General features: G+C 64.8%; 52 protein-coding genes and 1 pseudogene (1 of these 53 running past the window's edge). 7 read left to right on the top strand and 46 right to left on the bottom strand.

All coding sequences use genetic code 11. The features are described from left to right. From miaB to ACW4QM_RS06490, 34 genes and pseudogenes are all read right to left on the bottom strand, one after another. Positions 1 to 134: the 5' portion of a tRNA (N6-isopentenyl adenosine(37)-C2)-methylthiotransferase MiaB gene (gene miaB, locus ACW4QM_RS06655; protein WP_455798303.1), read on the bottom strand. The gene continues 1,225 nt to the left of window position 1, outside the view; the window shows 134 of its 1,359 coding nt (coding positions 1-134); its start codon is at positions 132 to 134; the stop codon falls past the left edge of the window. A gap of 11 nt (positions 135 to 145) precedes the next feature. After that, positions 146 to 478 (bottom strand): stage V sporulation protein S, encoded by a 333-nt coding sequence (locus tag ACW4QM_RS06650; protein ID WP_022739915.1) that lies wholly within the window; start codon positions 476 to 478, stop codon positions 146 to 148. A 125-nt stretch (positions 479 to 603) separates the two neighbouring features. Beyond that, positions 604 to 1,689, bottom strand: a complete 1,086-nt coding sequence (locus ACW4QM_RS06645) for an ATP-binding protein (protein ID WP_114548347.1) — start codon at positions 1,687 to 1,689, stop codon at positions 604 to 606. Between the two features lie 3 nt (positions 1,690 to 1,692). Beyond that, positions 1,693 to 3,264, bottom strand: coding sequence for a ribonuclease Y (gene rny, locus ACW4QM_RS06640; RefSeq protein WP_114539060.1), 1,572 nt, complete (start codon positions 3,262 to 3,264; stop codon positions 1,693 to 1,695). Positions 3,265 to 3,469: 205 nt separating this feature from the next. After that, positions 3,470 to 4,177 (bottom strand): regulatory protein RecX, encoded by a 708-nt coding sequence (locus tag ACW4QM_RS06635; protein WP_237974247.1) that lies wholly within the window; start codon positions 4,175 to 4,177, stop codon positions 3,470 to 3,472. Between the two features lie 6 nt (positions 4,178 to 4,183). Beyond that, positions 4,184 to 5,239 carry a recombinase RecA gene (gene recA, locus ACW4QM_RS06630; RefSeq protein WP_022739919.1) on the bottom strand — a complete coding sequence of 352 codons (1,056 nt, stop codon included), beginning with the start codon at positions 5,237 to 5,239 and terminating at the stop codon, positions 4,184 to 4,186. A 240-nt stretch (positions 5,240 to 5,479) separates the two neighbouring features. Beyond that, a complete protein-coding gene (gene pgsA, locus ACW4QM_RS06625; protein WP_161127239.1) occupies positions 5,480 to 6,658 on the bottom strand; it encodes a CDP-diacylglycerol--glycerol-3-phosphate 3-phosphatidyltransferase in 1,179 nt (392 codons plus the stop codon). Between the two features lie 3 nt (positions 6,659 to 6,661). Continuing rightward, the gene (gene rimO, locus ACW4QM_RS06620; protein WP_161127275.1) at positions 6,662 to 7,972 is read right to left on the bottom strand and encodes a 30S ribosomal protein S12 methylthiotransferase RimO; all 1,311 of its coding nucleotides are present in this window, start codon (positions 7,970 to 7,972) and stop codon (positions 6,662 to 6,664) included. Between the two features lie 13 nt (positions 7,973 to 7,985). Continuing rightward, a complete protein-coding gene (locus ACW4QM_RS06615; protein ID WP_114548343.1) occupies positions 7,986 to 8,483 on the bottom strand; it encodes a YajQ family cyclic di-GMP-binding protein in 498 nt (165 codons plus the stop codon). Positions 8,484 to 8,511: 28 nt separating this feature from the next. After that, the gene (locus tag ACW4QM_RS06610; RefSeq protein ID WP_161127240.1) at positions 8,512 to 9,675 is read right to left on the bottom strand and encodes a helix-turn-helix domain-containing protein; all 1,164 of its coding nucleotides are present in this window, start codon (positions 9,673 to 9,675) and stop codon (positions 8,512 to 8,514) included. Positions 9,676 to 9,728: 53 nt separating this feature from the next. Further along, positions 9,729 to 12,305: an FtsK/SpoIIIE family DNA translocase gene (locus ACW4QM_RS06605; protein WP_161127241.1), complete on the bottom strand. Its 2,577-nt coding sequence runs from the start codon at positions 12,303 to 12,305 to the stop codon at positions 9,729 to 9,731. A gap of 7 nt (positions 12,306 to 12,312) precedes the next feature. Then, the gene (locus ACW4QM_RS06600) at positions 12,313 to 14,190 is read right to left on the bottom strand and encodes a ribonuclease J (protein WP_161127242.1); all 1,878 of its coding nucleotides are present in this window, start codon (positions 14,188 to 14,190) and stop codon (positions 12,313 to 12,315) included. 87 nt (positions 14,191 to 14,277) lie between these two features. Further along, a complete protein-coding gene (gene dapA / locus ACW4QM_RS06595; protein WP_022739926.1) occupies positions 14,278 to 15,180 on the bottom strand; it encodes a 4-hydroxy-tetrahydrodipicolinate synthase in 903 nt (300 codons plus the stop codon). A gap of 280 nt (positions 15,181 to 15,460) precedes the next feature. Further along, entirely contained in the window at positions 15,461 to 16,228 is a 768-nt protein-coding gene (gene dapB / locus ACW4QM_RS06590) for a 4-hydroxy-tetrahydrodipicolinate reductase (protein WP_161127243.1), read from the bottom strand. A gap of 393 nt (positions 16,229 to 16,621) precedes the next feature. Next, positions 16,622 to 18,841, bottom strand: a complete 2,220-nt coding sequence (locus ACW4QM_RS06585) for a polyribonucleotide nucleotidyltransferase (RefSeq protein ID WP_161127244.1) — start codon at positions 18,839 to 18,841, stop codon at positions 16,622 to 16,624. Between the two features lie 160 nt (positions 18,842 to 19,001). Next, on the bottom strand, positions 19,002 to 19,289 hold the full coding sequence (gene rpsO, locus ACW4QM_RS06580; RefSeq protein ID WP_022739929.1) for a 30S ribosomal protein S15: 288 nt from the start codon (positions 19,287 to 19,289) through the stop codon (positions 19,002 to 19,004). A 241-nt stretch (positions 19,290 to 19,530) separates the two neighbouring features. Then, positions 19,531 to 20,298 carry a DNA repair protein RecO gene (gene recO / locus ACW4QM_RS06575; RefSeq protein WP_455798302.1) on the bottom strand — a complete coding sequence of 256 codons (768 nt, stop codon included), beginning with the start codon at positions 20,296 to 20,298 and terminating at the stop codon, positions 19,531 to 19,533. Positions 20,299 to 20,313: 15 nt separating this feature from the next. Beyond that, complete coding sequence (locus ACW4QM_RS06570) at positions 20,314 to 22,587, bottom strand: PASTA domain-containing protein (RefSeq protein ID WP_161127246.1); 2,274 nt, start codon at positions 22,585 to 22,587, stop codon at positions 20,314 to 20,316. Positions 22,588 to 22,715: 128 nt separating this feature from the next. Next, positions 22,716 to 23,636, bottom strand: a complete 921-nt coding sequence (gene era, locus ACW4QM_RS06565; RefSeq protein WP_161127276.1) for a GTPase Era — start codon at positions 23,634 to 23,636, stop codon at positions 22,716 to 22,718. Positions 23,637 to 23,702: 66 nt separating this feature from the next. Beyond that, complete coding sequence (locus tag ACW4QM_RS06560; RefSeq protein WP_231699466.1) at positions 23,703 to 24,128, bottom strand: diacylglycerol kinase family protein; 426 nt, start codon at positions 24,126 to 24,128, stop codon at positions 23,703 to 23,705. Positions 24,129 to 24,147: 19 nt separating this feature from the next. Then, positions 24,148 to 24,636, bottom strand: a complete 489-nt coding sequence (gene ybeY / locus ACW4QM_RS06555) for an rRNA maturation RNase YbeY (RefSeq protein WP_114539050.1) — start codon at positions 24,634 to 24,636, stop codon at positions 24,148 to 24,150. A gap of 3 nt (positions 24,637 to 24,639) precedes the next feature. After that, positions 24,640 to 25,599 carry a PhoH family protein gene (locus tag ACW4QM_RS06550; protein WP_161127248.1) on the bottom strand — a complete coding sequence of 320 codons (960 nt, stop codon included), beginning with the start codon at positions 25,597 to 25,599 and terminating at the stop codon, positions 24,640 to 24,642. A 67-nt stretch (positions 25,600 to 25,666) separates the two neighbouring features. Then, positions 25,667 to 27,934, bottom strand: coding sequence for a DUF4145 domain-containing protein (locus ACW4QM_RS06545; protein WP_237974244.1), 2,268 nt, complete (start codon positions 27,932 to 27,934; stop codon positions 25,667 to 25,669). 114 nt (positions 27,935 to 28,048) lie between these two features. Continuing rightward, entirely contained in the window at positions 28,049 to 28,876 is an 828-nt protein-coding gene (locus ACW4QM_RS06540) for a DarT1-associated NADAR antitoxin family protein (protein WP_237974243.1), read from the bottom strand. A 3-nt stretch (positions 28,877 to 28,879) separates the two neighbouring features. Further along, on the bottom strand, positions 28,880 to 29,383 hold the full coding sequence (locus tag ACW4QM_RS06535; protein ID WP_237974242.1) for a hypothetical protein: 504 nt from the start codon (positions 29,381 to 29,383) through the stop codon (positions 28,880 to 28,882). Continuing rightward, positions 29,380 to 32,457, bottom strand: coding sequence for a DEAD/DEAH box helicase (locus ACW4QM_RS06530; protein ID WP_237974241.1), 3,078 nt, complete (start codon positions 32,455 to 32,457; stop codon positions 29,380 to 29,382). Before ACW4QM_RS06530 ends, ACW4QM_RS06535 begins: the two co-directional genes overlap by 4 nt. A 186-nt stretch (positions 32,458 to 32,643) precedes the next feature. Beyond that, positions 32,644 to 33,147, bottom strand: a pseudogene (locus ACW4QM_RS06525) (DarT ssDNA thymidine ADP-ribosyltransferase family protein); the annotation flags it as partial. A gap of 101 nt (positions 33,148 to 33,248) precedes the next feature. Further along, positions 33,249 to 34,499 carry a MiaB/RimO family radical SAM methylthiotransferase gene (locus tag ACW4QM_RS06520; protein ID WP_237974239.1) on the bottom strand — a complete coding sequence of 417 codons (1,251 nt, stop codon included), beginning with the start codon at positions 34,497 to 34,499 and terminating at the stop codon, positions 33,249 to 33,251. Continuing rightward, a complete protein-coding gene (locus tag ACW4QM_RS06515; RefSeq protein ID WP_237974238.1) occupies positions 34,492 to 35,400 on the bottom strand; it encodes an RsmE family RNA methyltransferase in 909 nt (302 codons plus the stop codon). The genes ACW4QM_RS06520 and ACW4QM_RS06515 overlap by 8 nt, the downstream gene beginning before the upstream one ends. Before the next feature lie 12 nt (positions 35,401 to 35,412). Beyond that, the gene (gene dnaJ, locus ACW4QM_RS06510) at positions 35,413 to 36,561 is read right to left on the bottom strand and encodes a molecular chaperone DnaJ (RefSeq protein WP_161127251.1); all 1,149 of its coding nucleotides are present in this window, start codon (positions 36,559 to 36,561) and stop codon (positions 35,413 to 35,415) included. 57 nt (positions 36,562 to 36,618) lie between these two features. Further along, a complete protein-coding gene (hrcA, locus tag ACW4QM_RS06505) occupies positions 36,619 to 37,629 on the bottom strand; it encodes a heat-inducible transcriptional repressor HrcA (protein ID WP_161127252.1) in 1,011 nt (336 codons plus the stop codon). 283 nt (positions 37,630 to 37,912) lie between these two features. After that, complete coding sequence (gene hemW, locus ACW4QM_RS06500) at positions 37,913 to 39,082, bottom strand: radical SAM family heme chaperone HemW (protein ID WP_161127253.1); 1,170 nt, start codon at positions 39,080 to 39,082, stop codon at positions 37,913 to 37,915. A 231-nt stretch (positions 39,083 to 39,313) separates the two neighbouring features. Further along, positions 39,314 to 40,285: a tRNA dihydrouridine synthase DusB gene (gene dusB / locus ACW4QM_RS06495; protein ID WP_306506259.1), complete on the bottom strand. Its 972-nt coding sequence runs from the start codon at positions 40,283 to 40,285 to the stop codon at positions 39,314 to 39,316. Between the two features lie 2 nt (positions 40,286 to 40,287). Then, a complete protein-coding gene (locus tag ACW4QM_RS06490) occupies positions 40,288 to 40,473 on the bottom strand; it encodes a hypothetical protein (protein WP_022739942.1) in 186 nt (61 codons plus the stop codon). Between the two features lie 100 nt (positions 40,474 to 40,573). Between ACW4QM_RS06490 and ACW4QM_RS06485 the strand changes: the two genes are divergently transcribed. Next, positions 40,574 to 41,221, top strand: coding sequence for a flavodoxin family protein (locus ACW4QM_RS06485; protein ID WP_161127254.1), 648 nt, complete (start codon positions 40,574 to 40,576; stop codon positions 41,219 to 41,221). A 127-nt stretch (positions 41,222 to 41,348) separates the two neighbouring features. On the opposite strand, the gene lepA is transcribed toward ACW4QM_RS06485, so the two are convergent. Continuing rightward, the gene (gene lepA / locus ACW4QM_RS06480; RefSeq protein WP_114548324.1) at positions 41,349 to 43,154 is read right to left on the bottom strand and encodes a translation elongation factor 4; all 1,806 of its coding nucleotides are present in this window, start codon (positions 43,152 to 43,154) and stop codon (positions 41,349 to 41,351) included. A gap of 389 nt (positions 43,155 to 43,543) precedes the next feature. Between lepA and rpsT the strand changes: the two genes are divergently transcribed. Together rpsT and ACW4QM_RS06470 are read left to right on the top strand one after the other, a co-directional pair. Next, positions 43,544 to 44,059 (top strand): 30S ribosomal protein S20, encoded by a 516-nt coding sequence (rpsT, locus tag ACW4QM_RS06475; protein ID WP_161127256.1) that lies wholly within the window; start codon positions 43,544 to 43,546, stop codon positions 44,057 to 44,059. A 282-nt stretch (positions 44,060 to 44,341) separates the two neighbouring features. Continuing rightward, positions 44,342 to 45,469, top strand: a complete 1,128-nt coding sequence (locus tag ACW4QM_RS06470) for an MBL fold metallo-hydrolase (RefSeq protein WP_161127257.1) — start codon at positions 44,342 to 44,344, stop codon at positions 45,467 to 45,469. Here ACW4QM_RS06470 and holA read toward each other — a convergent pair. From holA to ACW4QM_RS06415, 11 genes are all read right to left on the bottom strand, one after another. Beyond that, on the bottom strand, positions 45,466 to 46,434 hold the full coding sequence (gene holA, locus ACW4QM_RS06465; protein ID WP_161127258.1) for a DNA polymerase III subunit delta: 969 nt from the start codon (positions 46,432 to 46,434) through the stop codon (positions 45,466 to 45,468). The genes ACW4QM_RS06470 and holA overlap by 4 nt on opposite strands. Before the next feature lie 32 nt (positions 46,435 to 46,466). Continuing rightward, positions 46,467 to 48,821 (bottom strand): DNA internalization-related competence protein ComEC/Rec2, encoded by a 2,355-nt coding sequence (locus ACW4QM_RS06460; protein WP_237974237.1) that lies wholly within the window; start codon positions 48,819 to 48,821, stop codon positions 46,467 to 46,469. Next, positions 48,818 to 49,594, bottom strand: coding sequence for a ComEA family DNA-binding protein (locus tag ACW4QM_RS06455; protein ID WP_022739950.1), 777 nt, complete (start codon positions 49,592 to 49,594; stop codon positions 48,818 to 48,820). The genes ACW4QM_RS06460 and ACW4QM_RS06455 overlap by 4 nt, the downstream gene beginning before the upstream one ends. Before the next feature lie 257 nt (positions 49,595 to 49,851). Next, entirely contained in the window at positions 49,852 to 51,069 is a 1,218-nt protein-coding gene (gene thiI, locus ACW4QM_RS06450) for a tRNA uracil 4-sulfurtransferase ThiI (protein ID WP_161127260.1), read from the bottom strand. Further along, complete coding sequence (locus tag ACW4QM_RS06445; protein ID WP_022739952.1) at positions 51,070 to 51,330, bottom strand: DNA-directed RNA polymerase subunit omega; 261 nt, start codon at positions 51,328 to 51,330, stop codon at positions 51,070 to 51,072. Between the two features lie 15 nt (positions 51,331 to 51,345). Beyond that, positions 51,346 to 51,912, bottom strand: a complete 567-nt coding sequence (gene gmk / locus ACW4QM_RS06440) for a guanylate kinase (protein WP_022739953.1) — start codon at positions 51,910 to 51,912, stop codon at positions 51,346 to 51,348. Positions 51,913 to 51,936: 24 nt separating this feature from the next. Continuing rightward, positions 51,937 to 52,248, bottom strand: coding sequence for an integration host factor, actinobacterial type (gene mihF, locus ACW4QM_RS06435; protein WP_022739954.1), 312 nt, complete (start codon positions 52,246 to 52,248; stop codon positions 51,937 to 51,939). Positions 52,249 to 52,396: 148 nt separating this feature from the next. Next, a complete protein-coding gene (gene pyrF, locus ACW4QM_RS06430; protein WP_114548318.1) occupies positions 52,397 to 53,125 on the bottom strand; it encodes an orotidine-5'-phosphate decarboxylase in 729 nt (242 codons plus the stop codon). Beyond that, positions 53,119 to 54,051, bottom strand: coding sequence for a dihydroorotate dehydrogenase (locus ACW4QM_RS06425; protein ID WP_022739956.1), 933 nt, complete (start codon positions 54,049 to 54,051; stop codon positions 53,119 to 53,121). Before ACW4QM_RS06425 ends, pyrF begins: the two co-directional genes overlap by 7 nt. Continuing rightward, a complete protein-coding gene (locus tag ACW4QM_RS06420) occupies positions 54,051 to 54,845 on the bottom strand; it encodes a dihydroorotate dehydrogenase electron transfer subunit (protein ID WP_022739957.1) in 795 nt (264 codons plus the stop codon). The genes ACW4QM_RS06425 and ACW4QM_RS06420 overlap by 1 nt, the downstream gene beginning before the upstream one ends. 205 nt (positions 54,846 to 55,050) lie before the next feature. Next, positions 55,051 to 55,626 (bottom strand): macro domain-containing protein, encoded by a 576-nt coding sequence (locus tag ACW4QM_RS06415; protein ID WP_161127261.1) that lies wholly within the window; start codon positions 55,624 to 55,626, stop codon positions 55,051 to 55,053. Positions 55,627 to 55,910: 284 nt separating this feature from the next. Here ACW4QM_RS06415 and ACW4QM_RS06410 point away from each other — a divergent pair, with 284 nt between their 5' ends. From ACW4QM_RS06410 to ACW4QM_RS06395, 4 genes are all read left to right on the top strand, one after another. Next, a complete protein-coding gene (locus ACW4QM_RS06410) occupies positions 55,911 to 56,234 on the top strand; it encodes a hypothetical protein (RefSeq protein WP_161127262.1) in 324 nt (107 codons plus the stop codon). After that, positions 56,234 to 56,689, top strand: coding sequence for a type II toxin-antitoxin system VapC family toxin (locus tag ACW4QM_RS06405; RefSeq protein ID WP_161127263.1), 456 nt, complete (start codon positions 56,234 to 56,236; stop codon positions 56,687 to 56,689). Before ACW4QM_RS06410 ends, ACW4QM_RS06405 begins: the two co-directional genes overlap by 1 nt. A 200-nt stretch (positions 56,690 to 56,889) precedes the next feature. Then, positions 56,890 to 57,096 carry a hypothetical protein gene (locus tag ACW4QM_RS06400; protein ID WP_161127264.1) on the top strand — a complete coding sequence of 69 codons (207 nt, stop codon included), beginning with the start codon at positions 56,890 to 56,892 and terminating at the stop codon, positions 57,094 to 57,096. 256 nt (positions 57,097 to 57,352) lie between these two features. Beyond that, positions 57,353 to 57,671 (top strand): hypothetical protein (locus ACW4QM_RS06395; protein WP_455798301.1); only part of this gene is annotated, 319 nt, incomplete at its 3' end.

Genomic DNA, 57,671 nt, shown 5'->3' with positions numbered 1-57,671 from the left:
GCCTCCTCGATGGTTTCGACGGGCAGCGAGCCCAGGCCCTCCAGCATGCCGGCGACCCGCTCGGAATCGTGCTTGTTCATCTGGCAGCCGAAGGTGTGGATGCAGAAACGAGTTCCCTCGAAGACGTTGCTCATAGCAAAACCCTCTAATGGACCGCGGCCGCATCGACGATGGGGGCGATCGCGGCGGCGCCCCGCGGCTCGACGGCGAAGCGGATGGCCGTGCGGTACTCGCCGTCGATGACGATGTCCGCGAAGGAGGGGATGCAGCAGATCTCGATGCCCACCGGCGAGAGGAACCCGCGGGAGATGGCCACGGCTTTCACAGCCTGGTTCACCGCACCGGCCCCCACGGCTTGAATCTCCACCGACGCCCCGTCTTTGATCATGCCGGCGATGGCGCCGGCAACGGAGGCGGGAGACGATTTGGAGGATACTTTGAGGCACCCGATGGAGGGCTTGGTTTCAGTGGTAGACACAGCTGGTCCTTGTCGTTTGTGGTGCGGTTCTTCTCTGGATGTGGTTCGTTTAGCGGGCGCCCGTGGCGCCTTCAGCCCGAATATTCTACCTGTTGCACCCGAGTGGCGCAACCGCGCGCGCTTCCTTAGAGCGACGTGCGGATGGGAACGGTGATGCGGATGGCTTCCTGGCCCACGATGACCTCCGCCTCGCCCACCGCTTCCAGATAATACGTTTCCGCCACGGGCTCCATGAGCCGGCCGATGCCGCGCTTCAGCGTATCGATGTCCTCGGGAGCCAGACGCAGGGAGCGGGCGTTCTTAGAATTTCGCCGGCGCTCGGATGGGCGATGGGCCTGCCGCGGGAACGATTCGGCGGCCAAACGCTCGGTTAAGGGGTCGAGCGCAACGATGGCCCCGTCGAGAATGCGTCGGGCCGAGCGCTCGGAGAGCGGCAGCCCCAGGGCCTCGCAGCGGTCCGCGAGGTCATCGGGGCCGGCGGCCAGGGCGAGGCGCTTGACGAGGGGGATTCCCGTGCCGTCGCCCCCGAAGGCGCGCACGGCCGGGGAGAGCGAGGCGAGACCCAGTTGGTACAGCGTCGCTGCCACCTCCACCGGGGTGCCGAGGTACACGGAGAGGTCGCCGCGGTGCTCCAAGGCGAATTCCGCGGCCGTGCGCACGATGTTCTTGGGGCCGCGCATCGCCCACGAACCGGAAGGCTCCTGCTCGAAACGGGGAAACGTCGACTGATCCGCCTTCTCGGCGAGGCTTTCGGTGTCGGTGGCGACCGTGAGGCTGGTGCCGAGTCCCGGCTCCGATTGCAGCACCCGGGCCTCTTCGGCGTTCACGGAGATAGAGTAAAGGGCCATGCCGCGCCCGTGCATGCCCCACTTGTCCATATGCGCGCTATCGAGCTTCGAAGTGACGCGCGGTTCGAAGATGCGCTCGTGCTGGGCAGCGGGAATGCCCTGTCCGTCGTCGAGGACGGTGAGCAGACGTTCGTTGCCGGTCTTCTGAGTGGCGAGGAAGATGCGGCTGGCGCCGGCATCGCGGGCGTTGCGCAGAAGCTCGATGACCACGTCCTCGCTCGAGCGGATGTCCTGGGCGGCCTGGCGTCGTTCGGCCTCGGAGGACCGGAGGCGGACGAAGCCGTCTCCGAGGTCATCCTCGACCCGTAGACGGCTCTCGCCGCACACATCGTCTATGAAATCGCTGAGGGTATCGCCTTCCATGGCCTACTTGGCGTAGTCGACCGCACGGCTCTCGCGGATGACGACGACTTTCACCTGGCCCGGATACTGCATCTCGTTCTCGATCTGCTGGGCGATGTCGTGGGCCAAAACGACGGATTCGGCCTCGTCCACCACTTCCGGCTCTACCATGACGCGAACCTCGCGGCCTGCCTGGATGGCGTAGGTGCGCTCGACGCCCTTGTGGGAGTTCGCGATCTCCTCCAGCTTCTCGAGGCGCTTCACGTAGGCGTCCAGCGTCTCCTTGCGGGCGCCGGGGCGGGCGGCGGAGACGGCGTCGGCGGCCTGGATGAGCACGTCGACGACGGAGTTGGCCTCCACATCGTTGTGATGGGCCTCGATGGCGTGGACGATCTCGGGGCGCTCGCCGAAGCGACGGGCCAGATCGGCGCCGATGACGGCGTGGCTGCCCTCGACCTCGTGATCGACGGCCTTGCCGAGGTCGTGTAAAAGGCCGGCCCGCTTGACGGGGATGGGGTCGAGCCCGAGCTCGGAGGCCATGACCGAGGCCAGATAGGCCACTTCGAGCGAATGGTTCAGCACGTTCTGACCGAACGAGGTGCGATAGCGCAAACGTCCCAGGGTGTTGACGAGCTCCGGGTGGAGATCGTGGATGCCCGCATCGAACGTGGCCTGCTCGCCGGCCTCGTGCACCCGCTGGTTCACCAGCTTGACGGCCTTGTCGTACATCTCCTCGATGCGCGCGGGATGGATGCGCCCGTCGGCGATGAGGTTCTCCATGGTGACGCGGCCGATCTCGCGGCGCACCGGGTCGAAGCAGGAGATGGTGACGCACTCCGGCGTGTCGTCGATGATGAGGTTCGTGCCGGTCAGCTGCTCGAAAGAGCGGATGTTGCGGCCCTCGCGGCCGATGATGCGGCCCTTCAGATCGTCGGAGGGGATATGGATGGTGGACACCGTGCTCTCGGCGGAGTGGTCGGCGGCCACGCGCTGGATGGCGAGGCTCAAGATCTCGCGGGCCTTCTTGTCCGCCTCGGCCTTGGTACGCGTCTCGGCATCGCGAATGATGACGGCCGATTCGCGAGTGACCTCGTCGTGGATAGTCTCCAGCAGCTCCTCTTTGGCCTCCTGGGGGCTCATGCCCGCAGCGCGCTCGAGGGCCTGGTTGATCTCGATCTGGGCCTCCTCGCGATGGCGCTCGATGGCATTCTCGGCCTCTTCGACATCGCGCTCGCGGCGCTCGACCTGTCCCTGCAAAGACGAGAGCTGGTGCTCGCGGGCATCCAGCGACTCGACGCGGCGATCGAGGGATTCCTCGCGCTGGGCGATGCGGTTCTCGGCGGAGCGCACCTCGCGCATGCGCTCCTTGTTCTCCTTCTCCATCTCCTGCTTGTAGCGAAGGGCCTCGTCCTTGGCTTCCACGGCGGCTTCACGTCGGAGCGTCTCGGCTTGCTTCTTGGCATCCTCGACCAGGCTTGCGGCCTCGCGGGCAGCGTTCTTGGATGAGGAGCTGGCAATGAGTCGGTTGACGATGAAACCGAGGACCAAGCCGATGACGATAGCGACGATCAAAAGCACGATCGTGATGGGATCCATGGCTGTTTCCTCCTTTCATCTGGGCTTTCATACCCATTTCATGTCATAAAAAATGCCCGTGGCCGGGCATGAGCATAACTGCGCGAAGATACGAGGAATATGAAATTCTCTATCTTGAATGCCCGGGAGGGCACGTATGCTCTAAAGCCACGGCTCACAGTATAGCGTAAGGCCGCGGCTTTAGACAGACTCTCGTGGGTTTGTGTCATGAATGGCCCATCGAACCGCACATCAGGCCGCGTTCCCGCTCCTCGAACCACGTGCGAGAGGCGGTAGCGGCGACGTCGGTGGAAAATCCTTGGGATACGAGGCGGCGGAAGGCGGCCTCTCGGGCGCGCTTGGCTTTAGGCGGCCGACGCCGCAGGGCGGCCAGGGCGCGGCCCACTTCGAAGTCCCTCCCCTTCCGCTCGTGCTCGACCCAGGAATCGAGGGTGGCTGGGTCGATGCCGAGCTCCTCGATCTCCCGTTCGGCATCGCGAAGCCCCCGGTCGGCCGCAAGCTTCATGCGGACGAGGGCGTCGGCGTAGCGTCGATCGTCCACCGCCCGTACGCGCACGGCGCGCTGAAGGGCCTCCTCCACCACTGCCGCAGGAAAGTCGTCCTTCAGCAGGCGCTCGCGCAGGTAGGCCGTGGAGCGCTCGCGAACCGCGGCCCATCGGAGGATCTTCTGGTACGCGTCTCGGGCCGTCTTCCCCTCCTCGCCGCTCAGAGCGCTCTCCCGCTCCTCTCCACGAGAGGAGCGGGAGAGATCCTGCGCGCAAGACGCCCCTGTATCCCTGCCGCAAACGGCGTCGTCCTCGGCAGGGTGCGGCCAAGCGGCGATTTGCGCGCACGGTTCCTCTGAGGGAGGGGCGGCTTCCAGGGCGGCGATATCCGCCCTGAGCGCTGCGAGTATGTCGGCCTTGGACGCCACGATGCGTTACTTCTTCTTGCCGCTCTTGGGCGCCGGCGTGAACGACTCGTTTTCGGCCGGACGCTCGATGACGGGGATCTCGTAGGCCTCGCGGACCTTGTTCTCGAGCTCCTCACGCAGGTCGGGGTTCTCCTTGAGCGTCTGCTTGGCCGCCTCGCGGCCCTGGCCCAGGCGCTCCTCGCCGTAGGTGTACCAGGCGCCGGACTTCTTGGCCACGCCGCATTCCACGGCCATATCGACGATGCAGCCTTCCCGAGAGATGCCCTCGCCGTACATGAGATCGAACTCCGCTTGGCGGAAAGGAGGAGCCACCTTGTTCTTGACCACCTTCGCCCTCACGCGATTGCCGACCACATCGCCGTTCTGCTTGATAGAGTCGATGCGGCGAATGTCGATGCGAACCGAGGAGAAAAACTTCAGGGCGCGTCCGCCGGTGGTCGTCTCCGGGTTGCCGAACATGACGCCGATCTTCTCGCGCAGCTGGTTGATGAAGATGCAGGTGGTGTTCGATTTCGACAGCGACCCGGCCAGCTTGCGCAGGGCCTGGGACATGAGCCGAGCCTGAAGGCCCACGGTGGTATCCCCCATCTCGCCCTCGATTTCGGCACGGGGAACGAGCGCCGCCACAGAGTCGACGATGACGCAGTCGATAGCGCCCGAGCGCACGAGCATATCGCAGATTTCCAGCGCCTGCTCGCCGGTGTCGGGCTGGGAGATGAGCACCTCGTCGATATCGACCCCGATGCGCGCGGCGTAAACGGGATCGAGGGCGTGCTCGGCATCGATGAAGGCAACGATACCGCCCAGCGCCTGAGCCTCCGCGAGAATCTGCAAGGCGAGCGTTGTCTTGCCGCTTGACTCGGGACCGTAGATTTCGATGATGCGGCCGCGGGGCACGCCTCCGATGCCGAGCGCGGCATCGAGCGGCAAGGCGCCCGTGGGGATGACCCCGATGTTGAGATCGGCGCCTCCCTCGCCGAGGGTCATGATAGAGCCCTTGCCGAATTTGGACTCGATTTGATCGGTGGTGAGTTTGAGCATCTTTTCTTTATCTTCGTTCATGACCTCTCCTTGTCTGGGCCAGGCGAACAAATGGCCTGTTTTCATCATTATACGAACAAACGTATGCACGTCAAGAGGTGATTCTCAAAAACCAGTTCCCTCTGTGCGCGAAAACAGCATAACGGTACGCGACCGCAGCAATGACGCGGGAATGTCTCATTTGAGTCCTCGCGCCGACCGTACCGCTGTCGCACTCTCGTCGCAGAGCGCCCGTGCGCTCTCGCCAAAACCGCGGCGCTGTCAGAAGCTCGCGAGCGCCTCTTCCATCGTGCGCAGGGCGATCAGCACCGTCTGCAGGCGCACGGCCTCGCGGCCGCCTTCGAAATGATGGCATGCTGCATGGGTCTTTTTGGCCGTGGCGCAGCCGATCCACACCGTGCCCACCGGCTTGCCGGGCTCGGCGCCCGTCGGTCCGGCGATGCCCGTGACCGCCACCGAGACATCGCTGCCCAGCTCGCGCAGGGCGCCACGGGCCATCTGCAGGGCCACCAACTCGTCGACGGCCCCCTGTCGCGCGAGCACGTCCTCGGAAACGCCGAGAAGTTCGGCCTTCACCTCGTTCACGTAGCTCACGATGCCGCCGCGCACCGAGGCCGACGACCCGGGCACGGAAGTGAGCATGGCCGCGATGAGGCCGCCGGTGAGGCTCTCGGCTGTGGCCACCGTGGCCCCTGCGGCCGTCGCCTTCTCGACGATGATGCGCGCCTGCTCGTCGATGGCCTTCTGCAGCGCCGCGATCTCGGTGGGTGCCGCAGAAGGGGCGGCCGCCTTTGCGGTTTTGCCCCCCGCGCTCCCCTTCAACAGATGGCGCGCCTTTACGAGATAGTCGAGCATGGACATGACCGTCAGGATGAGCGCGATGACCATGACGGTCCAGGACAGCACGAACATGGGGTTGGTGAAGGCGCCGGCCGCCGTGGTGAACGTGAGCGAGTCCTTGAGAAGGAACAGCACGATGGCGATGATCTGGAACACCGTCTTGGCCTTGCCGTACCAGCTGGCGGCGATGACCGTGCCCTTGCTGGCCGCCACCATGCGGATGCCCGAGACGATGAACTCGCGGGCAAGGATGATGAGCACGGGCCAGCCGGGCAGCACGGCCAGCTCCACCAGGGCGATGAGCGCCGCCGTGACGAGGATCTTATCGGCCAGGGGATCCATGAACTTCCCGAAGTCGGTCACTTCCCCGCGGCTGCGGGCGAGATATCCGTCGATCCAATCGGTGCAGGAGATGAGAATGAAGATGCCGGCGGCGATGACGCACTTCGCCTCCATGGTGATGCCCGGCAGGCCCACCCATTCGGGCCAGGGGCTCAGGATCGCCAGCACGAAGACCGGCACCAGGCAGATGCGGATGAGCGTGACGATGTTCGCCGGCGTCCAGAGCTTGTCCGGAGCCGTGGGCTGGATGGTGGTCATGGCCTACTCGCCTTCCATTTCGTAAAGCAGGGTATCCGCAATGGTGCAGGGAACGAACGCGCCGATCTCGCCGCGGGACACGTAGGTGACGCCGTCCACTTCGGGCGCCTGGCATTGGGCGCGACCGAAGCGCTGGCCGTCCTCCTCGGTTCCCTCGACGAGCACGATCGCCCCCTTCCCGATGCGCTCGGCGATGCGGGGCCCGCAGGCGGCATCGGCGGCGTCGCGCAGCACCTGGGCCCGCTCGGCCTTCTCGTCCTCGTCGATCTGGTTCGGCAGGTCGAAGGCGGTGGTGCCCTCCTCGCGGGAATAGGGAAAGACGCCGACGTAATGGAACAGCCCCTCGGAGACGAAATCGAGGAGCTCCTCGAACTGCTCGTCGGTTTCGCCGGGAAATCCCGCGATGAGCGTTGTGCGCAAGGTGATGTCGGGCACCGCGGCCTCGATGCGCTCGATGAGGGCGCGAAACGCTGCGGCATCCCCTCGGCGGTTCATGGCCCGAAGGATCGGTTTGCTCACGTGCTGCAGGGGAATGTCCAGATAAGAGCAAACGTTCTCGCGGGCCGCCATGACGGAGAGCAGCTCGTCGGTTGCGCCCTCGGGCTGCAGGTACATGATGCGGAACCACGTGTCGGGGTGCGCCTCGGCCAGCGTGTCGACGAGCCACGCGAGGTCGCGGCCGTCGGGAAGGTCGGCGCCCCAGCGTCCGGTGTCCTGGGCGATGAGCACGATCTCCCGGGCGCCGGAGGCGATCTCGCGCTCGACGTCCTCGGCGATCTGCTCGTACGGGAAGCTGTGGTAGCGCCCGCGAATGTAGGGGATGGTGCAATAGGAGCAGAAGCGGTCGCAGCCGTCGGATATCTTCACGTAGGCGAACGTCCGGCCCTCCCCTTCCGCCGGCTCGCCCCCAACGGCCGCTACGGGAAGGGAGATCCTCAAAGCGCGCGCCACCACTTCCGCGATATCGTCCTCGCGACTGCAGGGCACAAACGCCGACGCCTCCGTCAGCTCCGCGGCCAGGTCGTCCCCGTAACGGGCCGGCATGCAGCCGGCGACGATGAGAACGGCGCTGCCCTCATCCACTTTGGGCAGGGAAGCGGCCTCGAAGATGGCATCGATGCTCTCCTCGGTGGCCGCCTGGATGAACGAGCAGGTGTTCACGATGATGGCGTCGGCGCTGGACGCCTCTTCGGTCACGGAGAAGCCGGCTTCGCGCAAGCGCCGCGCCATGGCGGCCGAGTCCACCTCGTTCTTCGCGCACCCCATCGTGATGAGGCAGACGGAGGGCACCGCGCTGTCGCGCGTCGTATCGATCACGTCTGTAGCCCTAGCGATAGTTAACGTACTGCAGCGGCTGCCCGTAGTCCTGGCCGCGCAAGAAGGCGATGACCTCCTGCAACGTGTCGCGAGAGGGAGAGCTCACCCGCAGCTTGTCGCCCTCGATGGTCACCTTGCACTTGAGCTTCTGGGCCTTGATGTCCTTGTTGATCTTGCCCGCGGTCTCCTTGTCGATGCCGTTGACCACCGTGGCGCACCGGCGCACCCCGCCGCCGGAGGAAGGCGTGGAATCCCCCCACTTCACGGCGGTAAGATCGATGCCGCGCTTGATGAGCTTGCTGCCGATGACGTCGATGACCTGAGAGGCCACGAAATCGGCCGGCGCGGTCACCGTCAGGGTGCCGGCGCTTTTGTCCAGGGAGATCTCGGCGCCCGAGTCCTTCAGATCGTAGCGCTGGGCGAGCTCCTTTCGGGCCTGCTGGAAGGCGTTGTCCACCTCCTGCATATCCACCGTGGAGACGATGTCGAAGCTGGATTCTTTAGCCATGGGTTGATTGCCTTTCTCGATGGGCCCGCTAGGCCGCGCTGTCGGAGGAGTCCTCGCCGGAGTCGGACGAGTCGCCATTTCCGGAGGTGTCGGAGGAACGGTCGCTTGTGCTGGAGTCGTCGCTCGAGGAATCCGAGCTGGAGGAGGAGCCGGAATCCGAGTCGCCGGAGCTATCCGAGGAGGCGCCGGCCACGCCGTTGGCGCGCTTCCAATCGTTGAGCACGTCCTCGAAGTTGACGGTGTAGGTGTAGACGCCGCGGCCGTTCTGATCCTCGGCCTTCACCTCCTCGCCGTCGAGGGTGAGCTTGACGGCGGCGATGTCCTCGTCATCGCCGGAAAGCACGAACTTCAGCGTCCCGGTCACATCGAAATCGGCCGTCTTGGGCCCGGTGACATCGCCCGCCTCCACGGTCTTGCCGTCCTGGACGACCTCGATGTAGACGCTTGAGCCCTCGGGCACGTTGTAGCTGAACTTGGCGCTCGTCGGCGCCACGGGCTGCTGGGTGGGCGCCGTTGCGTCGCCTGCGCCCTCGTTTGCGGCACCGGTATCGGTGCCGGCGGGGTTCTGCATGCCGGAGATGGGCACCGTGGGCACATCGCTCTCCGGCGCCGCACGGTTTCCGAAGGCCAGGATGATCACGAGGACGAGCAGGCCCACGATGATGGCGCCCACGATGATGAGCGGCAAATACGAGCCGATGTTCGCCGCGATGCCCGGGGCCTGGCGCCCTTGGACGAGGTTGGTGTACTGGGGCTGCGGAGCCGCCCTGCCCGGGCGGGCCGAGGAACCGCCCAAGCCGGAACGGCCAGAGCGCGGGGAGCCCGCGTAATCGTCTCGGTAGGAGCCCCGAGAGGATCCCCGGTCGCGGCTGGAGGGCAGCGCGACCGTGCGTCCGGCATCGCGGGGGCGCTCGCGACGGTTGCTCGCCGGACGGCGGCCCGTCTCGAACTGGTAGACCTCTTCCCGGTAGGCGCGGGTGACCTCCGTGGGGTTCAGCCCCACCAGGCGCGCGTAGGCGCCCACCATGTTCGACGTGTAGCCGCGCGGGGGCATGCGGGCGAAATCGCCCTCCTCGATGGCGCGCAGGATATCCGGGCGGATGCGCAGCTTGCGGGCGGCCGTGGACAAATCGAGTCCTTTGCGCTCGCGGGCATGGGCAAGCGCCTCGCCGAATGATGTCTGTCTCGCCACGATGGTCTCCTCTGTGTTTTCCGTTGGCCGTTGCGGTGCGGTTCCGTTCCGGCCTATTCGTCAGCGGCCTCGAAGGCCTTCAGTGTTTCCAGTTCCATTTGGTCGACGAGCACCTCGCGCGGGCGGCTTCCGTTGGCCGGGCCCACGATGCCCTTTTCTTCCAACTGATCCATTATACGTCCAGCTCGCGCGTATCCGACCTTCAAGCGACGCTGAAGGTTGCTCGTGGAGCCCAAATCGCTTGAAACCACCACATCGGCGGCCTCCCACAGAAGCGGATCGTCGGCCTCGGAGCCCCCCTCCCCCGAAGGCGAGGAGTCGCCCAAGGTCACGACGTTGGTCTTCAGGATCTCGGAGTGGTACTCCGGCTCGCCCTGGCTCTTCAGGTGCGCCACCACGGCGGCGATCTCGTCGTCGGGGATGTAGGGGCCCTGGATGCGGATGGGCTTGGGGTACTCCGGCTTGGCCAAGAGCATGTCCCCCATGCCGATGAGGTTCTCGGCGCCCGTGGAGTCGAGGATGACGCGGGAGTCGATGCCCGAGGCCACGGTAAGCCCGATGCGGCAGGTGATGTTCGCCTTGATGAGGCCCGTGACCACGTTGGTGGAGGGGCGCTGGGTGGCGATGATGAGGTGGATGCCGGCCGCGCGGGCGAGCTGGGCGATGCGGCTGATGGAGAACTCGACCTCCTTGCCCACGTTCATCATGAGGTCGGCCAGCTCGTCGATAACGATGACGATGTAGGGAATGGGCTCGCCGTAGGGGTTCTCCGGCGGCTCCTCCCCCCTCTTCTCCGCGGCCTCGTCGGCGGCCTGGGCCGCCCGGGCCTTCTCGTTGAAGGTGATGATGTTGCGCACGCCGCACTTCGAGAACATCTTTAGGCGCCGCTCCATCTCGGCCACGGCCCAGGAAAGGGCGCTGGAGGCTTCGCGGCACTCGGTGACCACGGGGACGTACAAGTGCGGGATGCCCTCGTAGGGGGCGAACTCCACGCGCTTGGGGTCCACCATGATGAAGCGCACCTCGGCCGGGGTCGCGCGCATGAGGATGGACATGATCATGGAGTTCACCTCCACCGACTTGCCCGAGCCGGTGGTGCCGGCGATGAGCACGTGGGGCATCTTCGCCAGGTCGTGGACGATGGCGTGGCCCTCCACGTCCTCGCCGATGGCCACCTGCAAAGGCCCGGGGCCCGCAGCGGCGAGCACGTCGGGGAGATACACCATCTGGCGGTTGCGGTTGGGCACCTCGATGCCGACGTAGTTGGTGCCGGGGATGGGGGCGAAGATGCGCACGCCAGGAGCGGCGAGCGCCAGCGCGATGTCATCGGTGAGGTTGGTGACCTTGCTCACGCGCACGCCGGAGGGCAGGTCCACCTTGAACAGCGTCACCGTTGGGCCCTCCACCCAGCCGACCACGCTCGCCATGACGCCGAAGTCCTCCAGGGTCCCCTGCAGTTCGGCGGCTACGTCCCGCAGCTCCTCCTCGGTAGAGCCGCGACGGGCGCCGCCGGTGGCGAGGAGAGTCATGGGAGGCAGCTGGAAGCCGTCCTTGGAGATCGGTTGGGCGGGCGCCTCCTTCTTTTTCTTGGGGGCCGTCTTCTTGCTCACGGGCTTCGTCTTCGCGGCTTCGCGCTCGGCGACCTCGGCCTCCTGCCGGCGCCGCCCGAGCTTGCGGGTCATGGGAGCGGCTGGCTCCACGGCGGAGATGTCCTCCACCTCGGCCACCTCGCGCGGATCAGGGGCTTGGATGGGCACGAGGCCGTCCGTCTTCTGGGCGCCCAGCTGCCGCGTGACGGCCGCATCGGACACGGTGTCGGCTGCAGCCCCGCGGGAGCGCCGCCGCGGTTGCTCGTCCAAGGAGATGCGGGCGGTGGGCGCCCCATGGGCTGCCGGGGGCAGATCGGCGGACTCGGCCATGGTCGTCAGCGGCGGCTTGCCCCTCCCCCGCCTCATAGATCCGAAGGCATCGGGAATGAGGGAGGCGGCACCCTCGCCGTCCAAGTCGTAGCGGGCGCGCACCTTCTCCAGAAACGCGGAGATGGAGAATCCGATGACGATGACGCCGACGATGGCCACCCCGATGAGCAGGATGGCGGAGATGGCCGGCCCGAAGAGCGTGAGCCCCACCCAGGCGAGCGCCGCCCCCACATAGCCGCCATGGTTCACGAGCGCGATGCGGTCGAACAGGGCGGCAGGTCCTGTGCCGGTCGTCGGCGTGAACAGGGCGATGATGCCGAGCAGCGCCACGAGGATGAGCGAGAGGCCCAGCGTGACGCGCAGCGACATGCGCTCCGACTGCATGCGGTACAGAACGGCGCCGCCGATGGCGACGAGGAAGAAGGGCATGATGTAGCAGCCCACGCCGAAGACGACGTGGAGCGACTCCGAGAGGAAGTCGGTCACGATGGCCCCGGCCGGAGCCGCGGCCGCGATGAACAGCACAATGCCCAAAATGATGAAGCCGACGCCCACGATGTCGCGGCGCGTGCGGTCGTCCAAGATGCGGGGCTCGGCCTCCACGGCGCGGCTGCGGGCCGCGGCGGATTTGCGCGTGCCGCTCTTCGACAGGTTCCCCGAGGCCTTCTGGGCGCTCGTCTTCTCTTTGTTGGTGCTCGTATTGCGCGCCACGGTGCCTCTAGACCTCCAGCAGGTTCACGACGACCATGGGACGCTGCTTGGTGCGCTCCCAGAGAAGCGAGAGCAGCGCGTCGCGGGCGGCCTTGCGCAGTTCTTTCGCGCCTCCGTCCTTGGAAAGGCACTTGCGCAGAGCATTGGCCACGGTGTTCTCGGCCTCGTGGGCCAGATAGTAGTCGTCGCCGCCGGTAATGCCGTGCATGGACACCTGCACCTGGCCGACGAGCTTGCGATCCTTCATGTTCACGGCCGCGGCCACCGAGGCGAAGCCCTGGTTGCCGAGCGTGTTGCGCTCGTCCAGCACGTCCTGGGAGGTGTCGCCCACCGAAAGGCCGTCCACGTAGACGATGCCCGAGGGCACGCCCTCGCCGCGCTCGACGCCCCGGGCGGAAAGCTCCAGGGAGTCGCCGTTTTCAAGTACGTAGATGTTGTCCGGGTCGACGCCGGTGGCCTCGGCCAGCTTCGCGTGGGCCCGCAGGTGCGTGGCCTCGCCATGGACCGGCATGAAGTTCTTCGGCTTCACGATGGAGAGCATGATCTTCAGCTCCTCGGCCCCGGCATGACCCGACACGTGCACTCGCGCCCGGCTCTTGTCGTACACGTCGGCGCCGATCTTGGCCAGCTGGTTGATGACCCGGGTGACGGCCTTCTCGTTGCCGGGAACCGGCGTGGCCGAGATGATGACCGTATCGCCCTCCTCGATCTCGATGGTCTTGTGCTCGCCGTTGGCGATGCGGGCCAGAGCCGACAGCGGCTCGCCCTGGCTGCCGGTGCACATGATGACCACCTGCTCGGGCGGGATGCCCTTCAGGTCGTAGGCGTCGATGAGGTTGTCGTCAGAGATGTTCAGGTAGCCGAGCCGCCGCGCGATGTCGGTGTTCTGGATCATGGAGCGGCCCGTGACCACCACCTTGCGGCCGTTCTTCACCGCCGCATCGCAGATCTGCTGCATGCGGTGGATGTGGCTCGCGAAGCTGGCGATGATGACGCGCCCCTTGGCCTGAGAGATGATCTGCTCCAAGGTCTTCCCCACCTCGGCCTCGGACGGGGTGAAGTTCGGATTTGTGGCATTGGTGGAGTCGCTCATCATGAGATCGACCCCCGTCTCCGAGAAGCGGGCCAGGGCGCCGAAATCGGTGGTGATGCCGTCGATGGGGGTCTGGTCCAGCTTGAAGTCGCCGGTGTGCAAAACGTTGCCGGCCGGGCTCTGGATGAACAGGCCCACCGCGCCGGGGATGGAGTGGTTCACGGCGAAGAAGTCCACCGTGAAGCAGCCGAGCTTGACCTCGTCGCCGGGCTTGATCTCGATGAGCTTGGCGTTCTTCACGCGGTGCTCGGCGAACTTGCCCTCGATGAGGCCGAGCGTGAGCTTCGTGGCGTAGATGTTCACCGTGCGGTCGAGATCCTTCAGAAGGTAGGGCAGCGTGCCCGTGTGGTCCTCGTGGCCGTGGGTGATGACGATGCCGCGCAGCTTGTCGGCGTTCTCCAGCACATAGGTGTAGTCGGGCAGGATGAGGTCGATGCCCGGATGGTCGTCGTCGGGAAACATCAGGCCCGCGTCGTCCAAGATCATGTCGCCGTTGCACTCGAAGGCGGTCATGTTCTTGCCGATGGCGTCAAGACCGCCGAGCGGGATGATCTTGAGCTTCGCGTTCGGGTCCTTGCCCGCCTTCGAGCCGCGCCGCGGCTTTCGGCTGCCGGAGGGGACTTCCTTGGCCGCCGCTGTCTCGCCGCGCGAGAGCTGCGGGCGCTTGCGCTCCAGGTTCACACGCTTGAAGGAGGTGTTGTTCTTGCGGCGATCGTTGTTGCGCCGGTTGGCGTTCTTGCCGCTGCCGCCCTCCGTGCGGCCGTTCTGCTTCTCTTGGTTTTCTTTGGTCATTCAATGCCTCTTTCTAAAGGTAGTAACGCGCAAAAACGCCGACCCGAGGGCATCGGGCCGGCGTCGCATCTTCAATGGTGGACGATTCTAGTCAAGAACACCGACCTCGCGCATGATGGAGGCCAGGCGCGCCGACTGCTCCGGCGTGGCGTCCACGAGCGGCAGGCGCACGCCGCCGACGGGGAAGCCGACAAGGCTCAGGGCCTCTTTCACGAGGATGGGATTCGAGGTCTCGAACAGGCCCTTCATGAGCGGCATCAGGGCCTCGTTGGCCTCACGAGCCGCATCCCACTCGCCCTTGGCGGCCAGATCGACGATGGCCTTCATGCGATCGGGCGCGACGTTGCCGATGGTGGAGATGACGCCCACGCCGCCCAGCTCCATGATGTCGAGGGTGGACGAGTCGTCGCCGGAGTACACGTCGAAACCGGCCGGAGCGTTGTCGATGATGTACTTGATCTGCTCGAAGTTGCCCGAGGCCTCCTTGATGGCCACGACGTTGTCGCAGTTGTGGGCCAAGCGCAGGGTGGTGTCGCCCTCCATGTTGATAGAGCAGCGCCCGGGGATGTTGTACAGGATGATGGGCATGTCCGTAGAATCCGCGATGGTCTTGAAGTGGCGGTACAGGCCCTCCTGCGGAGGCTTATTGTAGTAGGGCACGACGCACATGAAGCCATCGACGCCCTGCTTGGCGGCATCTTGGGCGAAGTACACGGTGTCGGCCGTGCAGTTGTCGCCGACGTTCGCGATGACCGGGATGCGGCCGTTCACGGCGCGCACCACGGCGCGGAACAGCTCGAGCTTCTGGGGATAGAACACCGTGGGGCTCTCACCGGTGGTGCCGTTGACGATAAGGGCGTCGGCGCCGCCGCGCACGAGTCGGTCGGCCAGCTCCTGGGCCCGGTCGAGATCGAGTTCGAGGTCGGCGTTGAACGGGGTGACCATGGCCGGAATCATGCGGCCGAAGCGAGGATCGCGCTTGAACTCCATGGAAGTATCTCCTTAAACAAACTCGGGGGGCGTGGCTGCCCTAGCACAGCTCTATTATGCCATGGTTGGCTCGACGGAGAAACGCGAGCGCCCGTAAGTCCGTCAAACGCACAACCTGCGCGGATAAGGTGCTGCCCCAAGCAGGCACTGCCCTTGCGTCTGTTCCGTAGGGGCTGACCTTGGTCAGCCCAGGCGAGCGGAACGATCATGCGAGACAAAACAGGGGCGACCAAGGCCGCCCCCTACGGATGGCGTCTGCGAACGAATGGGGGCTGAGAGTCTAATTCATAAAGTTCTCAAGGCCGACGATGAGGCCGTCGCGCTCCCCCACGCTGCGGATGCCCAGCAGGACGCCGGGCATGTAGGAAGTGCGATCCCACGAGTCGTGACGGATGGTGAGGGTTTGGCCCAGCGAGCCGAAGATGACCTCCTGGCTGGCCACAAAGCCCATGGAGCGCACGGAGTGCACGGGCACGCCGTCGATAAGCGCCCCGCGAGCACCCTCGGCACCGGCGATCTCGGTCTCGCGGCCGGGGGCCTCGCTCACGCGCGGGGCACGCGCCTTTGCGATGATCTCGGCGGTGCGCACGGCGGTGCCGGAGGGCGCGTCCTTCTTGTTGCAGTGGTGGTACTCGATGACCTCGGCCTCTGGGAAATAGGGCGCGGCGGCCTTCGCGAACTCCATCATGAGAACCGCGCCGGTGGTGAAGTTCGGCGCGTAGAACAAACACGTCCCCGGCGCCGCCGAGGCGGCCAGCCCCTCCAGCGTCTCGTTGGAAAGCCCCGTCGTTCCCACCACGCAGTCGACCCCCCGCGGCAGCGCCACCGAGAGATTGCCCGCCACCACGTTCGGCTGCGTGAAGTCGACGAGCACATCGACGTCCGTCGCATCCAGCGCCTCTGCCAGCGTGCCGAACACCGGGAAGGGCGCCTCCTTGGCATGGGGATCGATGCCGCAGACCACATTCATGTTATCCGCAGCCGTTACCGCATCAACCACCGCCGAGCCCATGCGCCCCGCATAACCCGCCACCGCAACCTTAATCATAGGAAACCTCCCATACACCAGTCAGATTCAACAAGAAGCGTGAACGCTATTGTAAAGCAACAACGTGAGAGCGAAGAGGAGACAGGGGGCGCCTTGACCGAGCGAGTTCCGCAGACGGTATCGAAGGCGCGATGATGCAGGGAGCAATGCAGCTAGCGCGCCTTCGATACCGGCGAGGACTGTCTGAGCGAATCAAGGTGCCCCCTGGCTCCTCTCCGGGAGTGTCGCGGCGTGAACTTCTACCTAAGCAATCCGAACCATCTAGGCATCCCCGGTTTCTCTTTCGCTGGGGCGTTAGGGGAGACTAAGGTCTGCCCCTACAGGACGGTGCCGGCGTAGCGGATTCCGATTGCAACAAGAAAGGGCCGCAATCGCGACCCTTTCCATAAAACGCTAGTTGCTGCTGCCGCTCTCGTGGCGACGACGCGGCGTGCGGCCGGCGCGGCCGGGACGGTTGTCCTCCCGACGCTCGCGGCGCTCGTGACGCTCGCCCTTGTCGCGCGGAGCCGGGGACGCGGAAGCCGGCGCGTCCGGCTTGTCCAGGCGGTCCAGCGAAATCTTACCCGTCTTCGGGTCGATCTCGAGCACTTCCACCTTCACGATGTCGCCCAGGCTCAGCACGTCCTCCACCTTGCCGACGCGGCCGTTGGCCACGCGCGAGATGTGGAGCAGGCCGTCCTTGCCCGGCGTGAGCTTCACGAAGGCGCCGAAGTCCTTGATGCCGACGACCTCGCCCTCGAAGACCTCGCCCACCTCGGGCTCCTTCACAATGCCGAGGATCATGTCCTTGGCCGCCTGCATGGCGGTGCCGGAGACGGCGCCCACGTGGATGGTGCCGTCCTCCTGAATGTCGATGGAGGCGCCGGTCTCCTCCTGGATGCCGCGAACCACCTTGCCGCCGGAACCGATGACGTCGCGGATCTTGTCCACGGGGATCTTGATGGTCTCGATGCGCGGCGCGGTCTCCTTCATCTCGGCACGCGGGCCGTCGATGGTCTCAAGCATGGCGGCCAGGATGAAGGCGCGGCCCTCGTGGGCCTGCTTCAGGGCGCGGGCCAAAATCTCGACGGACAGGCCCTTGGCCTTGTTGTCCATCTGCAGGGCGGTGATGCCGTTAGGGGTGCCGCAGACCTTGAAGTCCATGTCGCCGAGGAAGTCCTCGATGCCCTGGATGTCGGAGAGGATGACCACGTCGTCGCCCTCCTTGATGAGGCCCATGGCCACACCGGAGACGGGCGCGGAGATCGGCACGCCGGCGTCCATCAGGGCCAGGCAGCTTCCGCACGTGGAGGCCATGGAGGAGGAGCCGTTGGACTCGAGCACCTCGGAGACCACGCGGATGGCGTAGGGGAAAGTGTCGGTGTCGGGCAGCACGGGCACCAGTGCGCGCTCGGCCAGGGCGCCGTGGCCCACCTCGCGGCGCTTAGGCGCCCCCATGCGACCGGTCTCGCCGGTGCAGTAGGGCGGGAAGTTGTACTGGTGCATGTAGCGCTTGCCCTCTTCGGGCCAGATGGTGTCGAGGCGCTGCCACTCGTTGAGCATTCCCAGGGTGCACACGGACATGACCTGGGTCTGGCCGCGCTGGAACAGGCCCGAGCCGTGCACGCGGGGCAGATACCCCGGCACGATGTACAGCGGGCGGATCTCCTCGGGGGTGCGGCCGTCGACGCGCTCGCCGGTCTCAAGGATCATGGCGCGCATGGCCCGCTTCTCGAGGGCCTTGAGGGCCGCCTTGATGTCGGAGCCCCAGGCAGCGCGCTCCTCCTCGGTGAAGTCGTTCTCGATGATGGAGGACTTGAGTTCTTCCACCTTCTGCATGCGTGCGGCCTTGTCGGCGTCCTTGAGGGCCGCGGACATCTCGTCGAGATGCGCGTCGACGCGCTCGGCCACCGACGGGTCGGCGGCGTGGATGGTGTAGTCCATGGGGGTGGGGTTCACCTTGGCAAGGAAGGCGGCCTGCTTCTCGCAGAAGGCGGCGATGGCCTCCTGGCCGAAGGTCATGGCGGCCAGCATGTCCTCCTCGGAGATCTCGGCAGCGCCGGCCTCGACCATGGAGATGTAGTCGGCGGTGCCGGCGATGGTGAGCTCCAGATCGGAGTTCTCCTGCTCGGAGACCGTGGGGTTCACGATGAACTCGCCGGTCTCGATGTCGCGGCCGATGCGGACGCAGGCAGCAGGGCCGTCGAAGGGCGCGCCGCCTACGAGGAGCGCCGCCGAGGCGCCGGCCACGCAGATGGTGTCGGGCAGGTTCTCGCCGTCGATGACGAACGGGGTGGCCACGATGTGCACCTCGTTCTTGTAGCCGTCCGGGAAGCCCGGGCGGATGGGGCGGTCCACCATGCGGGCCACGAGCGTGCCGTGGTCGGACGGCTTCGCCTCGCGCTTCAGGTAGCCGCCGGGGATGCGGCCCACGGCGTACATCTTCTCGATGTAGTCCACCGTGAGCGGGAAGAAGTCGTAGTCCTTCTCCTGGCTGGAGACGACGGCGGTCACGAGAACGCTCGTGGCACCGCAGGTCACGAGCACGGCGCCGGTGGCCTGCTTGGCCAGCTCGCCGGTCTCGAGACGGTACTGCTTGCCGTACAACTCGAATTCTTCGACAATTTTCGTCATAACGCTTTTCTTTCTCTTCAACTCCCCCGCCTCATTGCGGAGGACTTCTTCGGGTGCGGCTACTTACCGTTCGCCGGCCCGCGACCGTCGGCGCCTCATGCGCTTCAGACCGCTTATAGCAGAAAACGGGGCCCCAGGCGGGGCCCCGTACATGCTCGAGCTAGATGTTGTCGCGGATACCGAGCTTCTTGATGAGCTCGCGGTACTCCTCGATGTTGCGCTCCTTGATGTACTTCAGCATACCGCGGCGCTTACCGATGAGCATCATGAGGCCGCGACGGGTGTGGTTGTCCTTCTTGTGCGTCTTCAGGTGCTCGGTGAGGTTGCGGATGCGCTCCGAGAGGATGGCGACCTGAACCTCGGCGGAACCGGAGTCCTGATCGTTCTTGCCGAACTCCTTGATGAGTTCCGCGGTGCGCTCCTTGGAGATGCTGAGCTTGCTGGCCATAGCTGGTCCACCTTTCTTTCCCGGGGTCTCCCCCGTCTTCGCCGCGTGCGCGGCCTACCGTTTCCATCCGTCTTGGGTAGCCATGGAAGTGGTCCGTGGGAACCAAAGGCGAATTCCGCCGCCGTTTTGGCAGCCCGCCCAGTATAGGGCACTTGCGGCGCGGCTCGCCCAAGGTTTCCGCGAGCGACACGGTTTCTGCATATTGGGGCTGGGTGAGCGCGGCGAAAAAAGCGGTGCGACACTAGAACAGGCCGCACGTGAAGAGGAACTCGAGGGACTTCAGCGAACTGCCGATGTGGGCGCGGACGAGATCCTGCACGAGGTGCAGCACGGCGAAGGTGCCCGTAAGGTCGGCCGGCCCTTCTGCAATGGCGTCGAAGGGGGTTGTGAGGAAGTACTGCGCCCAGCAGAGGGTGCCGGCATCCACAAGCACGGATTCGTCCAGGCCCCGGCAGCTCTCGCAGAGCACTCCGCCGCCTGCAGCCGAGAACGGGATGCGTGTGCCCTCGACGAGCGCCACCGGCTCGCCGCAGCCGACGCAGACCTCGAGGCTCGGTCGCAGGCCCGAGAAGGCGAGGATCTTCAACAGCTCGGCGGCCGAAAGCGCCGCACGGTGGCTGTCATCGGCGCCGTCCATGGCGTCCAGCATGCGCATCGCCGACTGGAACAGGCGCGGGTTGGCGAGGTCGCGCTGGCTCATGCGGGCGAGCAGCTCCGCTACGGGCGCGGCGGCCGCAGAGGCCTCGAGGTTGCAGCGCAAGGCGTCATGGGCCGCGACGAGCCGCGCCTCCTTCAGAATGTCGAGACTTCGGCCCGTCGCGCACAGGGCGTCGATGACGCAAAAGGGCTCGGTGCGCGCCGCGAAGCTGCTCTTGGGCCGCCGGGCCCCTTTGGCTACGGCCCGCTTCTGGCTGCCGTCCTCGGAAAGCAGCGTGAGAATGAGGTCGCTCTCCCCCAGCTTCGTACGGCGCAGCACGAGAGCGCGCAGGGAGTAGGTCGGTTGCGCCACGAAGCCGCCCCGCGCCTAGTAGCGGATGGAGGGGCTGGCGTAGGAGACCTCGTTGTCGTCGTTCCACACGATGCCGCCCTCGATGGTGGTGAGCTTCTTGGCGAACACCGTTTCCTGGCCCAGGCCGAAGGGCATCGTGACCACCTCGTACTGGCGCGCCTCCACGGTGTAGAGCACCTCGCCGTCGCCGCGGTAGGTGCAGCTCTTGATGTTCTCCACCTTGAAGCTGCCCTCGTCGTTGGTGAGGTTGGCTCCGGGCAGGATCTCGCGGGTGAGGTCCACCAGCTCGGTGCCGCGGGAGTGGGCGACATACAGCGTGACCTCGGAGCCGGAGTTCAGCTCGCTGCCGGCGGCCGGGTCGGTGGAGACGGCGGTGCCCTCCTCGATGTCCTCGGTGGTGTACCACTCGCTCGTCACCTCGTAGCCCTCGGCTTGAAGCGCGGCCTTGGCGTCGGCTTCGGACATGCCCTCCACATCGGGTACGGTGTAGGGAACGGCCACGGTGACGGTGATAGCGTCGCCGGATTTCGCCTCCGTGCCCGCTTCCGGGCTCACGGCCAGCACGGTGCCCGCGGCCTCGTTCGACTTCTCCTCGGTGTAGGTGACCGCCGTGAACCCTTCGGCCTCCAGAGCCTGGGCGGCCTCTTCGCTGGTGGCGCCCACGATGGCCGGCACGATGCGCGGTACGGCCACGGAGAGCGTCACGGTGCTGCCCTCTTCCGCGCGATGCCCCTGCTCGGGATCGCTCGAGAGCACCGTGCCCTGGGGATCGTCGGACTTCACTTCGACGGCCTGCGCAACGAACCCCTTGGCTGCCAAGGCGTCGACCGCCTCGGGCTGGGAGAGGCCCACTACCTCGGGGATGGTCTTGCCGCCCCACAGCTCGGCCATATAGGTACCACCCGCTACGGCCGCCAGCACCACGGCCAGGGCGATGCATGCGGCGGCGATGATCGGGCCCTTGGCGCGCGGGGGCCGTGCGGAGGGCCCTGGGAAGGGAGCCTCCCCATCGGCGCCATCGCGAACCGGCGCGGCCTCTTCGGGCGCCGAGAAACCTATGGAAGATTCCAGCTCAGGGGTTTCCTCCTCGATGGTCGAGGGGAAGGCCAGCTCGCCGGTGGCCCGGGGCGTGAGCGCTTCCTCGGCCTCGGCAGTCGTGACTGCCGCCTGGTCGGCGACGACAATGGCGGAGGCGGCCTCCATGAGAGCCGTTTCCTCGGCGGCGCAAGCGTCGGCCGACTCATTGGGCGACGCTTGCGGTGCCTCTTGCACCACCGGGGTCTCCGGAGTCGCCCCCGCCTCATCCTGGGTCTTACGGGAGCGACCGCGGCCCTGACGATTCACGGAGGGCCGCGCCGCATGGGAGCCCATGCGCGCCGGACGCTTGCCCGACCGCTCGAACAGGCTCACTGCCTCGTCCCCGCTGGACAGCACCTCGTCGAGATCGTCGTCCTTGGCGGTTGCGTCTGCAGCTGCGAAGCCGGCGACGGCGCCAGGAATCGCACCGAAGGCGACACCGGACGCATCGCCAGCCTTGGAGGCCTCGTTCTCAGCAACAGGGGCATCCTCGCCGGGCGTCGTGAATTCAGGCGTTTCTTCCATCTCGGCAGTCTCGGCTGCCACGGCCGCAGCTGCTGTCGCGGCAGCCACCCGCTCTTGCTCAAGCCGCTCGCGTTCTTCCCGCTCGGCAGCCTCGGCAGCGCGCCGGGCCTCGCGGGCCTCCTCCTCGGCTATCCGCCGCTGCTCGCGGGCCTCGGCCTCGGCGGCGCGCAAACGCTCCTTCTCCGCAGCCGTTTCGGCGCGCAGGCGCTCCTTCTCGGCCCGCAGGAGCTCCTTGGCCTTGCGGGCCTCCTCCTTCTCCTGCATCTTCGAAAACTTCTTCGCGAGCTTCTTCTGTTGGCGGTCGCGGCGCCGCAGCTCCTTCTCCGTCGGTCCCATGGCGTAGCTGCGGGCGCGTGGCACGTACTCCTCGTTGATGCGCGGGATCTCGGCCGTGTCACCGGCCTGAGTGGCCGCCGGCGGAACGTAACTTGAGTCGACCAGCCGCTCGAAGCCGGACAGGTCGGGGACATCGGGGCCGTCGGGCACTGGATCGACCAGATCGGCCACCGAGGCCCGCGGCGCCGGTTTGGAAGGCGCCGGGGCGACGTCGGGCACGCGCACGACCGGGGGCACCTCCACCACGGGAGGCACCGACACTTTCGCCGAGGCGGCCACGAACACTTCGCCGCAGTTCTCGCAGAACGCGGCGTCGTCACGATTATCGAATGAGCAGTGAGGGCATTTCATCGACGTTCTCCTCATTGATTGCACAGATAAGGAAAATTGTACCCGATTATTCTGAATATAGCCCCCATATCCAGCAACAACAAAGTTACTGGTTCGCCCAAGGAAGTCAGCGAGGGTCCGACAGGCGCCTAGGCCCCTTCCCCGTAGCCGAATCTTCGGATCTGGTTGGCGTCTCGGCGCCAGTTCTTGCGTACCTTCACCGACAGATCCAAAAACACCTTCGCCCCCAGCAGCAGCTCCAAGTCCTTGCGGGCCTCGGTGCCGATGCGCTTGATGGCTGCCCCGCGCTTGCCGATGATGATGCCCTTCTGGCTGTCGCGCTCCACATAGATGACCGCGTAGATGCGGTAGAGGTTCGGCTTCTCGAATTCCATCTCCTCCACGGCGACCCCGATGGCATGGGGCACCTCGTCGAAGAAGTTGCGCAGGATCTTCTCGCGGATGAATTCCGCCACCATGACCTCCAGCGGCTGGTCGGTCTCCATGTCGGCGGGGAACCACGCCGGGCCCTCGGGCAGAAGAAACTGCACCTCCTCCACGAAGGCGTCCACGTTGCGGCCCGTCTCGGCCGACAGCGCCACCATGGCGTCCCAGTCGCAGAGCTTCTCGGCCGCCTCGCGCTGGGCGCTGATCTCGGCATCGCTCGCCAGGTCGGTCTTGGAAAGCACGCAGATCTTCGCCGAGCCCTTCGCGGCGCGCACCTGGGCGGCCACCCACTCGTCGCCCCGTCCGATGGGCTTCGATGCGTCGATGAGCATGGCCACGACGTCCACGTCCTCCAAAGCCTTGATCGCGCTCGTGTTCAGCTCCTCGCCGAGGGCGTCCTGGGGCTTGTGCAGACCGGGAGTGTCCACAATGATCATCTGCATGTCATCGGTGGTGTGCACGGCGCGGAAACGGTGGCGCGTCGTCTGGGCCGTGTTCGAGGTGATGGCGATCTTCTTGCCCATGATGGCGTTCAGAAGCGTCGACTTCCCGGCGTTGGGGCGCCCGACCAGCGTCACGAACCCGCTCTTGAAGTCGGGATTGGTGGGAAATGAGCCCCCCATGGGGTTTTCAGCGAAGTAGGCGTCGAGATCCATGAAGTTCCTTTCGAAGAGGTGGGGCGTCGTGCGTTAGAGAAGGTCGAGCGCGTAGGGTGCGAAGACGATGAGCCCGACAATTACCGAGCCCGCTGAGGCCAAAAGCACGGCGCCGGCCGCCGCGTCCTTGGCCGCGCGGGCCAGCTCGTGCCACTCGGGCGAGGCGAGATCGACCGCCGACTCGATGGCGGTGTTCACCACCTCCGCCACGGACACGACGATGATGCAGAGCACGATGGCGAGCCAATCGACGCGGCTGATGCCCAGGGCGAATCCGGCCGCGACGGCGGCAAGCCCTAGGATCACCTGGATCTTCAGGTTGCGTTGAGAGCGAAAGGCGTAGGCGACGCCGGCGGCCGCGCAGCGAAAGGCGCACACGAGCGGGAAGCGCCCCTCCCCGCACCGGCGGCTCTCCCCCGCTCTGCGCACGAGCGGCCTCATCTTATCGTCGCCGGCCAACGGGCTGCCTCTCAAGCGCTCAGCGGTTCTCGGAGACAGCGGGCAGGTCGCGCTCGGTCCAGGCCGTGAGCAGCTCGCGCTCGCGGGCCTCCATGACCTCGGCCTCCTCGTCCACGATGTGATCGTAGCCGCACAGGTGCAGAAGCCCGTGAACGATGAGCAGCGACACTTCCTGCTCGAAGGAGTTGCCGAACTCGGTGCTCTGACGCGCCGCGACGTCGGGCGCGACGATGATGTCGCCCAGTTCGTAGACCGGGCAGCTCGGCCCGTCGGCGGCGGTGATGTCGTCGTCGATGTTGTCGCATTCGAAGGAGAGCACGTCGGTGGGTCCTTCCATACCGCGGAAGCGCTCGTTCAGCTCGGCCATGGCCGTATCGTCCACAAAGCTGATGGAGACCTCCGTGTTGATGGGCTTCCCCTCGCGCTCGAGCACGAACAGGGCCAGGTCGCGAATGGGAAGGGAGGCGAGGTCTTCCTCGCGATGTCCGTAGGTGATGAGGATTTCCATGGGCTATCTTGCCTTTCCCGCCGCGCGCTCGTAGGCGGCCACGATGGTCGCCACCAAAGAGTGGCGCACGACGTCTTTGCCGGAAAGATCGCAGAACGCGATGTCGTCGATGCCCTCGAGGACGGAGCGCACTTGCACAAGGCCGCTCTCCCCGCGGGGCAGATCGATTTGAGAGATGTCGCCGGTGACGACGATTTTCGAACCGAACCCCAAGCGCGTCAGTGCCATCTTCATCTGCTCGGGCGTGGTGTTCTGGGCTTCGTCCAAGATAATGAAGGCGTCATTTAAGGTGCGCCCGCGCATGAAGGCGAGAGGGGCGATCTCGATGGTGCCGTTCTCGATGAGGGCATTCGCTCGCTCCTGATCGAACATGGAGTACAGCGCATCGTAGAGCGGTCGGATGTAGGGATCCACCTTCTCGAAGAGGGTGCCCGGCAGAAAGCCGAGGTTCTCGCCGGCCTCCACGATGGGCCGCGACAGCACGATGCGGCCGACTTCCTTGCGCTTCAAGGCCGCCACCGCCATGGCCATGGCCAGGTAGGTCTTGCCCGTGCCGGCCGGCCCTATGGCGAAAGTGACCGTGTTGTCGCGGATGGCGTCGACGTAGTGCTTCTGGCCGGCGGTCTTCGGTCGAATGGCCCGGCCCCGGTAGGTGAGCAGCACATCGTCGCGCAGGGCGGTGGGGGCGAACTCCGCCTGGCGGAGCAGCTCGACGGAACGGCGCACCGAGTCGGTGTCGGGGGCCTGCCCTTCCTCCACCGTTTTGAACAGGTCGGCGAACAGCGCGGTGAGCTGCTGCACCTCCACGGCGTTCCCTTCGATGACGATGCGATTGCCCCGCACGGTGAGCCGAGCGTCGAAGGACTCCTCCAGCACGTGGAGGATCTCGTCGGAGGCGCCGACGACGAGGGCCATGTCCACCCCGCCGGGCGCCGTGAGCGTTGTCTGCATCAAATCAGTCATGCCCGCTATTGTACCCTATCTTGTGCATCTGCCATAGAACCGTTTGATTCGGGGGCATGAGTCTGCGTTATCCGAGGAAATCGGCGTAACATTCGCGAAGCAATTCGGGAGGCTCGCCTTCGTAGCGAATATAGAGTCGGCGACGCGCCCGGGTGAAGTGCACGTAGCGCAAGCGCTTCTCGCCAGCCAGATCGTCTGCGATCATACGATTGTAGTCGACGATGACGTTGTCGAACTCAAGACCCTTGCCGACCATCTCCCCTATGGCGTAGAAGCCGGGGCTGAGCACGTCCCCGGGCTCTTCCGGACACCTCAGCGGAAATTGAGCACGGGCGGCGACGCCCATCCAGTGTCCCACGCTCCCGATCAAGGCCGTTGTCTGCCCTTGAGCGCGCTGGGCGATATTCCGCAGAAGATCCACCACCCTCTGCTCGTCGGCATTCACTATGTGGATTTTATTCCGCGCATCTTCAATAGGGCACTTTGCTCCGTTGAGCCGTTCGGCAAAGCAACGGATGGCGTAGCTGTTTCGCTTGTTCTCCCGCAAGGTGATGGTATGCCCTCGCACGCTGGAATCGAGCTCCTTCCAAGTGAAGTCCCGCTGGTATATCTTCTGGTTCTCATCGCCCGACAGATAGACACGCGCTTTAGTGGTTGATCGGAACTTCAGCAGAAGCTGAACAGACTTAATGGAGAAATCCTGCACCTCGTCGATGGCGATGGCGTCGTAGCTTGGCAGCGAATTGGACGCGAGGAGCCTCTTCGTAGCCTGCTCGATGGTGTAGCGCTCCTGCGCGGCAAGAGATGCGCGGAACTCCGCCCACACCTCGAGTATGATTTTCCTGACCTCCTCGCCCGGACGGCGCTTGGTTCCACGGCCCGTACGGGCGGCCCGCAGATAAGGATCCTTCGAGGTATTCGGAGCCGCGGCGTCGCGCTCGTCCTCGTAGCGTGCCTCCAGCCACCTCAGCTCGTCGAGCATCCAGTCGATGTTTTCGGAAGAGGAGCCGTTGAGGTAATACGCCTCCTTCTGGGAGGGGTGTCGTTCGGCCACGCGTCCCATCGCCTGCCTCAAGATCGGTTCAACATCCGAATCGTAAGCGATCCTCCAGTATCGCCGAGAGCCTCCTTCAGTGACGAGCGGATACCGGACGTCCTGCGCGTAGGGTCGCAAGTGCTCGAAGCCGTCCTTCGGGGTGTTTCTCACCAACTGGTTGATGTACTCGTCGTAATGGACGACCTCGATATTACCCGCCTTCGAAGGGTATTCCGCCAGAAGTCTACGCACATAGCCGGCAAGAGATTTGTTGAAGCAGACGAACAGCGCCTTTTTAGCCCGCTTGTCGAACATCGACATTTGCCCGCCGTCTGAGACATCTGAGATGAGTTTGGCAAGCAGGCAAAGTGTTTTACCCGTACCAGCTCCTCCGGCAATTTGCAGGATGGAAACCGATGTTGTCGAGGTTCGGGGAAACGCCATCACCTCGAATTGGCTTTCGGTGGCTTTCCCGCGGCCTCGCAAGAGCTTCTCTATGAAGTCGTGCTCAGTCAGGATCTCGTCGACGCGAGACTCGGCGCGCCCGGCTCTCTGGTCAGCCTCTTCCATGCTCTGACGAACCGATTCGACGACCTTGTCACATTCCTCGAAGAGTCGCTCCCGCAAGACCACCGTCTCCTGCGACCCCTCATCGGCAGAATCGACGTTGAGGGCCTTTGCCTCTGCGAGGAGACCCGCGAGGCGCCCCATCACCTCTGCCGCATCTTGCCCTTGCTTCCGCGCCGCCGCGCCCGCCGACCTCACCTCGCGCTCGATATCCGCATCCCCGCTAATGAGGGCAGCAGTCTTTGCCCGACGGGACAATTGGGATATCTCGTCCTCCGTACGCACGACGAATATGGCGTCTGCGCCCCGCGGCACAGAGAGAGGCATATCTTCGTCGATACCGAAGCGCACGATGAGGCTGCGAAGGACGTCGTCGATAAGCTCGAGGGCCATCTGGGCGTCAATCACCTTCACCGAACGGTGAGCCCCGTTGTTTCCGAGGCGTCTAATTTCCTGGAATTTGCAGGCCATGGGTTTGTCGATCAGACCCTCGTCTTCCGCATAGCCTATAAGATCGACAAGTCGCATATCAGCATCTTTGTCGTCGACGAGAATCCGAAGCGCGTTTTCTGCGATGTTGCGGCATCCCGTCACTACAGCATCGGGATCCTCGGTTCCGTGCTTGCGCCAGAGCGGGATCTTCGTTGCTAGATCGGCTCGTCCCAACCGCGCCTGCAGAGCCTCGCCGCAGCGGGGCATGTAGTCGAAATACTTTACCGTAGCCTCACCCATCTTGCACACTTCCCATCAACTCAAAGGAGAATCCCCGTTCCCGCCGCACATCCCAACGAAAAATCGACCAGCATCATCCTTCCATTACAGGGCAGGCGAAAACAAGCCGGCACCTCACTCGAAGAGCGTCCGCGGCCTCCCATCGCTCGTTTCCGAATCCGGATAGCCCACGGCCTCAACGAACTCCTCGATACCGCCGATGCGGGCGGTATCGCAACCCCTCCTCCTCAGGCCGACGAAGATGGCGCAGCTTCTCGCCTGAGTGTTGTACTTGCGGCGCTTCCCCGTTCCAGGCGAAAACATGATGTCGGTGAACACGCGGTATTCCATAACCTGCTCGGCAAGGTCGGCATTCTGCGGCTGGGACAGGGCGCTCACATAGAGGAAGTCATAGAAACAGCTTCGGGGTACGGTGGGAAACGCCTCTCCGAGAAACTCGAAGTGGGAGAAGGTCGCCCCGGCGATGTCGTCCTGAATTCGATTGAAGAGCTCGTCGTCGCAATAGGCGGCGCGCAGTTTGGCGTCGAGGTGCGCATCCACGTAGCGCTTTGCCCTCGAGCCTGCAGGAAGGTCGAGCAGATCCCGGTAGGGGCCGCACAGGCGGCCATCCGCTCGCCTGAACACCTTGGCGCTTTGGAACCAGTTCTCCACACTCTGCACGCGATTGGTTCCTTCGTCGACATACTGGAGGTTCATTGCCGACAGGCGCTGCCCCACCTCGTAGTCATGCGATGCGGTGGACACCTCCAGAATATCGCATCGACGCACTCCGCGCGCGCCGTAGGCCTCGACGATTGCGGACGCCAAAGCGTCGCTCGAGCGCTGGCGCACCTGCCAGCTCATGCCGCTGTGCCAATCGAAGGAGATATCCTCCTCGTGAAAGACGCACTCGCCTCCCGAGACCGCGAAGAAGGGACGCAGCGCCCGATTGACCTTCGCCACGACCTATCCCCTCTCCTTCCCCAAGCCCTTTTGGGTATTGCGGTCGATGCGCCCCACCGCGGTCTCCAGCGACGCGAGGCGCTCGTCGAGGGAGCCTAGAGACTCCTGGATCGCGACAAGTGCGGCGGCGAGCATCTCATCGCGGGCCTCCACGGCGTCGCAGACAGCTTGCACCCGCTCGACACTCGATTCCATACGGCCGGATCGCTCGTCGAGGGCGTCCTGGGCACGCAACGCTTCCGATGCAACCACCTCCACGGAGCTGACCTGGCTCTCGATTTGATCGAGCGTGCGGCCGAAATCGGTACGTTGCAGCAACGAGAGCACCTTCTGCAGCTCCTTGGCGACCCCGTCAATCCGCTCCACGAGTTCCGAAAGCGTGCCGTAGTGGGAATCGATGACCTCCGCCTGCTCCTCGCAACTGCGCTGCTCGCCCTCGATAGCCTCGAGCGCCTCGACAATGCGGACCGTCTTCGCCTCCAGGGCCTCCAGTTCCTTCAGGTTCATAGCCTTCCTCTCATAGCCTTTGTCGCGATATCGTGCATTCGGTAGATTTTCCTCAGGCGAACCGCCTGCTCGAAGCCCAGCGGCGCCAGAACCTCTTGCTCGGACTTTCCGAGGACCGATGCCAGCAGCTGCACCAACGGGTGGAGACCTTCGGCAGATGAGGAAGCCGCCATGGCCGTTTCGAGGAACGCCATGAGCCTCTCGCAGGTCTCCTCCTCGGCGATGCCATAGCTCCCGACGCCGAAGTCGACCATGGCGCGGGCCGAGCGCAGGACCTGAGCCGCCTCGCCACGCAGCAGGTATCCCATGGTCAGCAGGTAGTGCAGCCCGTAGTGCTGGGGATAGTCCTCCAGCAGACGCAGCGACTGGCCGATCATGTTGTCTACTGCGTCGTCCGACACATAGCGCTCCATCACCCTGAGAAGCAGCTCGGTGTCCGTCGCATTGGCGAGGACGTCGAGTACGTCGATCTGGCCTTCGTCTTCTGTGGACAGATAGGCCAGAAGCTCTTGGCGAAACCTGTCGTCCACGTCGTCGACATCGCCGGCAGCGAAGGCCTTCTCGGCTGTCTCCAGCATCGTGAGAATCGCGCGGCGCCGCCCCTCCTCCAGAACCTTGTAGGTAAATGAGGAGAGCAAGTGGCGCAGCACGGCCATGATGAACTGCCTGTCGTCGTCGATGCCCTCTACCGCCCGCGCGAGCGATGCCGCAGCATGGTCGACGTAGGCCCGATCCGATTGGTAGGAAGATATGTAGTCGAGATAGCGCTCGATGACCGAATCCCGGAGAGCCTTCCCCTTCAGCGTTGCAGGCTGGATGAGGAAGAAGCCGTCTCCTCCCACGCCCCCGTACTCCATGGTGTAGCTCTGGAACACACCCAGGAGCTTGAAGCGGTAGATGGCCTTCTCCCGCGCCGTTTTACCGCAGATCTCGTCACCCTCGCCCGCGCCGTTCTCGCAGAAGGGAATATGCCAGCGGCCCTCGGCCCATCGCTCGGGGGAACAGGCGCCGAGCACTCGCCGGGCGCACTCGAGTTCTTGGTCCGCACCTCCGAACGACGAGGTGTGGAAGCGCAGGATGCGGCTCACATCGTCGTCGTTGTAGCGCCCCTTCTCTCCCTCGAGACCCTCTAAGACGTCCACCCTGCTCTGGGACGGATCGAGCATGCGCTGGTTCAACTCGGGAAAGTCGTTCGAGAGGATGAGGTAGGCGCACGCGAACTTGCCGTCGCGTGCGGCGCGGCCCACCTCCTGATAGTAGGCCTCAAGGCTGGAGGGTATGCCGAAGTGGGCGACCCAGCGCACGTTGGGCTTGTCGATGCCCATGCCGAAGGCCTTGGTCGTAACCATAACGGCAAGCTCGTCGTTCTTGAACTTGCGCGCCTGATCGCGCTTGAACTTTCCCCACTGGGCTCTCCCCATCCCCAAGGCCTTCGGAGGCTTGCCCGCATAACGGCCGCATCGATCGGGGAGCACGCGATTCAGATGATCCCACACGCCCAAATGCCCGTGCTCAACCGCCCTTGCGCTGTTCATGAGTCCGTACGGGCCGCTGGAGTGGGGACAGAAGACGATGCCGCAGCCCACCTCGTCCTGACCGGTACGATCTCCGTACAACCCTCGGACAGCGGACCCGAAGTCGCGGGGCAGAAGCGTTCGCACCACATAGTCGAGGGCGCCGATCTTCTCGCTCGACGCTACACGGAGAACTCGAAAGTGGATCTCCGGCCGATCGAAGCTGGGAGGGCGAATGATCGAGGAGGGGTCTGCTATGCCGAGGTCGTGCCTCATGTCGGTGAGCACGCTCATGGATGCGGTGCCCGTAAGGGCGAGCAGGGGCGGCACAGCCTCCCCCGTCCGGCAGACATCGCGGCAGGTGTCCGCGAGACCCAAGTAGGCGGGACGGAAATCATGGCCCCATTCGCTCACGCAATGAGCCTCGTCGATGGCAATGGTCGAGATGACATTATGCCGCGCATAGCGCTGCACCCGCTCGAGGAACCGCCTGTTCTGGAATCGCTCGGGAGTGACGTAGGCCATGAGATATTGGCCTACGCCCAGCAGGTACTCCGCATGGGCCCGCTCTTTCGAGCCCAGCTCGGAGTTGATGCCGACCACTCGGTCGATACCGCGATCCCTCAGATTCTCCACCTGATCGTCCATCAGCGACAGAATAGGGCACACGACAAAGGACATACCCGGCGTGATCAGGGAGAGCAGCTGGAACACAACCGACTTTCCGCTACCCGTGGGCAAGAGGACGATAGTGTCGCGACGCTGTACCCCACGCATGACGGCCTCGGCCTGACGCGGACGAAAGTGGGGGAACCTGAAAATGTAGTTCAAGAGGAATTCCAGACGCCCCAAATCCGGCGCAATATGGGCCGGCTCGCGCACGTCGGTGAAGGGAAACTCGACCTCCTCGGCTTTCCAAGAGAGGGACGAGATGCGCACCTCGCGATCGTCGAGGGGGTCGACGGCATTGCCCCAGCGCAGCACGGCGTCCGGGCGACCGTCCCCCATCGCCAGATCGATGCCGGCAAAGGGGTTGGGCACATCGTAGAGCGCCCCCACATGCCCGCCTAATTCGACCAGGTCCTCCAGGGCCAAAGCCGCCACATGAGACAAAGACCCCTCGTCATTGGCCGCGTCGCATCCAACTTCGAGCTCGACGGAGAAAGAAGCTCCCTCCCCGAGCCTACCCTGCTTGACGAGCTCCACGAGAACGCTTTGAACCTGATGGGCCAGGGCTACCTCGAAAGAGCCGTTGAGATTCTCCTCGAGCCACGGCGATACGACGGTGAGCCGACCGCGGTGGATGATCTTCTCGATGACAGCCAGAGCGGCGAGCTCCTGGGTTGATCGTTCCCCGCCATCCCGCACTCCCCGATAGCGCATGGTCCACGAGGGGAAGAGCGCCTTCGCGCGATTGCGTTCCTCTCGCAAGGAATGAACGTCATCGAGTCGCGTGGCTATGGAGTCGAACGTGAGCGACAACTCGATGTCATCAAGCTCTCGAGTCGCAATGGCATAATCATCCTCATCGGGCCACCAGGACGTGAGGTAATACTCCACCCTCTCCTCATCGGAGCGCGCAATGGCGCCTCCTTGGCCGAAGACTTCGTCACGCCAAGAGAAGTGCCGGTCGTTGATCTCAATGCGGCAGGGACTGTTCTGGCTTCGGAGTTGCGCTGCGAGTTTCTCCATGAGCGGTTCGACGGTCTTTTTATCTTTCGCCGAAAATTGAACCGACTGGAAGAAACGTGGCTCTATGTCACGCGAGACGAGGAGCTCGGCCTGGTTGTCCGTCGGCCAATGCGGCTTAAGGCCGGGATGGCGTGCCCCCCCGAAGATCTCCTCCACGCCGCAGCGCTCGGCCTTCCGGGAGGCCGCATTGGTCGAGGAGAACTCGAAGAGACGGTTACCGGCCGCATCGCAGCACTCGTAAAGAATCGCGGGGTTGATGCTCACGACGGCATAGACGCGGTTCGGATGATCTTTACGCGCTCGGTAGAACATCTTGATATTGGGGTTGGAGATCGAAAGATTGACATGCGCCTTGCCGTCGAGCCGCAAGCTGTCGTTATGCTGGAAAGCGATCTCCCGCCGCTCCAACTCCGCGCGAGGGAGCAAGCCGTTCTGCAGAATACCCGGCAGGTTATCCACCGATGTGAAGTGAACGAACTCGCTCACTCCCCGACTTTTGAGGAATGACAGCGTGTCCTCGATCTCTCTGCGCACTATGCCCTGGGCTCTCGTAACCATATCGTTACTATAGCGAAAGGCGCAGGTCGCGACAAGATGTTTCCGCGCTCTCGGGATTCGCTCCGCGAAAAAGGACTTCAACGGGATCGGAGCGAGGTTCCCTACAGCGTCACCGTCACGAGCGTGCCCACGAGGGCGCTCTCCGGCACCGTTGTCTCGTGGTAGCTCTCGGTGGTGGCGTGACCGGGGCGCTCCACGAGGGCGAGCTCGGTCGTGCCCGCGCGCACGGCGCGGTCGGCGGCGGCGAGCTTATCGGAGAGGGCGCGCAGGCGGGCGGCGCGGTCGGCCTTCACCGCGGATGGAACCTGGTCGGTGCGCTCGGCTGCGGGCGTGCCTTCGCGCCGCGAGTACGGGAACACGTGGATCTTGCTGAAGGCGGCGTGGCGCGCGAGGTCGCAGGTATCGGCGAAGTCGTCCTCGGTCTCGCCGGGAAAGCCCACGATAATGTCGGTGGTGAGCGCGATTTCGGGAACCATGGCCCGCAGGTAGTCCACGAGCTGGCGGTACTCCTCGGTGTCGTAGGGGCGCGCCATCTCGCGCAGCACCTTCGACGAGCCCGACTGCAGGGGCAGGTGCAAATGCCGGCAGAGGCGCCCCTCGGCCTCGGCCAGAAGCCCGATGAAGTCCATCGACACGTCCATGGGCTCGACAGAGCCGATACGGAAGCGGCACGGGGCCTCGCCGGGGCCGTGTAGGTCGGCGGTCTCGTCCAGCAGGCGCCGGCAGAGATCGGCCAAGTCCAGGCCGCTGTCATCGTAGGACCCCAGGTTGATGCCCGTGAGCACGATCTCGCGCACGCCGGCTCGCGCCAGGGCCGCGGCCTCGGCCACCACCTCGTTAGCCGGGCGGCTCGTCGCGCGGCCGCGGGCCACGTGCACGATGCAGTAGGTGCAGGCGTTATCGCAGCCGTCCTGCACCTTCACCCCGACCCGCGTACGTCCGTCGGAGGGCAGCACCGAGGACCTCCCCCCATGTGCCGTGAGGTCGGACGAGGAGCTGTCGCTGCCGGGCAACTCCATCTCGTTGAGGAAGAGGGCCATGCCGGCCTTCGGAACAACGCGCACGCGCTCGCCCATGGCCTTATAGGTTGCCGCGTCTATCTCCGTGGCGCAACCGGTGACGACGATACGGGCGCCATCGTTGGCGGAAAGCGCGTGGCGCACGGCCTTGCGAGTTTTCTTGTCGGCCTCGCCGGTGACGGTGCAGGTGTTCACGATGATGAGGTCGGCCGCTCCCTCGGGCGCCGGCGCTCCCCCGCGCTCCCCGAGCAGCCGCTCGAAGCCGTCGGCCTCCACGCGGTTCACCTTGCAGCCGAGGTTCACCACGGCATAACCAAACGGCGCCTTACTCATCGGCGCCCTCATAGCGGGGAAACATGCGCTCGAAGGCCTCGGCGGCAGCCGGCGCCTCGATGACGCGCGGCTCGGCATCGGCCGCAGCCGGATCCGAACCGGGCTTCCGCGGGCGATTGCCCATGCCGCCCAGCTCGTAGAGCGTAAGCGCCGGAGCTACGATGCCCGCCGTCTCGGTACGAAGAATGGAAGAGCCCAGCGTAACGAGGCGCGCCCGCGGGTTGCTCGCGAGAAGGATGCGCACCTCCTCTTCGGAAAGGCCGCCCTCGGGCCCCACCACCACGGCGATGCGGGCGTCGTCCGCCGGCGTGAGCGTCTCCAAAAGCGCCCCCTGCACCGCCTCGTGCAGACTCGCGCTCTGGGGCGCCTCCTCCCAGCACACGAGCACGGCCGTGGCCTCGGCGAGCATCGATGCCGCCTCGCGCACCGATACCGGCTCGCTCACCTTGGGGATGCGCGCCTGGCCCGACTGCATGGCGGCGCTCTTGGCGATAGCGCGCCAGCGCTCGGTCTTGGCAGCGGCCTTCTTCCCATCGAGCTTCACCACCGAGCGCTTGCAGGACAGAGGCACGAAGGCGGCCACGCCCACCTCGGTGGCATGGCGGATGACCGTCTCCATCTTGTCGCCCTTGGCAAGTCCCTGCAGAAGGATCACCTGGGGCCCGGCTTCGTCCGCTTCGGCGTGGCGCGCGATGGACACGAGCGGCAGCGCGTCGGAGAAGTCGACGATCTCGCACTCGAAGTAGTCGCTGTCGGCGTCGATGACCGCCACGTGCTCGCCGGGCGCCAAACGGAGCACCTTCGCGTGCTTGGCGTCGTCGGACGCGAGGCGCAGCGGGAACACCGCCTCGGTCTCGGCGGCCAGCACCTGGTTTTCCACAAAGAAGCGGGGCAAAGACACAGATCCGCTCCCCTACTCGAAAATGTCGCGGAGCTTCTGCAAGGGCGAGCGCTTCTCCTCGTTCACGTCCTCGCCCATCTCCTCGGCCAGCTCCTCCAAAAGCTCGCGCTCGCGCTTGGAGAGCTTCTTCGGCACTTCCACGGCGATGTGCGCGAACAAATCGCCGCGAGCGTCGCTTTTCAGGCGCGGCATGCCGAAGCCCTTCACGCGCACGATCTGGTCGTTCTGGCAGCCCTCGGGGATGGCGACCGTGACCTTCTCGTCCTCGTAGATGCCGTCGATCTCGATGTCGGCGCCGAGCGCCGCCTGCACCATGGGAACCACGAGCTTGCAGTGCAGGTTGTCGCCGTCGCGCTCGAAGAACTCGTCGGGGGCGATGCGCACGGTGACGATGAGGTCGCCGGCCGGCGCACCCTGCATGCCCGCTTCGCCGAAGCCGTGGATGCGCAGCTGCTGGCCGTCGCGAATGCCCTTGGGGATCTCCACCGAGACGCGCTGGCGGTCGGGCACGCGGCCCTGGCCCTCGCACTCGGGACACGGGTTATCGATGACCGTGCCGGTGCCGTGGCAGGCGGGGCAGGTGCTCGCCGATTGCATGTCGCCCAAGAAGGTGTGCTGCACGGTGACGACGCGCCCGGTACCGTGACATTCCTCGCAGGTCACTTCCTTGCCGTCCTCGCCCAGGCCCGTGCCGTCGCAATCGGGACACGGCGCCAGGCGGTCGTAAACGATCTCCTTCTTCTCGCCGGTCGCCGCCTCTTTCAGCGTGATGCGGATGCCCACGCCCATGTCGCGGCCGTCCTTGCGCACCTGGCGGCCGCCTGCGGCCGCGCCGCCGAAGAAGGTGGAGAAGATATCACCCATGCCGCCGAAGCCGCCACCGAACAGGTCCTCGAAATCGATGCCGACGCCGCCGTAGGGGCCGCCGCCACTCGCCGCGCCGGGAATCGTGCCAAAGCGGTCGTACTGGGCCTTCTTCTGGGGGTCGGACAGCACGTCGTAGGCCTCGTTCAGCTCCTTGAACTGGTCTTCGGCATCCGGTGCCTTGTTCACGTCCGGGTGCAGCTCCCGCGCCCTATGGCGAAATGCTTTCTTGATCTCGGCTTCGGAGGCGTCGCGGGAGACGCCGAGGATTTCGTAGAGGTCCTTAGTTGCGGCCATGATAGGTGAATCTTGCCTTTCTTCGTTCGCTCTTCCGTATTCTTGGGTAACGCACGTCTACTCGCCGTGCAGCGCGCACTGGGCGGCGCGGACGGCGCGGATGGCGCGCTCGTAGTTCATGCGGGTGGGGCCGATGACGGCGACGACGCCCTCGGACTCGCCGCGCCCATAGGGGCAGGCCACGATAGAGACACCGGCGAGCTCCGAGGCGGGGTTCTCGTGCCCGATGCGCACCATGACCGGCCCCCCTTCCGCGGCGGCCTCGTCGAAGGTGTTCAGCAGCACGCGGTCGTCCTCCAGCACTTCTATGACCGGCAGCAGGGCCTTCGAATCGCTGAACTCCGGCTGGCGCAGAAGCGCCGAGACACCGAGGCTGTGGGCACGAGCGCTTTCGGACTCGCCCAAGCATTCTATGACCTCGTCGATGATGAGCTGCACGAGCGGGTCGCTGAGGGCCTCTACGGTGCCGGCGTCCATGGAGCGGCGCACGTCGCGGGCCGAGTGCCCGGCGAGCACCCGGTTCAGCAGGTTCTGGGCACCTGCCAGCTCGTCGGCGGAGACCTCGTCGGCGAAGGTGACCGTGCGGTTGACCACCTGGCCGTCCTCGGCCACCACGATGACGATGGCCTGCCAGGGCGAAAGCGACACCAGCGTGATCTGACGAATGCGGCCCGCGAGCACCGAGGGCGCCATGACAATGGACAGGCAGTTGGTGAGCCGCGCGAGGGCCGCCGAGGTGCGTTCCATGAGCGCGTCCAGCTCCGAGGCCGAGGCGCGCAGCTCGTCAACCATGGCCTGGTGCGGGCGCTCCTCCTCGGCCAATCCCGACGAGAGCAGCTCGTCGACGAAGGTGCGGTAGCCGGCGTCGGTGGGCACGCGCCCGGCAGAGGTGTGTGGCTGCTGGATGAAGCCGGCGTCTTCCAGAGCAGAGAGGTCGTTGCGCACCGTGGCGGGGCTCACGCCCAGGCGGTGCCGCTCGGTCAGGGTACGCGAGCCCACGGGCAGCGCGTACTCGATGTAGTCCTCGATCAGCGCGCGCAGCACCTTCTGGCGTCGCTCCGACAGCATATCCGCTCCTCTCGCCTTCCCGCTTCGCCCCGCGCGATAGGCGCGGAGGCATCCGTTATTGACGCCATTTTAGCAACCACGAGGCGAGAGTGCTAACGAAAGCCCCTATCTCGACGCAAGCGACACACAAGCACAGGTGGAAGGCGGCCCTTCGGGAACGATTCCGTAGGGGCGGTGCTTGCGCCGCCCTCCCGAGCAAGAAAGATTTTCGGCGTTGAAGAGGGGCGACCAAGATCGCCCCCTACGAAGGTGGTGGTATGCGAAGCAGGGACGATGGGTTGGCTTACGGGGCAAGATCGAGGAGGCGGCCGTAGAGCTCGTTGCCGCAGAGCCAGCCGGCGTCGGTGGGGCGCCAACGGCCGTCCGCGTGCTTGGCCAGACCGAGAGAGGCGAGTTCGTCGAAGGCGGCAAGGACCGAACCGGTTTCAGATCCGGGGGTCATCGACCCCGAAGATGCGGCCGTGCTCGCGGCGTCGTCGATGACCGCTGCGGCCCGCGTCACCTGTTCGTCGGAGACGCCGCGGGCCATGCGCATGCCAAGCATGAGGTCCTCGGCGGCCATCTGCCGCGCGTCCAGATCTTCCACCACCTGTCCGTCCTGCACCCGCATGCGCCGCTCGGCGTTCTGGGTCATGGTGACGGCCGAGCGCCCCAGCCCCAGGTAGGGCTTCCCCGTCCAGTAGGCGGTGTTGTGGCGGCTCTCGAAGCCGGGCCTCGCGTAGCTCGCCACCTCGTAACGATGAAACCCGGCTCCCTCCAGGATGCGCCGAGCCTCTTCCATTGCCGCCGCTTCCACGTCCTCGTCGGGCTCGTCCATCTCGCCCCGCATGACGGCACGATCGAAGGGGGTGTGCGGCTCGATGGTCAGCGGATACACCGACACGTGGGCCACCCCTAGGGCCACCGCCTCCCGCACACTTTCCGCGAAGGACTGCGCGCTCTGCCCGGGAATGCCGCACATCAGGTCCACCGACACGTTATCGAAGCGCTCCTGGGCCGCGCGCACCGCCGCCCTGGCAGCCTCGGCGTCGTGGGCACGTCCGAGAATGCGCAGCACCTCGTCGTCGAAGGACTGCACGCCGATGGAGAGCCGGTTCACCCCGAGTGCCCAAATATCCCGTACCATGGGCGCCGTGAGACTTTCGGGGTTCGCCTCCATCGTGCACTCGACCTCGGGCTCGAGATGCATCGACATCGACAGCGCATAAAGGAGCATCGAAAGCCGCCCCATCCCGATATGGCTCGGCGTCCCCCCGCCCAGATACACCGTCTCGATGGCCCCGAGCTTTCCCTCCCTCGAGGCCCGGCGGATATCCATCACGAGCGATTCCACGTACTCGTCGATAATCGGCGAGTCCCGCTCTACCGCCGAAGTGGCGAAATCGCAGTACCCGCACCGTCTCACGCAGAACGGAATGTGCAGGTAGAGTGCCTTATAGGGATCGTAAGCCATGAGGGTCCTCTCTTTCCGACCGAGTAGTCCGACGCTAGAAGGCATTGCAACCGAGCGAGTTCCGCAGATGGTATCGAAGGCGCAGCGATGCGCGGAAAGACTAACCCTAACGCCTTCGATACCATCGAGGACTGTCTGAGCGAATTGCGATGCCTCCTAGCGTTGGACGGACAACCCTGATGCGAGATGGACAGCAGGAAATCGGCGCGATATTGGTGCGAGACGGACAAATCACGAATGCTCCCGGGCAATCTCCAGAAGTTCGTCGAACACGGCATCGAAGTCGGCCAGGGTCGTGCAGTAGTTGATGCGCCCGCGGGCAGCGGCGGCGCCGGGCAGTCCCGCCATATACCACATGGCGTGCTTGCGCATGCGCACGATATTGCGCCCCTCGCGATGGGTGAGCAGCTCCGCATGGCGACGCGCCATGGCAATACGTTCCTCAACCGTAGGCGGTGCAGGTTCCGCCTCCCCGACAAGTGCGGCCTGCACCTGGGAGAACAGCCACGGGTTTCCCTCGGCGCCCCGGGCGATCATCACCGCGTCGCAGCCCGTCTCTGCCGCCATGCGCACGGCATCGGCACCGCTGCGGATGTCGCCGTTGCCCACGACGGGCACGGACACCGCCTCGCGCACCCGAGCGATGACGCCCCAGTCGGCACTTCCCCGGTACAGCTGCTCGGCGAACCGCCCGTGCACCGTGACCCCGTCGGCTCCGGCCTCTTCCATGAGGCACGCGAAAGCGGGCGCCGTCTCGTCGCCTTCCGCCCAGCCCCGCCGGAACTTCACCGTGACCGGATGCTCCACGGCCCTCTTCACGGCCCGCACGATGGAGCCGGCCAGCGCGGGATCCTTCATGAGCGCCGAGCCGTCCCCCTTCGACACGATCTTGCGGGCGGGACATCCCATGTTGATGTCCAGATAGGCCAGTCCCTCCCCCATCTCCTGCTCGATCCAGGCGGCCTGGGAGGCCATGACATCCGGCTCGTGGCCGAACAGCTGCACGGCCACCTGGGACTCGCCGTCGGCCAGGGCCAGCAAGTGGCGCGTCTTCTCGTTGGCGAAGGAGAGCCCCTTGGCCGAGACCATCTCCGTGAAGGCCATATCCGCCCCGGCCTCGCGGCACAAGGTGCGGAAGGCGATGTCGGACACGCCGGCCATGGGCGCGAGCAGCACCCGGTATTTCCCGAAGAGTCCTTCCACGACTAAAGAATCCCGAACAGCAAAAGCCCGATGAGCACGATGAAGCCCAGCACGAACAGAAGGCAGCCGATGCCCACGAAGGTCTTGGACGTGCCGCTCATGCCCATGCGCTCCCGCTCCTCGGCGATCTTCTTCTCGTCGAAGGGATCGTTGATCCAATCGTAGTCTTCTTTTGGTTCCCTGCTCATCGGTGCTTCTTTCGACTGCTGCGTTTAACGGTGTAGAATGAGCATAGTTTAATGGATGCGTGCCGAGGACGCGTCGAGATCACAAGAAGAGGAGACGATCGTGAAGGTACTGCTCATCAACGGGAGCCCGCGCTGGAAGGGCAACACGAACCGGGCGCTGGAGGAGGCTGCGGCCGCCCTTCAGGCCGAGGGCGTGGAGACCGAGCTTGTCTGGATCGGCAACAAGGAAATCCGCGGGTGCATCGCCTGCGGCATTTGCGGCAAGACCGGCGAGAAGCGCTGCGTGTTCGGCGAGGACTGCTGCAACGACCTCATAGCCAAGGGCGCCGAATGTGATGGCTTCATCGTGGGGTCGCCGGTGTACTACGCCGGCATGGCCGGATCGCTGCGGGCGCTCATGGACCGGATGTTCTACGCCGGCGGGGCGAACTTCCGCTTCAAGCCCGCCGCCGGCATCGCCGTGGCGCGCCGGGCCGGGGCCATCGAGGCGGCCGACCAGATCAACAAGTACTTCCAGATCAACTGCCAGCCCCTCGTCTCCAGCTCCTACTGGAACATCGCCTACGGACGCACCCCCGGCGAGGCGGAAGGCGACGGCGAGGGCCTGCACACCATGCGCGTGCTGGGCCGCAACATGGCCTGGATGCTCAAGTGCATCGAGGCCGGCCGCGCCGCGGGCATTAATGCGCCGGGGATGGAGCCCAAGGTGATGACCAACGTGGTGCGCGAGGATCTGCTAGGAGAATAGCCTCGCGCGCCGCGCACGACCCGTAGGGGGCGACCTTGGTCGCCCCTCATCAAGTGGGATGTTCGTACCTGAGGAGGGCTGACCAAGGCCAGCCCCTACGGAGAATATTCCGGCAGAGAGGCAGCTCCTATTCGTCCACCTTCAAAATAGCCATGAAGGCCTCTTGGGGCACTTCCACGTTGCCGATGGCCTTCATGCGCTTCTTGCCGGCCTTCTGCTTCTCCAGAAGCTTGCGCTTGCGGGTGATATCGCCGCCGTAGCACTTGGCGAGCACGTCCTTGCGCTTGGCCTTCACCGTCTGGCGCGCGAGCACGCGGCCGCCGATGGCCGCCTGGATGGGCACCTCGAACATCTGGCGCGGGATGATCTCCTTCAGCTTGTCGCAGAGCACGCGCCCGCGGTCGTAGGCCTTGTCCTTGTGCACGATGAACGACAGCGCGTCGATGGGCTTGCCCGAAAGCAGGATGTCCAGCTTCACGAGCTGCGAGGGCTTGTAGCCGTCCATCTCGTAGTCGAGGGACGCGTAGCCCTTCGTGTTCGACTTCAGCTTGTCGAAGAAGTCCAGGATGAGCTCGGACAGAGGGATCTCCCAGAGCATCTCGACGGTGGTCTGAGAGAGGTAGTTCATGGTGACGAAGTTGCCGCGCCGGCCCACGGCCAGATCCATCACGGCGCCCACGTAGTCGGGCGGGATGAGGATCTTCGCCTTCAGGTAGGGCTCTTCCACGTGATCGATGGAGCCGGGATCGGGCATCTCCTGGGGCGAGTGCAAAGACACCATCTCGCCGCCCTTGAGGTACACGTGGTACTCCACCGAGGGCGCCGTGGCCAGAAGGTCGAGCCCGAACTCGCGCTCCAACCGCTCCTTGATGACCTCCATGTGCAGAAGGCCCAGAAAGCCCACGCGGAAGCCGAAGCCGAGGGCATGAGAGGTCTCGGGCTCCCACACGAGCGCCGGGTCGTTCAGCGACAGCTTCTCCAGCGCCTCCTTCAAGGGCTCGTACTGGTCGCCGTCGATGGGAAACAGGCCCGTGAACACCATGGGCTTCGCCTCGCGGTAGCCGGGAAGGGGCTCGTTCACGCCGCCGTCGGCCACGGTGATCGTGTCGCCCACCTTCACTTGGCTCACATCCTTGAGGCCCGTGACGAGGTAGCCCACCTCGCCCACATAGAGTGCCTCCTCGGGCACCTCCTGGGGGTGCCGCGCGCCCACCTCTTCTACGAGCGTCTCCGTGCCCGTGGCCATCATGCGGATCTTGTCGCCCTTCTTGATGCGACCGTCGACCACGCGGATGAGGGCCACCACGCCGCGGTAGGCGTCGAAGTAGCTGTCGAAGATGAGCGCGCGCAAGGGGGCCGCGCCGTCGCCCTCGGGGGCCGGGATGTTGTAGACCACGGCTTCCAGAAGATCGTGGACACCCTCGCCGGTCTTGCCCGAGGCGAGCACCGCGTCGTCGGCGGGAATGGCCAGGCCGTCCTCGATCTCGGCCTTCACGCGCTCGGGCTCGGCGGCCGGCAGGTCGATCTTGTTGATGAGCGGGATGATCTCCAAATCGGCGTTCATGGCGAGCATCGCGTTGGCCACGGTCTGCGCCTCCACGCCCTGGGTGGCGTCCACCACGAGCACGGCTCCGTCGCAGGCGGCCAGGCTGCGGGAGACCTCGTAGGTGAAGTCCACGTGGCCCGGCGTGTCGATGAGGTTCAGCTGGTAGGTCTCGCCGTCGTCGGCGGTGTAGCTCACGCGCACGGCCTGGCTCTTGATGGTGATGCCGCGCTCGCGCTCGATGTCCATGGAGTCGAGCAGCTGGGCCTGCATGTCGCGCTTGGCCACCGTGCCCGTAAGCTCCAGGATGCGGTCCGAGAGCGTGGACTTGCCGTGATCGATGTGCGCGATGATCGAGAAGTTGCGGATATGGGAAAGCTCGTGGGTCATAATGTCTTTCTTATCGGCGTCGGTCTTACCGGGCGAGCGGGCCCGCGAGGCCCCTCTCCCCTCTCAATGTGTGCGTCTCGCGAAGATTCGGGGCCGCAAGACCACTTTCTTCGCCGCGCTCACGGGAATCTTTGGTATTCTACCGCATTGTGTATCCAGCGATACGTGCACGCGGTGATTCCACCGCCAAATCTGCAGACGTGGCTGCGCTTTAAGATTACGGTTGCTGGCGGCTTTCCGAGGCATTCGGTCTCGGGGCTGAGGAAGCGGAGAAATCCCGCCGCTTTCCGATTCGCACGATGGCCCGCAGCGGGGTATACCGCCGCGCGTTCGTGTCGTTGGATACCACCGAAGATGGGAAACGACCGAACCAGAAAGGGCTAGCATTCATGGCTAACATCAAGTCCCAGAAGAAGCGCATCATCACCAACGAGAAGCGTCGTATGCGCAACCGCGCCGTCAAGAGCGAGCTGAAGACCGCCGTCCGTCACGTCAAGGACGCCGTGGCCGAGGGCAACGGCAAGGACGCCTACGCCTTCGCCTGCGAGGCCTGCCGTCTGATGGACAAGGCCGCCTCCAAGGGCGTCATCCACAAGAACCAGGCCGCCAACCGCAAGAGCGGCATCATGCGCCTGGCCAACACCGTGGTGACCGCCGAGGATATCGCCGCTTACGAGAAGCCGGCGCCGAAGCCGCAGAAGACCGGCTCCAAGAAGACCGAGGCCAAGGCCGCCCGCAAGGCCGCCATGGCCGCCGCTTCCGAGGAGAAGGCGAAGCGCCGCGAGAAGCAGCTGAAGGAGGAGAAGAAGGCCGCCGAGCGCAAGGCCAAGGAGGCCGCCAAGGCCGAGGCTGATGCCGCTGCCGCCGAGGCTGAGGAGGCTTCGGCCGAGGAGGCCGCCGAGTAGCCTGCGCGACCCGCAGACTTCGCGATCCGAAGCGCCGTCCCATCCGGGGCGGCGCTTTTTGTTTGCGCGGAACCACCGCGCAGATCGATCCCGTAGGGGCAGACCTTGGTCTGCCCTCCTCAAGCGCGAACATCCCACTTGATGAGGGGCGACCAAGGTCGCCCCCTACGGATCAACCTGTCTACAGGTCGATGGCCACTGTTGCATGAACGCGGCCTTTATTTACAATGGGAAACGAGATACGAAACCGCCCGATGAGGGTCCAGCGCGGAAGGAACCAGCATGGCAGAGACGATCGGAGCCCGCGAGCGTGGGCGCATTACGCCCGACGAGGGCGCGGTGCTGGCGGCGGAGACGGCCCGCAATGCCGATTTCGGCAAGCCGGTGCTCATCTACCCCAATCTCTACCTGGTGCGCGTGCCCCTTCCCCACAATCCGCTGCGCGCCCTCAACTCCTACTTCATTCTGGACGACGACGGCACCACCACCATCGTGGACGTGGGTTTCAACCACCCTGACTGCGAGCAGGCGCTCGACGACGCCCTGGCCGCCCTCGGCCGCTCTTGGGACAAGGTGCAAGTGGTGCTCACCCATTCGCACCCCGATCACACGGGCAACCTCGACCGCATTTGGCGCGAGGGCATGCCGGTGCTCGCGAACCTTCACTCGTTCCAGGAGGTGAAGAACCTCATGGAGATAGAGGACAACGTCTACGGCCCGCTGCTCTTGCAGGCGGCCACCTTGGAGCAGCAGCGTGACCTGACCTTCGACGAGAAGGGGCCGCGGCTGCACGTGTCGGCGGAGCTTCTGCCGCTTTCCACCTACCCGGTCATGACTTATCTGGCCGACGGCGACTGCCTCAAGGTCGGTGAGTTCGAGTTCGAGGTGATCGAGACGCCGGGCCACGACCCTTGGCACATCTGCCTCTACGAGGCGGCGCACAAAATCCTCCTCTCCGGCGATCATGTGCTGGAGCGCATCACACCGTCGGTTTCCTCGTGGTTTCCGGCCTACAACGCCCTGGCGGAGTTTCTGGAAAGTCTCGAGAAGGTGGGCGGCTACGATGTGGATCTGGTGCTCCCGGCCCACGGCAAGCCGTTCACCGGCATGCGCGAGCGGGTCGACTTCCTCATCGAGCACCACCACAAGCGCCTGGAGGAGATCTACGAGCTGGTGGCTGCCGGCCACGACGACATTGTTCAGATTTCCCAGCATGCCACGTGGCGCTACCCCGATTGGAAGAGCTGGCCGCTCGATCAGAAGTACTTCTCCATGGGCGAGACGCTGGCGCACCTCATCTACCTCGTGCGCGAGGGACGCATCCTGCAGGGAATCTGCGGCCACGAGTACTACTTCCGCATGCCCTACGACCGCAAGAACCTGGCCTTGGCGCCGGGGACGACTAGCTAGCGCTTGAGGGTTTCCACGAGCCAGCGGTAGAAGACCTCGTCGGGATCGCTGCCGCTCTTCATGGCCTGCTCGGCGTCGCGAGAGGAGGCGAGCGCCCGGCGCAGCTCCTCGGGACGCCATTGGCGCGCCCACGCGCCGTGGTTCTTCACGCGCCAGTCGGGCGCGCCGAGGGCTTTGGCGAGACCGCGCGGGTTGCCGCGACGGGCCATGGACTGGGCCGCCATGAGCTCGCGAAGGCGCGTGGTGCACAGGGCGATGAGCACATGGGGAGAGGTGCTCTCCATCTTCGCTCTCAGAGCGAGGCATTTACCGAGGTTGCGCTCGGCGAAGGCCGCCGTGAAATCCCATGGCTTCACCTCGGAGGTGCGGGCCACGAGCGCGCGCACCTCGCGCTCCCCCACCCCATCGGCCGTGCCGTGAGCCAGGGCGATCTTCTTCAGCTCGTTGTCGAGGTGCACGGTGTTCTCGCCCACGAGCTCCACCAGAGCCGAGGCCGCTCCCTCGGTAAGCGTGATGCCGTGGGTGCAGGCCATGGCGCGGACGCGCTTGGGCAGCTCCCAGCTCTTGGGCGGGGCGCAGTCGATGACGGCCTTGGGGCCCGCGGCGGCGAGCGCCTTGTACAGCCGCGTGTTCTTGGCGAGCTTCTCCGCCTCGCAGGCGAGCACCGTGGTGGCGCTGGGAGCCTTGAGGTAGTTGACGAGCTCCTCGGCGTCGGCCCTTTTCAGCTTGTCGGCGTTGCGCACGTAGACGAGGCGCACGGGACTTGCGAAGGGCATGGTGTTGCAGGCGGCTGCGATGGCGGCGCCCTCGGCCACCTCCCCATCGAACTCGTCGGAGTTGAAGGACAAATCGCCCATCGTGGCCAAGCGCGCCTTGAGGCGGGCGATGACCGCCTCGCGCTTGAGGGCGTCCTCGCCCACGGCCAAATAGGCGGGAAGGAGATCGGTATGTTGGCTGTCGCTCATGGCCCCATTGTACCCCATCGCTACTGCATCCCCTACCTTTGGGTGGAGACCGTGAGCGTATCTTCGGAAAACGCCACGACCACATCTCCCGACTCGTCGCTGCAGTAGGTGGCGCACCCGGTTTTCTCAAGGAAGTCCAGCGTGTTTTGCGAAGGGTGACCGTAGCGGTTGGCCTCGCCGACGCCGATGAGCGCCACCTTGGGAGACAGACGCTCTGCCAAAGAAGCATCGAGGCTCTTTTTCGAGCCGTGGTGGCCCACCTTCAGTACCTCCACCCCGCTTGCGGGCAGCTTGTCGGTCAGCTGATCCAGCTGCTCGGCCTCGGCGTCGCCGGTGAACAGGACCGTCCACTCCGCCGCCCCGTCGCCATCGCCGTCCCAGGAGGCGAGCAGGCAGAGGCTGTCGGCATTGCCGCCATCGTCGGCCAATCGCTCGGGCCAGAGCACCGTTATCGAGAATTTGCCGCAGCGCACCGTATCGCCCGGCGACAGCTCGACGAGGGCGTCGGCGAGTCCCTCTGTCCGCGCTGCGGCCATGAGCTCCGAGCATGCTTTGCAAGAGCAGTCGGGAAGTCCCTCGGGCACCAGCAGCGCCGATGCGGGAGCCACATCCCCGAGCACGGAAAGCGATCCGCAGTGGTCGTCGTCGCTGTGGGTGACGGCCACAGCGTCGAGGCGGCCCACTCGCTGGCGCGCCAGGGCGGCCTTGAGCAGGGAATCCTGGTTGCCGGTGTCGATGAGTAGCGCGTTCGCGCCGCTTCGCACGAGAAACGCGTCCCCCTGGCCCACGTCCAGCATGACGATGGCATCGGTGGGCATGCCGAGGGGAAGGCGCAGCACGAAAAGCGCCAAAACGGCCGCGGCCGCCGTCCCCGACAGCCCCCCGATGCTCACTCGCGGCCACCAGGCCCACAACCCGATGCAGAGCGCGCCGGAAAGCACGGCCGCCGCCAGAGGCGCGGCATCGATGGGCGCGCAGGAGCCCTGCAGCGAAGCGAGGGCGTTAACGACGGCCGAGAGCGGGGCGCATGCCAGGGCCGCCGCGCCGATGAGTCCCGGTGCCGCAGCGGGGGCAAGGCATGCGAGCAGTACGGCGACGAACCCGACGAGGCACGCCAAGGAAAACAGCGGCCCCGCTACCAGGTTGGCCAACGGCGACAGGAGAGGCAGCTGAGAGAAGAGCGCCGCCGCATAGGGCTGCGTCGCCAGGGCCGAGGAGCCGGTGAGGGCGAGGGGATCGCCCACGACCTTCTTCAATCGAGGGAGCCCCGCGAAGGCCGAGGACAGCAGCGGTGCGAATAGAACGATTCCCAGGGTGGATCCCGCCGACAAGGCGAAGGAGGCCGAAAGGGCGCAGGCTGGATCCGCCCCCACGAAAAGCAGAAGGCACAGCCCCAATGCGCTGAGCGCCGAATTACGGCGGTTGGCCCAGAGCGCGAACAGCCCCGTCGCGGCCATGACCGCCGCTCGCAGTGCCGATACCGGCATCCCGGTGAACGCGACGTAGCCGACAAGAAACAGGGCGCTGGCCACCGTCGTCGCTTTGCGGCCGAGCCGCAGCAGCTTCAATCCTCCCGCAACGAACAGAACCACAATGGAGAGGTGCGCCCCCGATACCGCCACGAGATGGGCCAGCCCCACGGCCTTGAAGCAATCGTAGAGCCCCGATTCCTCGATGGCCGGCCTCCAACCGCACACAAGAGCCTGTAGAAGTGGCGCATTGTCTCCCCCGCACGCGGCGATGAGATCCAGGGCGCATCGCCGCAGATGGACAAAGGGGCCGCTATCGAGCGCTGCTTCTTCCGAGACAAACGCGCTTTCGCTCGCGGTGAGAGAGCCGGCCAGCCCGGTGTCCCAGTAGTATGCTGCCACTGCCTCTGCGGGCGGCTTGAGCGTTCCGGATGCCGTCATAGACTGCCCTTGCAGCAGCGCCGCATCCTCGGGCAGGTTAAGCCGCACCCGTAGCACGCGGCCATCTGCGCCACGAAGCCGCGCCTCGGCGTGCCATCCGAAATCTCCGCGACGGGCATCCTCGGTGAGCTCGGCGTGCCAGGTCGCCGGCGCCGAATCGCCTCCCTGCGCCTCTGCGTAGGCCATAGAGCCGCGAAGAGCGCCGGCCCAAAAGGAGCAAAGAGCCACGGCAGCGGCGAGGGAGAGCGCCGCCAGAGCGCCGAGCGAGAAACCGCCGCCTCGGGCCGCGCGCAAGGCATGGGATGCCAGCCACACGGCAGCGCCCAGCGCAAGCATCCCCAGTACGGGAAGGGCCGCGGTGGGCGCAAGGCGCAGGGTCGGCCAAATCAGCGCCGTTGCAGCCCACAGGACGAGCCCTGCCACCAGCAGGGGCGGCAGAAAGGGGCGCGGCGGCCTGCTGTCGAGATCGCCCGTCACAGGCAGAGCCGATCCCGCATGGCCGCGAGCTTCTTCTCGCCGATGCCGGAGACCCGCGTCAAATCGTCGATGGACGAAAACGGCCCGTTCGCCTCGCGGTCGGCCACGATCTTCTCCGCAGTCGCCGCGCCGATGCCCTTGAGCGTTTCGAATTCCTCGGCCGTGGCCGTGTTGATGTTGACCATCCCGTCAGCCCCTGAGGAGGACGCGCCTTCCCCAGAGCCCTGCGCGCCGCCGGAAGCTGCCACGGCGCCCCCATCGGAGGGGGTCGCCTGGCTCTCGCTGCGGGAGGGGATGACGATCTGCTGGCCGTCCTGCAGCTCCTGGGCCAAGTTCACCGCATCGGTCCGCGCCTTTTCGGTGGCGCCGCCGGCCGCCGTCACCGCATCGATCACCCGGCTGCCTGCGGGTAGATAGTAGACGCCGGGCGATGCCACGCACCCGTCAACGTGAATGCACAGCTGCCCCGTCTCATCGCCGCTCGAGGGGAGCACCACGTTCTCGACGCTTTGGCCCGACGCGGCCTTCTCGGCGTCACCCTCCTCGCCTTCGACGGCTTGCACCGCTTCGTTGCCAGCGTCCCCCGATACGCTCGCCGAGGCCGCATCCTGCGCCCTCACCTCGAATCCGCCGCCGAGCGAAGCGCAGAAGGCGTACCCTGCGAGCACGATCATGAGCACCAGCGCCAATGCCACAGCGACGAAGACCGACCGGGGCACGCGACCCAGATGCAATCTCTCCGCGAGCGATTCCGCACGATCTTGAAAGGCCATGATCTCCTCCTTCTCCCGAATTGGAAAAAGGATACGAGCACACGACCGTATTTATGACGCGGGAATGTCTCGATCCGTTCCCCGCGCCGACCGTGGTCGCGTCCCGCCCCTGTCCCAATCCTCATCCCTCGGTACCATCCGTAGGGGCAGACCTTGGTCTGCCCTCGCGAGTGGAACAGAGGCGCGTGACAAAAAAGGGGCGACCAAGGTCGCCCCCTACGGAGAAGCGCGATTGAGACACGGAAATCCGAAGCTCTCTATCGTCGGGATTTGCTGGGCGGCTTGTAGGCCGGGCAGGCATAGTCATGGGGCTCGGCCGCATCGGCGAGGGCGGTCACCCATTCCTCCACAGGGAAAGCGACCTCGGCCTCGCGCACCGCCTCCAGTTTCGCGTGGGTCTCGGGGTTGCGCGGCATGAACAGCGTGCAGCAGTCCGGCGCGTCCATGGACGAGATCTCGAAGGTGCCCAGCTCCTGGGCCGCCTCGATGATCTCCAGCTTGTCCGAGCCAATGAGCGGCCGCAACACTGGCAATTCCACCGCGTCGTTCGTGGCGCGGATGTTGTCGAGGGTCTGCGAGGCCACCTGCCCTAGGCTCTCCCCGGTCACCAGCGCTCCGGCCCCTTCCCGCCGCGCCAGCTCCTCGGCCACGCGGAACATGAGGCGCCGGTACAGGATGACCCGCAGAGAGGGCGGGCAGGAAAGGGATATCTCGCGCTGGTAGTCGCCGAAGGGCACCACGTAGACGCGCCCGATGCAGCCGGTGCGCTCGAGCACGTGCGCGATGTCGTCCACCAGGTACTCCGAGGCGTCGGAGGTCTGGGGGCGTCCCGAGAAGTGCACGCCGATGGGCACGGCCCCGCGGCGAGCCATGCGCCAGGTGGCCACGGGCGAGTCGATGCCCGAGGACAGAAGGCACACCACCTTGCCCGACGAACCCACGGGCAGGCCGCCGATCCCGCGGACAGACCGCGCGTACACGTAGGCGGTGCCCTCCACGGCCTCGACGCCCACGGTGACGTCCTGGCCCTTCATCTGCACCCGCTTCTCGGGGAACCGCTCGCAGAGCACCTCCCCGATGTCGCGGTTCATCTGCATGGAGTCGATGGGGAACACCGTGTGGTTGCGCCGCGCGGACACCTTGAAGGTGGAGAAGGGCTCCGCCTCGGCCAGGGCGATGCAAGCGGCGCGCCCCATGACCTCGATGTCCAGATCGCACTTGAAGCCACAGGATGCGCGGGCCACGCCGGGCACGCCCAGAATGGCATCGGTGCACTGGTTCGCTACCTCAAGCGTGGTTCCCTCCCGCAAGAAGACGAGCAGGCGCCCGGAGATGCGGTGGATGGTGACAACGGGATACGCGCCAAGAAGCGCCTCCAGGTTCTTCTGAAGGCGCTTCTCGAATACTCCGCGGTTGCGTCCCTTGAGCCCGATCTCGTGATAATGCACGAGAATGATTCTCTGGAACTCTTCCATTTAGTGGTTTTTCACGTCGATCGACTCAGGATCGTACGAAACCTCGCCACGGGCGATCTCGTTGAAGGCCATGGACAAGGGCTTCGTATCGGCGGCACGGGCGATTTCCACGGCCGTCTGCAGCTGGATGGCGCGATCGCGCTGGCCGCGCATCATGTCGTTGATGTCGTGCGCACGCTTGGAAGCCAGCGCGCACAGAAGAAAACGGTCGTTGTCGGTGCGGTCAAGCAGGACGTCGATCTTCGGTTCGATAATGCTCATAGGGCGGATATCCTCTTACTGTTGCTCGGCGATTTCGTTGACGTAAGCGACGAGCTGGCGAGTGGCCTCGTCCAAATCGTCGTTCACAAGCCGATAATCATACTCCATTTTCTGGGAAAGTTCCACCAGAGCGGTGCGCATGCGCATATCCACCACGTCATCGGTCTCGGTGCCGCGCCCACGCAGGCGCCGCTCCAGCTCCTCGAGCGAGGGGGGTTCAATGAACACGAGGTGCGCCTCGGGCATCTTCTCGCGCACCTGGAGTGCCCCTTGAACCTCGATCTCGAGGATGACCTGGCGTCCCGCCGCCATCTCGCGCTCCACCGAGGCGCGCGGGGTGCCGTAGCAGTTGCCGGAGTACTCGGCCCATTCCAGAAAGCCGCCCTCCTCCGCCAGGCTTAAGAACTCCTCCTTCGTGAGGAAGTAATAGCTGACGCCCTCCTCCTCACCGGGACGAGGGCGCCTTGTGGTGGCGGAGACGGACAACCAAGCGTCGGGCACTTCCTCGAGAAGACGCGCGATGAGAGTTCCCTTGCCGGTTCCCGAGGGACCGCTTACGACGAAGAGGTTTCCGTGTCTCATGAATTCCTTTGTGACGTTGACGTTCTACTTGGACAGGCGCGCAAGCAGAGCCTCGCGCTGACGCTCGCCGATACCGCGGATGCGGCGGCTCTCGGCGATCTGCAGCTCCTTCATGATGCGCTCGGCCTTGGCCTTGCCGTACCCGGGCAGCGTCTCGATGAGCGTGGAAATCTTCATACGGCCCACGACAGGGTCGTCGCGCATATCGAGAACCTGAGCGACGGTGAGCTTGCCCGTCTTCAGCTCTTCTCGTACCTCCGCCCGCTTGATGCGTGCGGCCTTTGCCTTTTCAAGCGCTTCAGCGCGGGCCTCGGGGCTGAGTTGGGGAATTGCCATTTCTGTTCTCCTTCCAGTTCGGGCTGAGGGCATAGTACCACGCATTGATGAGGAATCAACACCTAATTTACTCGGAATCAATAAATGCGGCATTTTTCCCAATTATCGGCTATACACGGGCCTTATTCAGGGATAAAACGCTTTGGAGCTACTCCAATTCCGCGGCGATGGCCTCGAAGGCCGCCACGGGATCGTCCGCCTCGGTGATGGGCCGGCCCACCACGATGTGCGACGCTCCGTTCGCGAAGGCCTGGGCGGGCGTGGCCACGCGGCTCTGGTCTCCCAGGGCGGCGCCGGCCGGGCGCACGCCGGGGGTGACGATGAAGGCGTCGGGGCCCAAGATCTCGCGCAGAGCGGCCGCCTCCTGGGGCGAGGCCACCACGCCGGAGATGCCCGCCTCCTTGGCCTGGGCCGCGAGGGCCGCCACCTGTTCGGGCAGGGGTCGGGCGACGCCGGTGGCCGCAAGCGCCTCGGGACTCATGGAGGTGAGCACCGTGATGCCGAGGGTCGCCGGCACGTCCCCGCCGTACTCCGCCGCGCCCTCCTCGGCGCCGCGCTGGCCCGCCTCCATCATGGCGGTGCCGCCCACGGTGTGCATGGTGAGCATGTCGGCCCCGCTGGCCGCCGCCGAGCGCGCCGCGCCCTGCACCTGGTGCGGGATGTCGTGGAACTTCAGGTCGAGGAACACGTTGAAACCGCGGCGCTTGAACATCTTCACGATGGCCGGGCCCTCGGCGTAGTACAGCGTCATGCCGATCTTGAGCCACTTCGCGTGGCCCTCCAGCTTGTCGGCAAGGGCTATGGCCTCCCAGGCGTCGCAGTCGAGCGCCACGATGACGCGGTCGCGAGCAGGAATGGAATCGAAGGCGGTTAGCATTGCAGGGCTCCTATCAGCTCGTTGACGTCTTTGACGCCCTGGGATTCGCAGTAGTCGATGATGCCGTCGATGACGTCGACGGTGGCGGTGGGATTGACGAAGTTCGCCGTGCCCACGGCCACCGCGGTGGCGCCGGCCAGCATGAACTCCACGGCGTCCTCGCCGGTGGATATGCCGCCCATGCCGAGCACCGGCACGGAAACGGCCTGGGCTACCTGCCACACCATGCGCAGGGCCACGGGCTTCACGGCCGGTCCCGAATAGCCGCCCACCACGCGCGCCAGCTTCGGGCGGCGGGTGCGGGCGTCCACGGCCATGCCGAGCAGCGTGTTGATGAGCGAGATGCCGTCGGCTCCGGCGGCCTCGGCGGCCTTCGCGATCTCGGTGATATCGGTGACGTTCGGCGTGAGCTTCACGATGAGCGGGCGCTTCGTAGCGGCGCGGCAGAGCGACACCACCTTCTCCACGCTGGGCACATGGCAGCCCATGGTCATGCCGCCGGCGTCCACGTTGGGGCACGAGATGTTCACCTCGTAGGCGGCCACGGGGGCTTCCTCCAAGGCCTCGATGACAGCCACGTACTCGTCGAAGCTGTGGCCGGAGACGTTCACCATGGCCGTGGCGCCGATCTCGGCGAGCCACGGCAGCTCGATGTCCTTCAAGTGCTGCACACCGGGGTTCTGAAGGCCGATGGAGTTCAACATGCCCGAAGCCGTCTCGGCAATGCGGGGGCTCGCGTTGCCCTCCCAGCCGTTCAAAGACACGCCCTTGGTGGTGACGGCGCCCAGGGCCGCCACGTCCACGAAGTCGTGGTACTCCATGCCGGCGCCGAAGGTGCCCGAGGCCACGGTGACCGGGTTCTTCATGGCCATGCCGCCGAGGTTCACGGACAGGTTGACGCTCGTCTCTTTCGGTTTGCGCTGCATTACCACACCACCTCGCTTGCACAGAACACCGGGCCGTCCACGCAGGCGCGGCGCTTGCCGGCCGTCGTATCGACCACGCAGGACAGACAGGCCCCCACGCCGCAGGCCATGCGCCTCTCCATGGACACCTCGCAGAACACGCCGGCCGCATCCGCCATGCCGGCCACGATCTTCATGAGGGGCTCCGGGCCGCAGCAGGCCACGTAGTCGTAGGGCGCGCCTTCCGCAGCGGCCGCCGCCAGGGCCTCTTCCACAAGCGGCGTGCAGAAGCCGGCGCGGCCGTAGGTGCCGTCGTCGGTGGAGCAGGCAGGCTCGCACCCGAGTACGGCCCCGTAGCGCTCGCGGGCCACCAACGCATCGATGGTGGAGGCGCCGAGAATGGCGTCGGTGGCAACGCCCGCCGCCGTCAGCTCCTCGGCCAAGGGGTACAACGGCGCGCTTCCCACGCCGCCGGCCACGATGAGCGCGCGCTTGCAGCCCTCGGGCGGCTGCCATCCGCGACCGATGGGGCCGATCATCTCCACCGCGTCGCCGACCGCGAGCTCTGTCATGTGCTCAGTGCCGAAGCCGAGCACCTGGTACATCATGTCCACCGTGCCCGCCTCCGCATCGGCCGCGTACACGCCGAAGGGGCGGCGCAGGATGTGGGCCTCCATGCCCGGCACCTTCACGTGCACGAACTGCCCCGGCCGCGCCGTCGTCGCGATTTCCGGCGCGCGCACGGTCATGAGCCAGATGTTGCACCCCATCTCCTCGTTCACCAGAATGGGCGCGTTCTCGTTGCAAAGCGTCATAGGCTCTCCTGTCGCGTCGGCGGGCATCATGTCAATAGCTGCTATTCTAGCCTATATTCCCGGTACGCTCCGCAACAACTCGATCGGAAAGAGCATTCGGCAAAGCTCAAGGGGCACAAAGCTATCCAATGCTTATTAACAACGAGAACGGCCGCCTTCTTCATTGGATGATTTCTAACGCCCGAAGCGCACGCCAACATCGCCGCTACATTTCCCTGAACCGATCTTCCAAATAGCGATTGGCATATTCCCAATTCAAACTTTTAGGCGGATTCATCACCTGGTCGTAAGCTTCTTTCATAAGTGCGGCAATGGAACGATAGGGAACATTACCCGTGGCTCCGCCGAAAGCCGGGATGACGATACTCTCAACTCGATTGTTCAGCGCGCACATCAGCGTCGTTCTCATGCACCGATACACAACGAGGGGATCCGCGATAGCTGAAGGGGCGCGCATCGTGGGCGTATGAATAAGCTTCTTGTCGGAACCAGGTATATCCACCATAAAACTCGTCCCTACAGGCTGTTCGCCATAGTAGTGATTAATAATGTGATCCTGAACGCATCGTTGGAGCCCATCTCCGAAATAGCGAGTAATGGCGCCATCGTAGCCGCCATCCATGATCCCGTAAGAGTTAGCCGGCGAGACAACGCACTGCACGTCATAGGGGTCCATGAACACATCGAAGAAACCGCGAACAGGCATGACGTTGTCTTCGCTGAAATACTGTTGCCAGAGATCAACGAGGCCCCCGTTCCTATCGAGTAGAAAGATGTCCATTTGGCCTCCTCTTGTTGTTTTCCTTTCGTCCTCTTCAGTATGCACGCTGCGCCGCGCTCACGAGAGACATCTATGGGCCTCGCCTTCTTTCTGAAATGGGTCTTCTGCAGCAACATATAGGAGCTTCAGAACGAAGGCGTCAATGGCAACCGTTGAGAAGGGAGCAGATGCCGAAAAACGCACAGGCAGGTTCTCGAAAGGCGAGCCCACTCCAAGACCCGCGTACATAGCCTTTACTTGCATTACGTAATGCAGTATAATGTTTGAAAACTAAGGAGGCAAGGATGAGCGCAACGGCCACATTGAACATACGGCTCCCCGAAGAGCTGAAAGAGCACGGAATGCAAGTACTCGCCAGGCAGCACATCAGCGTATCCGAGGCGGTGCGGCAGTTGTTCTGCGAGCTTGAGCGCAGCCAGCAAGTTCCGGAGTTTCTTGCCGATGCATCCCCTCGCGACGATATCCAGGGAAAGCGCCAACTTTTGCGAACCATGGTCCGCGCATCACGTCCGACACCTGACGCCCTTGAGCCCCCCATCGCACCGAAGGGCCATGACTGGCGCGAAGATTGGCGCGAGCATCTTCTCGAGAAGCACGGCGGTGCGTAATGAACATCCTCTTCGACACCAATGTCGTCATCGACCTTTTCACCGACACCGACGACTTTAAAGCTGCTTTCACCGCTGTCGACGTTGCCCTGTTGCGAGACTTCAAGCTTTGGCTTCCCGCATGTTCGACACCCTCTATTCGCTACCTGCTCACGGCACGAAAGCTCATGAAAGCGGCTGATGCCCGGAGGGCCTTTGGAGACTTGCTGCAACTCTTTTCCATCGCCGACACCACGTCCGCCGATTGCCTCGCTGCCTATGAGCACGAGCACCGCGACTACGAGGATGATCTTGTCGCCTATTCCGCACATCGCACGGGCATCGACTTCATCGTCACCCGCAACGGACGCGACTTCGAGAAGTCTCCCGTACCCGTTCTCTCCCCTACCGAGTTCGTCGACCTCTTTAAGCCGGCTGACATAGTCTACGGCTGGGAAACGTTGCCACCGGAATAAATCTGGAAACAAAACCACGACAGATCGCCTGGGCTCTCTACGGACAACTCAAATTGATCAATCAGGATTACCCCAGGCTTCCTGACAGGTTAGGTAATTTCGAATCCTTGCTTATCTGCCGCAATATTTAGCCATCGTCAAGTGTAAAATTGAATCACGCTAAGCCGACAGTACGTAATCTGACACGGGAGAGAAAAAGAGTGAGCGAAGAGGATAGTATCCAGAAGCTGGAAACGACACCAGTTACCGAACTCAACTTCGGAAATGCCCGCTTACGACGAACAGTCAAACGAGCAGGATTCGACACCTTGCCTCCTCTTTTGGAACTTTCTGAGAAGGATATCGATGCACTTTTCGACTGGGGAGATGCAGATGAAATCATAAAACTGCAGGAAAAAATATCATAATGCACCTGCTGAATTCGCGATCTCCGTTCTACGCAAGAAGAAGATCGATGATGTAGCAGTAGATAGGATTATTTCTGAGACCAGATCTTCGGCTGTCGCCTCCCTAATGCGGCGAACTCAAACTGTTTTGGGTACCCAATATCTTAATGATGGTCCAGTCTCCCTTCCCACGCTTCCCTTTTCTCAGGCATTAAAGGGGTTCGAGGATCGGGCTCGCGAGGCTTTTGACGAACTGGATGATAGGCTCCAAAATGTCATGGTGTACCAAGCCTTTGAGGAATTTCCCACAGACCTCGATGAGCTGAACGAAGCTTTTCAGCAGATGTTCACTCACTACGCAAACCACCCACGAGCCGCTCTGAATCTGATCGATAGGCATTTACGCAATGCCTTTGTGGTATATGTTGCAGATAGAGCTCGAAACACTTTCAGCGAAGGCAACCTGTGGGGCAACTTCTTTAATGGGTTCATCGGATTGAGTATTGCGGCATCCTCGGGTGGTGATTCCGCAATGCGTCAGTGCGCAAATCCATTGGCCATCGGTGCGCGCTTGCGCCGACAATCGGGCTGGGAGT

The sequence above is a fragment of the Adlercreutzia sp. CNCM I-6207 genome (assembly GCF_977072305.1).
The sequence above is the reverse complement of the archived record's forward strand: the minus strand, read 5'-3'. Positions and strand labels throughout refer to the sequence as shown.

Bases quoted from the DNA above. Each gene is read 5' to 3' on its own strand.
- pyrF (WP_114548318.1), bottom strand. From the start codon at position 53,125: ATGCTAACCGCCTTCGATTCCATTCCTGCTCGCGACCGCGTCATCGTG.
- ACW4QM_RS06585 (WP_161127244.1), bottom strand. From the start codon at position 18,841: ATGACGAAAATTGTCGAAGAATTCGAGTTGTACGGCAAGCAGTACCGT.
- ACW4QM_RS06600 (WP_161127242.1), bottom strand. From the start codon at position 14,190: ATGACCAAAGAAAACCAAGAGAAGCAGAACGGCCGCACGGAGGGCGGC.
- ACW4QM_RS06470 (WP_161127257.1), top strand. From the start codon at position 44,342: ATGGCAGAGACGATCGGAGCCCGCGAGCGTGGGCGCATTACGCCCGAC.
- thiI (WP_161127260.1), bottom strand. From the start codon at position 51,069: ATGGAAGAGTTCCAGAGAATCATTCTCGTGCATTATCACGAGATCGGG.
- ACW4QM_RS06455 (WP_022739950.1), bottom strand. From the start codon at position 49,594: ATGGCCTTTCAAGATCGTGCGGAATCGCTCGCGGAGAGATTGCATCTG.
- hemW (WP_161127253.1), bottom strand. From the start codon at position 39,082: ATGGCTTACGATCCCTATAAGGCACTCTACCTGCACATTCCGTTCTGC.
- ACW4QM_RS06410 (WP_161127262.1), top strand. From the start codon at position 55,911: ATGAGCGCAACGGCCACATTGAACATACGGCTCCCCGAAGAGCTGAAA.
- rny (WP_114539060.1), bottom strand. From the start codon at position 3,264: ATGGATCCCATCACGATCGTGCTTTTGATCGTCGCTATCGTCATCGGC.
- recA (WP_022739919.1), bottom strand. From the start codon at position 5,239: ATGAACGAAGATAAAGAAAAGATGCTCAAACTCACCACCGATCAAATC.
- hrcA (WP_161127252.1), bottom strand. From the start codon at position 37,629: ATGCTGTCGGAGCGACGCCAGAAGGTGCTGCGCGCGCTGATCGAGGAC.
- rpsT (WP_161127256.1), top strand. From the start codon at position 43,544: ATGGCTAACATCAAGTCCCAGAAGAAGCGCATCATCACCAACGAGAAG.
- ACW4QM_RS06520 (WP_237974239.1), bottom strand. From the start codon at position 34,499: ATGAGTAAGGCGCCGTTTGGTTATGCCGTGGTGAACCTCGGCTGCAAG.
- ACW4QM_RS06545 (WP_237974244.1), bottom strand. From the start codon at position 27,934: ATGGGTGAGGCTACGGTAAAGTATTTCGACTACATGCCCCGCTGCGGC.
- ACW4QM_RS06425 (WP_022739956.1), bottom strand. From the start codon at position 54,051: ATGCAGCGCAAACCGAAAGAGACGAGCGTCAACCTGTCCGTGAACCTC.
- ACW4QM_RS06615 (WP_114548343.1), bottom strand. From the start codon at position 8,483: ATGGCTAAAGAATCCAGCTTCGACATCGTCTCCACGGTGGATATGCAG.
- ACW4QM_RS06535 (WP_237974242.1), bottom strand. From the start codon at position 29,383: ATGAACCTGAAGGAACTGGAGGCCCTGGAGGCGAAGACGGTCCGCATT.
- era (WP_161127276.1), bottom strand. From the start codon at position 23,636: ATGGGGGGCTCATTTCCCACCAATCCCGACTTCAAGAGCGGGTTCGTG.
- lepA (WP_114548324.1), bottom strand. From the start codon at position 43,154: ATGACCCACGAGCTTTCCCATATCCGCAACTTCTCGATCATCGCGCAC.
- gmk (WP_022739953.1), bottom strand. From the start codon at position 51,912: ATGAGACACGGAAACCTCTTCGTCGTAAGCGGTCCCTCGGGAACCGGC.
- ACW4QM_RS06415 (WP_161127261.1), bottom strand. From the start codon at position 55,626: ATGGACATCTTTCTACTCGATAGGAACGGGGGCCTCGTTGATCTCTGG.
- ACW4QM_RS06645 (WP_114548347.1), bottom strand. From the start codon at position 1,689: ATGGAAGGCGATACCCTCAGCGATTTCATAGACGATGTGTGCGGCGAG.
- dapB (WP_161127243.1), bottom strand. From the start codon at position 16,228: ATGATTAAGGTTGCGGTGGCGGGTTATGCGGGGCGCATGGGCTCGGCG.
- mihF (WP_022739954.1), bottom strand. From the start codon at position 52,248: ATGGCAATTCCCCAACTCAGCCCCGAGGCCCGCGCTGAAGCGCTTGAA.
- rpsO (WP_022739929.1), bottom strand. From the start codon at position 19,289: ATGGCCAGCAAGCTCAGCATCTCCAAGGAGCGCACCGCGGAACTCATC.
- ACW4QM_RS06420 (WP_022739957.1), bottom strand. From the start codon at position 54,845: ATGACGCTTTGCAACGAGAACGCGCCCATTCTGGTGAACGAGGAGATG.
- dnaJ (WP_161127251.1), bottom strand. From the start codon at position 36,561: ATGGCCGCAACTAAGGACCTCTACGAAATCCTCGGCGTCTCCCGCGAC.
- pgsA (WP_161127239.1), bottom strand. From the start codon at position 6,658: ATGACCACCATCCAGCCCACGGCTCCGGACAAGCTCTGGACGCCGGCG.
- ybeY (WP_114539050.1), bottom strand. From the start codon at position 24,636: ATGGAAATCCTCATCACCTACGGACATCGCGAGGAAGACCTCGCCTCC.
- ACW4QM_RS06570 (WP_161127246.1), bottom strand. From the start codon at position 22,587: ATGAAATGCCCTCACTGCTCATTCGATAATCGTGACGACGCCGCGTTC.
- ACW4QM_RS06445 (WP_022739952.1), bottom strand. From the start codon at position 51,330: ATGAGCATTATCGAACCGAAGATCGACGTCCTGCTTGACCGCACCGAC.
- holA (WP_161127258.1), bottom strand. From the start codon at position 46,434: ATGAGCGACAGCCAACATACCGATCTCCTTCCCGCCTATTTGGCCGTG.
- ACW4QM_RS06405 (WP_161127263.1), top strand. From the start codon at position 56,234: ATGAACATCCTCTTCGACACCAATGTCGTCATCGACCTTTTCACCGAC.
- dapA (WP_022739926.1), bottom strand. From the start codon at position 15,180: ATGGAGTTCAAGCGCGATCCTCGCTTCGGCCGCATGATTCCGGCCATG.
- ACW4QM_RS06490 (WP_022739942.1), bottom strand. From the start codon at position 40,473: ATGAGCAGGGAACCAAAAGAAGACTACGATTGGATCAACGATCCCTTC.
- ACW4QM_RS06550 (WP_161127248.1), bottom strand. From the start codon at position 25,599: ATGACTGATTTGATGCAGACAACGCTCACGGCGCCCGGCGGGGTGGAC.